Origin of the sequence: Allobosea sp. FBZP-16, assembly GCF_002831785.1 — a bacterium.
GTDB classification, from domain to species: Bacteria; Pseudomonadota; Alphaproteobacteria; order Rhizobiales; family Beijerinckiaceae; genus Allobosea; species Allobosea lupini.
Genome location: NZ_LNCQ01000059.1, coordinates 11,919 through 66,443, shown reverse-complemented (window position 1 = coordinate 66,443; position 54,525 = coordinate 11,919). Strand labels below are relative to the sequence as shown.

Below are 54,525 nucleotides of genomic sequence, written 5' to 3'. Positions count from 1 at the left end.
CCGAGCCTCCATCGGATAGCAGATCCGGCCGCCTCTCCCGCGTGATCCTCTCCGCCTGCTCGCGCCGCCATCTCGCGATGCGGGCATGGTCACCGGAGAGCAGCGCCTCGGGCAGGCCCCTGCCCTCCCATTCGCGCGGGCGCGTATAGTGGGGGTATTCGAGCAGGCCGTTCTCGAAGCTCTCCTCGGCGCCGGAGGCCTCCTTGCCCATCACGCCGGGGATCAGCCGCACGCAGGCGTCGAGCAACACCATGGCGGCCATCTCGCCGCCTGACAGGATGTAATCGCCGACCGAGACCTCGGTCAGCCCCCGCCCCTCGATCACGCGCTCATCGACCCCCTCGAAGCGGCCGCAGACGATGACGACGCCCTCGCCGGCAACATAGTCCCGCACCATGCGCTGGCTGAGCGGGCGGCCGCGTGGCGACATCAGGAGGCGCGGCCGGGTATCGCCTTCTGGAACCGCCGCATCGATCGCCGCCGCCAGCACGTCGCAGCGCAGCACCATGCCGGCGCCGCCGCCGGCCGGCGTGTCATCGACATTGCGATGCCGGCCGATGCCGTGCTCGCGGATCTGATGCGTCTCCAGCGACCAGAGCCCGCTGCGCAGGCCCTCGCCGGCCAGCGAGGCGCCGAGCGGGCCGGGGAACATCTCGGGATAGAGGGTCAGGACCGAGGCGCGAAATGCCATCGTTCAAGCAAAGCGCAGCGCCGGATTGCCGTCCAGCGCCGCGTAGTCATCAACGCTGGCGATGACGTTGTCGAAGGCGGCGAAGGCCTTGGCCGGCAGCATGGTCAGCACCGCGACCGCACGCATGCCGGCGCGGCGAGCCGCCTCGACGCCGTTCGGCGCATCCTCGAAGACGATGCAGTCGGCCGGCTTGACGCCCATGCGCTCGGCCGCCGCGAGGAACATGTCGGGATGCGGCTTGCCGGGAAAGCCCTGGCTCGGCGAGACGATGGTGGCGAAGCGCTGGCGCAGGGAGAGCGTGTCGAGGATCAGCGCGATGTTCGGCGGGGCGGCGGCGGTGCCAACCGCCATCGGGACTGCATGCTCGCGCGCCCGGTCGAGCAGGTCGATCAGTCCCGCGAGCGGCTTGACCAGCGGGCCGTAGGTCTCGCGATAAAGCTCTTCCTTCTCCTCGGCGAGCCGGTCGAGCTCGGCCGCGTCGACGCCGGGGAAATGCGGGCCGATGATGTCGGAGATCGCCATACCGGCGGTGCGCGCCGAGAAGGTCGCACGCTCGAAGTGCAGGCCGTGCTTGCGGTACCAGACCTCCCAGGCGTCGTCATGGTAGCGCATATTGTCGACGATGGTGCCATCCATGTCGAAGATCAGGCCCTTGGCCGGCGTCTCAGGCAGCATCGTCATCCTCGAACAGGCCGGCGGGAGGCAGGGCCTCGATGCGCTTGGCGGCGATGTCGATGCGCGGCGCATAGGCCTTGGTGAAAGGCATCAGCACCGAGCGGCCATCTTGGGTCTCGATGTCGATGAGGTCGCCGGCGCCGTAGTTGGCAACGGCAATGACAATCCCGAGGATGGCCCCATCAGGGCCAACGACCGTACAGCCGACGAGATCGGCCTGGAGGAACTCGTCCTCGTCCTCGGGTGCCGGCAGGCGCGAACGCTCGATATGGAGCTTCACGCCGTTCAGGAGCTCGGCGCCCTCGCGGCTGGTCACGCCCTTGAGCCGGGCGACGACCACTTCCTTGGCGGGCCTGATATCGGCGATCTCGAAGCGTCGGCCCTTCTCGTCGACGAGCGGACCGTATTCGGCCAGCGCCAGCGGATCGGCGGTGAAGGTCTTGATCCGGACCTCGCCGCGCACGCCATGCGGCGCGCCGACGATGCCGAGCAGGACGAGGTCGTCGCTCATGTCAGCGTGCAACGGCGAATAGGAAAAGCGCGGGGAACCCCTCTCCCATCCGGGAGAGGGGTTCCCCGCGTACTTCATGTCACTCAGCCGCGGCTTCGGCCGGGGCAGCGCTCTTCTCGGCCTTCTTCTCGGCGCGCTCCTTGGCCTTCTCGCCGGGAACGGCCTTTTTCGGGTTGTTGCGGGCCGGACGCTTGGACACGCCGGCGGCGTCGAGGAAGCGCAGGACGCGGTCGGTCGGCTGGGCGCCCTTGGCGAGCCAGGCCTTGGCCTTCTCGAGATCCAGGATGACGCGCTCCGGCGAGTCCTTGGCCTTCATCGGGTCATAGGCGCCGATCTTCTCGATGAAGCGGCCATCGCGCGGCGAGCGGGCGTCGGCGACGACGATGCGGTAGTACGGGCGCTTCTTCGCGCCACCACGGGTCAGGCGGATCTTCAGGGACATTGCTCTTCTTCCTTTGGTTCGAGCGGTAGAATTACTTCTTCTTGAACGGGTTGTTGCCGAGGCCGGGCAGACCGCCGAGGCCGGGCAATTTCGGCATCATGCCGGCGGGCGGGGTGACGCCCTTGGGCAAACCTGGGAAGCCGCCTGGAGGCAGCGAAGGCAGGCCGCCACCGGCGCCGAGCTGCTTCTGCAGTTCGGCGAGCTGGGCCGGATCCATCTTCGAGGGGTCGGGCATGCCGGCCGGCATGCCGCCGACGCCGAGCCCGAACATGCTGCCGAGCTTGCCGAGCATGCCGCCCTTCTGGCGGGACATCTGCTTCATCATGTCCGCCATCTGGCGGTGCATCTTGAGCAGCTTGTTGATCGCTTCCGGCGAGGTGCCGGAGCCGGCGGCGATGCGCTTCTTGCGGCTGTTCTTGAGCAGGTCGGGATTGCGGCGCTCGGCCGCCGTCATCGAGTTGATGATCGCGATCTGCCGGGCGATGACCTTGTCGTCCATCTTGGCGTTGGCGATCTGGCTCTTCATCTGCGCCATGCCGGGCAGCATGCCCATCAACCCGCCGAGCCCGCCCATCTTTTCCATCTGCTGGAGCTGGGTGCGCAGGTCGCCGAGGTCGAAATTGCCCTTGGCCAGACGCTGGGCCAGTTCCTGTGCCTTGTCGGCATCGACCGTGGCCGCCGCCTTCTCGACCAGGCCGACGATGTCGCCCATGCCGAGGATGCGGTTGGCGACGCGCGAGGGATGGAAATCCTCGAGCGCGTCGGTCTTCTCGCCGGTGCCGACGAGCTTGATCGGTTTGCCGGTAACGGCGCGCATCGAGAGCGCGGCGCCGCCGCGGCCATCGCCGTCCATACGGGTCAGCACGATGCCGGTGAGGCCGACGCGGCTGTCGAAGGCCCGCGCCGTGTTGACCGCGTCCTGGCCGGTCAGCGCGTCGGCGACGAGCAGGACCTCATGGGGGTTCGTCGCCGCCTTGACTTCGGCGACCTCGGCCATCAGCGCCTCGTCGAGCGTGACGCGGCCGGCGGTGTCGAGCATGACGACGTCGTAGCCGCCGAGCTTGCCCGCCTCGACGGCGCGCCGCGCGATCTGCACGGCGCTCTGGCCGGCGACGATCGGCAGCGTCTCGACGCCGACCTGCTTGCCGAGGATGGCGAGCTGCTCCATCGCGGCCGGACGGCGCGTATCGAGCGACGCCATCAGGACCTTCTTCTTGTCCCGGTCGGTCAGGCGCCTGGCGATCTTGGCCGTGGAGGTGGTTTTACCCGAGCCCTGCAGACCCACCATCAGGATCGGCACCGGCGGCACGGCGTCGAAGGTGATGCCCTCGCCTTCGCCACCGAGCGTGTCGATCAGGACGTCGTTGACGATCTTGATGACCTGCTGGCCGGGCGTGACCGACTTCAGCACCTCGGCGCCGACGGCGCGCTCGCGGACCTTGTCGGTGAAGCTGCGCACGACCTCGAGCGCGACGTCGGCCTCGAGCAGCGCCCGGCGAACCTCGCGCAGCGCGGCGTTGACGTCGTCCTCGGTCAGCGCGCCCCTGCGGGTCAGGCCCGAGAGGATGCCGGAAAGTCTGTCGCTCAGCGTGCCGAACATGCGGCGATTGCCCTATCCTTGTTTGCCGGCGTCGGCCGCAAGAACCAACATGACCGCCAAACGGTTTCGCGCCCGAGGGCGCAGACGCGCTGTCGGGCGTTGACCTCCGGGCTCATGGTAGCTCAGCGAGCGGCCCGGTCGGCGGATGAGGTTTCGGCGATGTCGGCGAAACGAATGCGCGCGTTAAAGCGGACAAATGCGGCGAAAGTCAAGCTGAAGCGCACAAGCGGCGGCTGCGCCAGCCCTGCGCGATCCTCATCACGGAGATACAATGAAGCTTCCGGTCCTCGCCGCCGCCTTGTTCGCGCTCGGCCTCACCCAGGCGCAGGCGCAGTCCTGCGAAGGCAATTTCTCCGTGGTCGGTACGCCGATGCTGACCGGCCTGACCTACAAGACCTGGGACATCGTGCAGAAGCGCGCGCCGGCGCGGGTGCTGAAGGATCTCGGCGCCGCCGTCTCGGCCGAAGGATTCGCCGACATGCGCATCGACAACGCGACCAGCTCGGTCCTCGCCATCCAGGAGACCTCGGGCTCCGGCCGGCCACAGACCCTGCGCATTACCGCCCGCAAGAGTGGCAGCGGTACGCGGGTCGATGCGGTCTTCGTCGTCCAGCAGGGCCAGGTCGCTCCCGAAGGTTACGTTCGCGACGCGCTCTGCCGGGTGATCTCCGGCGCGCAGGGCTGATCCTGCGCAAGACGCGGCGTCTCGCTCAGGCGGCGCCGCGACAATCCTGCCAGAATCCGCCATTAGGCGGATACGCCAGCCGATGGTGCCTGACAGGATCCCCCCATAGATGACGAAGCATTCGGGCACAGCCCTCCTGATCGCCCTGCTTCTGGCCGGTTGTGCCGGAACGCAACGCGAGACCACGGCGCCGAGCCCGCGCAAGATCGAGCGCCTCGCCGCAGTGAAGGCCGATCCGGCCGAGGCGGTGCGCATCCTCAACGCCTATCGCGCCGGCAAGGGCCTCGGCCCAGTGAGGCTCGATTCCACGCTGACTACGATGGCCCAGCGCCAGTCCGACGCGATGGCCGCCAGCGACGACCTTTCCCACAGCGCCGCCGGCAGCTTCAATTCCCGCGTCAGCGCCGCCGGCCTCGACACGGTGCGCGCCGCGGAGAATCTCGGCGCCGGCTACTACTCGACGCAAGAGGCCTTCGACGGCTGGAAGAAATCCTCCGGCCACGAAGCCAACCTGTCGATGCCGCAGGCGACGCGCATCGGCCTTGCCCTCGCAAAGAACCCGCAGACCCGCTACGGCGCGTGGTGGACGCTTGTACTGGCGGGCGATCCGGAGAAGCGGCAGGAGATGTCGGCAGGGCCCCTGGTGCCGGCGCGCGGCAGCGGGACAACGACCTTCCGTTGGGGGGCGCCGCTTTAGGACGTCATCGCGGATGGATTGCAGAAAGAAAGGAAATTCCTTACCTATCCAACAGGAGGTTGCTATGATCACGAGCAAGCTGACGAGCAAGGCGCAGACGACGATCCCGCAACCAGTCCGCGCCGCCCTCAAGCTCAGGGATGGCGACGAGATCGCCTATGTTATCGCCGACGATCATGTCGTGATCAGCAAGGCGACCTCGCCGGCTGCCGAAGACCCATTCGCGACGTTCGGCGAATGGGACAGCGAGGCGGATCGGAAGGCTTATGCCGGTCTTTGAGCAGGGCGACGTCGTCCGCGTCCCCTTTCCCTATACCGATCGCGCGACGCGCCAGCATCGGCCAGCGTTGGTCGTGTCGGCCGGCGGCATTGGAGACGGCGAGGCACTACTCTGGGTCGCGATGATCACGAGCGCCGAGAACCGCCCCTGGCCGGGTGACGTGCCACTGGGAGCGCGATACCGCGAAGCGGGCCTGCCGGCGCCATCGACGATCCGCCCCTGCAAGATCGCCACGATCGAGGCTCGCCATGCGCAGGCGATCGGCCGCGTCGACGACGGGCAACTTGTCGACGTAATCACGGCAATGAGCGGCTATCTGCGCGCAAAATAGCCCTTTACAAACATCCCGTCCTGGTGATGGCTCTGGTTTTTAGCGGAGCCTCTACACCATGACCTTCGAAGCCTGGGCCGCCTTCGCCGCCGCCACCGCGGTCCTCCTCGTGATCCCCGGGCCGACCATCCTCTTGGTGATCTCCTATGCGCTCGGCCAGGGCTGGCGCACGGCACTGCCGATGGCGGTCGGCGTCGCGCTCGGCGACTTCACCGCGATGACCTTGTCCATGCTCGGCGTCGGTGCGCTGCTGGCGACCTCGGCGACGATCTTCACCGCGTTGAAATGGGCGGGCGCGGCCTATCTGATCTATCTCGGCGTCAAGCTCTTTCGGGCCGGCGGCAGTCTCGATGCCAAACCGCGCCGGGACGCAAGCTCGGCGCTGAAAATGCTCGGCCATGCCTGGCTGGTGACGGCGCTGAACCCAAAGAGCATCACCTTCTTCGTCGCCTTCCTGCCGCAGTTCCTCGATCCGAAGGCGGATTTCTGGACGCAGATGCTGATCTTCGAGGCGACCTTCATCACCCTCGCCTTCGCCAACGCCTTCGGCTACGCGCTGATCGCCTCGCGCGCCCGCACGCTTGTCGGCAATCCCCGTGCGATAGGTCTGTTCAACAAGGCCGGCGGCACGCTGCTGATCGGCGCCGGCATCGCCACCGTCGCGGTGCGCTCGGGCAGCAACTGAGGGCTCACGCATGAGCGGACGCGACGCGGATACGCTCGGCTTCTACGCGGCCGAGGCACAGGTCTATGCCGGGCGCGCCCGCGAACTCGGCGAGGCGCGGTTGCGACGCTTCACCGAAATCATACCAACGGGCGGCCAGGTGCTCGAACTCGGCTGCGGCGGTGGCCAGGACAGCGAAGCCCTGCTCAGGCTCGGCCTCGACGTCAGCCCGACCGACGGCTCGCCCGAACTCGCCGCACAGGCGCAAAAGCGCCTCGGCCGGCCGGTCTCCGTGCTGCTGTTCGAAGACCTCGTGGCAGAAGCTGCCTTCGACGGGGTCTGGGCCAATGCCTGTCTGCTGCATGTCCCGCGGCCGGCCCTGCCCGGCATCGTCGCGAGAGTGCACCGGGCCTTGCGGCCGGGCGGCGTCTTCTACGCCAGCTACAAGGCCGGCGAGGCGGAAGGCCGCGACCGCTTCGGCCGCTACTACAACTATCCGGATGCCGACTGGCTGCGCACGGCCTACGGCCACGGCAGCTGGAACCGCATCGATATCGAGGAGGATCTGGGCGGCGGCTACGACCAGGAGCCGACACGCTGGCTGCACGCGATGGCGATCAAGTTGTCTTGAAACCGACGGCGCGGTCTTGACGCTGCGCGATACGCGCACGACCTGACTATGCCATGACACGCCGCAAGCTTCTGCGCCTTCTCGGCATCCCCGCCCTTCTCGGCTCCTCCGGTTTCGCCTGGGCCTCCTATGCGCGCTCGCGCAATCCCTATTACCAGGGCCCGGTCAGCGACCATTTCGACGGTCTGGTCTTCACGGACGGCCGGCCGGTCACCAAGGGCTTGGCCGATGTATTGCGCTGGCAGTTCTCGAACCGCGAGCGCGAGGCCTTCCCGGAGCAGTACGAGGCACCGCCGCAGGACAAGCCGCCGGCCCGCGTCGAAGGCTTGCGCGTCGTCCATCTCGGCCACGCCTCCTTCCTCTACCAGGTCGCCGGCCTCAACATCCTGATCGACCCGGTCTTTTCCGAACGCGCCAGCCCGTTCTCCTTCTTCGGGCCCAAGCGCGTGAACGCTCCCGGTGTCGCCTTCGCCGACTTGCCGAAGATCGACGTCGTGCTGGTGACGCACAACCATTACGACCATCTCGACGTCGAGACGCTGGCGCAGGTCCATGCGCGCGACAACCCGCGCATGATCATGCCGCTCGGCAACGATGTGATCGTCAAGGCACGCGAGGCGAGCGTTCGCGCCGAGGCGCATGACTGGGATACGCGGCTCGAATTGTCCGACAAGGTCGCGACCACGCTGGTGCCGAGCTATCACTGGTCGGCGCGCGGCGCCTTCGACCGGCGCATGGCGCTGTGGTGCTCCTTCGTGATCGAGACTCCGGGCGGCAAGCTCTTCCATATCGGCGATACCGGCTATCATGACGGCTCGCTCTATGAGCGGCTCGGCCGGGAGCACGGCCCGTTCCGCCTGGCGGCGCTGCCGATCGGCGCCTATGAGCCGCGCTGGTTCATGAGCGACAACCACATGAACCCCGAGGAAGCGGTCAAGGTGATGCGCTCTCTGCGCGCCGAGCAGGCGCTCGGTCACCATTGGGGCACTTTCCAGCTCACGGACGAAGGCGTCACCCGCCCACCCGAGGCGCTTACGGTCGCGCTGCAGCAGGCTGGATTGCCCGAGGAACGCTTCCGGCCGATGCGGCCCGGGCTGGTGTGGGAGGCGTGAACCCCTAACTCGACTCGGTCGGCCCGGGCGACCGGAGGGAAACCCGGAACCCTTTTCGGATAGGCTCAGGCATGGATCCCGGATCGGCGCGGCTACCGCCGCTTGTCCGGGGTGACCACGTCGTTATCTTAGACGTATGCCCTATTTCGGCTGGACGTAAACGTTGATCTCGAGGTTCGGGTCCCCGGCGTCCTTGAGATCGCTGACATATTCTTCGAGGAAAGCGTCCTTCACGACGATGTTCTTGGCCTCGAGATAGGCCGTGATCGTCTCATAGGTCGAATCGATATCGTCATAGGGAGCGGTGTGGACGAAGCGCAGCGCGCGACCGACCGGTGACTGGCCGTTGCGCACGCCATTCGCCAGCGCCGTGGCAGCCGGCTTGTCGACCGGCAGCATCGCCTCGAACTTAAAGCCGTTGTCGTCGGTCTCGACGAACAGGCTGAGCGGCCGGCCCGCGACCTTGAGCCCGGCCTTGTCGGCCTCGGCCCGCAGGAGAGCGATCGTCTCCCCCAGTTTCTGGAAACCCTGATCCCAGCTCGCCTGCCCGGCGAAGAGCAATACCGGCTTGGCCGTCAGCTGCACCTCGTCGACATCGGAGGGGTCGCCCTTCTTGCCGGCGAGCGTCGCATTCGAGTCTGGCGTGCCGGTCTGCTGTTGCTGCACAGGCGGCGCCGGCTGCGGGCTGGGCAGAGTCGGGGGCGGCTGGACGGGTTGCGGCTCGGCCGGCGCCGCAGGAGCGGGCTGGACCGGCTGCGGCGTCACGGGTGATTGAAGCGCCGGCGGCGGCTGCACCGGCTGCGGTTCGGCCTGAACCGGCTGACCGCCCTGGCTCTGGGTCGGCGCCTGCTGGGCATTCTGCGCCGGAGTCGCGGTCCCCGGCGGCGCGGCGAGCGGCGTGCTCTCCACGGCAGTCGGCGGCGCCACGCGCGTCTGCGCGGCAGCAGGACAGGCAAAGGCGAGCGCAAGAAGGAGCGCGCTGAATCTCGACTGCCGCATACCCGAATATCCCGAGCTGACACGACCGATTCGCGCCGTGCCGCAAACTACGCTGATCCCGTAACGGCAGGAAGATCGCGAAGGGTGGCAATTTTTCGGCATCGCGCTCATATACCGCCAGCATCATGGACTTGTGACGATATGAACGCCCTCGCCAATCGCCGGTTCCTCAAGATGAACGGGCTCGGCAACGAGATCACCGTGCTCGATCTGCGCGGGACGAAGCATGTCGTCTCCGAGGCCGAGGCGCGCGCCATCGCCAGCCAGGAGCGCACCCGCTTCGACCAGTTAATGGTCCTGCACGACGCAAAGGCGGCGGGCATCGACGCCTATGTCCGCATCTACAACACCGACGGCTCCGAGGCCGGCGCCTGTGGCAACGGCACGCGCTGCGTCGCCTGGGCGATGACCGCCGACCCTGGGATGGGCCAGGCCGGCCGCGACGGGCTCCTGCTGCAGACCAAGGCCGGGCTGCTGCCGGTGGCGCGTCTGTCGGAGGCCGTCTTCACCGTTGACATGGGCGCGCCGCGCCTGGCTTGGGACGAGATCCCGCTGGCCGAGCCCTTCGAGGACACCAGCCGCTTCGAACTGCAGATCGGGCCGATCGACGATCCGATCCTGCACACGCCCTGCGGCGTCAGCATGGGCAATCCGCACGCCGTGTTCTTCGTCGACGATCCCTATCGCTTCAATCTCGAGCAGATCGGCCCGCTGCTGGAGAACCACCCGATCTTTCCGGACCGCGCCAATATCGGCCTCGCCGCGGTCAAGGCGCCGGACCATATCGTGCTGCGGGTCTGGGAGCGCGGCGCCGGCATTACCCGGGCCTGCGGCTCGGGCGCCTGTGCCGCGCTGGTCGCGGCTGTGCGCCGCGAGCTCTCCGAGCGCAAGGCGACCGTCAGCCTGCCCGGCGGCGACCTCGTCATCGAATGGCGCGAAAGCGACGGCCATGTGCTGATGACCGGGCCGGCCGCGCTCGACTGGGACGGCGTGCTGGAGCCCGGCCTCTTCGCCGCCGTCGCCTGATGGGCGTGGAGCTCGTCACCTTCGGCTGCCGGCTGAACCTCGTCGAGAGCGAGACGATCGAGCGGCAGGCGCTGGCTGCCGGCCTCTCCGAGATCGCGGTGATCAATACATGCGCGGTGACGGCGGAAGCCGTGCGCCAGGCCAGCCAGGCGATCCGCCGGCTCGCCCGCCAGAGGCCCGAGCGGCCGATCGTCGTCACCGGCTGCGCCGCGCAGATCGAGCCCGCACGCTTTGCCGCCATGCCGGAGGTGACGCGGGTGCTCGGCAATGCCGAGAAGCTCGACCCGGCGCGCTGGCGGACCCTCGCGAGCTCGAACAGCCTGCGGGCTGGCCCGTCGGCCGATGTGACGAGCAAGATCGTGGTCGGCGACATCATGCAGGCACGCGATGCCTCTCCGCAGCGCACGCAGGCGCTCGGCCAGCATACGCGCGGCTTCCTGCAGGTGCAGAACGGCTGCGACCATCGCTGCACCTTCTGCGTCATCCCGCTCGGGCGTGGCAATGCCCGCTCGGCTGATGCCGCCGAGGTCATCGTGCAGGCCCGCCGTCTCGTCGCGGAAGGGGCGAGCGAGATCGTGCTGACCGGGGTCGACCTGACGAGCTATGGCCGGGAGCGCTCGGACGGACCGACGCTCGGCGCTCTCGTCGGCGCGATCCTCGCGGCGCTGCCCGAGCTGAAGCGCCTGCGCCTGTCCTCGCTCGACGCTGTCGAGGTCGATGACGATCTGCGCGATCTCATTGCCGACGAGCCGCGGTTGATGCCGCATCTGCATCTGTCGCTGCAATCGGGCGACGACCTCGTGCTGAAGCGGATGAAGCGCCGCCACAGCCGCGCCGAAGCGATCATCTTCTGCAAGGAGATGCGGGCTCTACGCCCCGACATCGCCTTCGGCGCCGATCTGATCGCAGGGTTCCCGACCGAGGACGAGGCGATGTTCGCGCGCACGCTCGCACTGATCGAGGAGTGCGGCCTGTCCTATGTCCACGGCTTCCCGTTTTCGCCGCGGCCCGGCACGCCGGCGGCACGCATGCCGCAGGTCGCCGGCGGCGAAATCAAGGAACGCGCGGCCCGCCTGCGGGAAGCCGCGGAGGCGGCCCATGGCCGGCATCTTTCCGCCCGTATCGGCCGGCCGCTCTCGGTCCTGACCGAGCGCGGCGATACCGGCCGGGCCGAGGATTTCACGCTGGTGCGCTTCGGCCACAGCGTCGCGCCCGGTCAGATCCTGGGGGTGACCAGCCATGCCCGGAGCGGCAAATCATTGCTCGCGGCTTGACCCGGCCCCCCTCCCCGGCCATAGCCGGCAGCGTTTCATCCGTCTCGCTGCCGTCGCAATCGGGAACTAGCCCGTGACCATGACCAGATCGCTTCGCCTGTCCGCCGCCCTCGCAGCCATCCTGTCCGCCGCCAGCGCCGCCGCGCAATCCTATGGCGATTCCGTGAGCGGCCTCTCGGTTTCGCCGCCGGCCGGCTTCAAGGCGGAAGCCGGCAAGCCGCATCCGCAATTCGACGTGACGATCGACATCTCCTCGAAGACCGGCACGCCCAAGGCGGTGAACAGCACCGGCCATCTCTGCACGCTCGGCTTCAAGCCCTCCACGCAGAACGCGCAGCTGACGCGCGACATCGTCAACGAGCAGATGACCAGGCCGGAATGGCAGCAGCTCTATCGCGAGATGTTCGAGACGATCGGCACCGTGTCCGACCTCAAGCTGTTCGAACACCAGGGCTTCACCGGCATCGAGCTGGTCGTGACGCCCAAGGCCGGGCCGAACGCGCAGAATGTGCGCATGTTCACCTCGACCCTGGAGACGGCCAAGGGCCGCACCGCCCTGATCTGCGCCACCGCCCCGGCCAGCCTCGCCGCTGCTTTGCCGCAGTTCAAGGCCCTGCGCGCGACCATCCATGCGCCGGAATAGGCCCGCTACTGCCCGGGACTTCAACCTTCGAGGCGGCCTCTAACGCGGTCTCCTCACGATGAAGGTGGGGGTTCACCCCTTCTGCGCAGCGATCTCCTCGCGCAGCGCCCGGCGCAGCACCTTGCCGACGTTGGTCTTGGGCAGCGCCTCGCGGAAGATGATCTGCTTGGGGACCTTGTAGCCGGTCAGGTTCTCCTTGCAGAAGGCACGCAGATCCTCGGCGGTGACGGCCGCATCACGCTTGACCACGAAGGCGGTCACCGCCTCGCCGGAATGCTCGTCCGGCAGGCCGATCACGGCCGATTCGAGCACGCCGGGATGCTTGGCGAGCACGTCCTCGACCTCGTTCGGGTAGACATTGAACCCGGAGACCAGAACCATGTCCTTCATTCGGTCGACGACCTTGATCTGCCCGTCCGGCAGGAAGATGCCGACGTCGCCGGAGCGGAAATAGCCGTCCGCCGTCATCACCTTGGCGGTCTCGTCCGGCCGGTTCCAGTAGCCGGCCATCACCTGCGGCCCGCGGATGCAGATCTCCCCGGCTTCTCCGGTCGCCACGTCGTTGCCCTCGGCGTCGCGGATGGCGAAGTCGGTCGAGGGCAGCGGGTAGCCGATCGTGCCGCTGAACTCGGTGATGTCGGTGCGGTTGACCGAGGCGACCGGCGATGTCTCCGAGAGGCCGTATCCCTCGATGATCGGCCGGCCGGTGACCTCCTTCCAGCGCTTGGCCACGGCGGCCTGGGTCGCCATGCCGCCGGCAATGGCGAAGCTGAGCTCCGAGAAGTTCACGTCCTTGATCTCGGGATGGCTGGCGAGCGCGTTGTAGAGCGTATTGACGCCCGAGAAGAGCGTGAACCGGCTCGCCTTCAGGATCTTGATGAAGCCGGCGATGTCGCGCGGATTGGCGATCAGGAGGCTCTTGGCGCCGATGCGCAGCATGAACATGCAGCAGCAGGTCAGGGCGAAGATGTGGTAGAGCGGCAGTGCCGTCACCATGACATGCTGATAGTCGCTGCGGCCATGCGGCGCCTCGAGCTGCCAGCCGAGCCAGAGCGCGCATTGCGCGACATTGGAGGCGACGTTGTGGTGCGTCAGCGTCGCGCCTTTGGAGACGCCGGTGGTGCCGCCGGTGTATTGCAGGAAGGCGACGTCCCCGGGCGCGATCGTGACCGGGCTCATCGTCCCCGTCTGGGCCAAGACGCTCTTGAGCGACACCGAACCCGGCAGATTGTAGGGCTTCACCACCTTCTTGATCTTGCGAGCGACGAAATTGACGATCGTCCCCTTGAACCCCATCAGGTCGCCGGCAGTGGCGATGAGGATCGCGTCGAGCTTGAGGTTGGGCCGCGCCTCCTCGACGACATGGGCGAAGTTCTCGATCACCACCAGCGCGCGCGCTTCGGCGTCGTTGACCTGATGCGCCAGCTCGCGGGCGGTGTAGAGCGGGTTGACGTTGACGACGGTGAAGCCGCCGATCAGCGCACCGAAGATCGTCGCCGGATAGGCGAGGATGTTCGGCATCATCAGCGCGATGCGGTCGCCCTTCTTGAAGCCCTGCGCCTGCAGCCAGGCGGCGAAGGCGCGCGCGGCGCGCCCGACCTCGGCGAAAGTGATCGACTTGCCGAAGCTCTCGAAGGCCTGGCGATCGGCATAGGTCTCGCAGGCATTGCGGATCAGGTCGGCAAGCGTGCCGACACCGGCTTCGTCGATCACCGGCGGCACGGCCGGCGGATAATGCGCCAGCCAGGGGCGCGCATCCGATGTCGCCTGAGCCGCGGAAAGAACCGTCATCCCCATCCTCCCCTTTGCGGTCCGCCCTGTTGCCGGGCCTGGATGCCGCGCGGCGGACGCCCGGCTGTCCGCCGGTCACGACCCGCACCTTCTGATTGTCCTGCACTACACTGCGCAAGCCTAGCGGCGGGCGCAAGCACCCGCCGCTCGAAAGTTTACATATAAACCTTCTTACTGCAACTCGATAAAGGCGGCATTCGACCAGCCTGTAAGCCAGGCGCCACCGCGAGGCCAGGGCGCAGCCCGGTCAGGCTTGAACGGCCTGGCCGGGGAAGCATCATCATCTTTTAGTTCGTAGACTTTAGTCTAAATATCTCCAGTCCGCCGATTTGCGGCGCTGTCTGGCTCAGGCGGGCTCTAGCGTGCCTGCACCAGCGCCTGCGCCGCGACCACCGCGTCGGCCGGCTTGCCGGCGAGCTCGGCGAGATGGTCGAAGCGGGCGCTGAAGGTGCCGACACCCGCTGTCGCCGAGCGCAACTCGACGATCAAGCCGCCCATCTCGGCCTCAGGCATCAGCGCGTTGATCTGGTCCCAGCCGCGCCAGCCCGGCCGCGCATCATAGCCAAGGATCTGGCCGCGCCTGGCCGAGACGATCGCCGAGGCCCGCGACATCGCATCCGAGGGAATCACGATCTCGACCGCCAGGATGGGCTCCAGCAGCACGGGCCTGGCCTGCGGGCAGGCCTCGCCCATCGCGATCCGCGCCGCCTGGCGGAAGGCCATGTCGGAGGAATCGACCGTATGGTAGGAGCCGTCGGTCAGTGTCACCTCGATGTCGACGAGCGGGAAGCCGAGCGGGCCACGCTGGCAGTAGTCGCGCACGCCCGCCTCGACCGAGGAGATGTACTGCTTCGGCACGACGCCGCCGGTGATCCGGTCGACGAAGCGGATGCCTTCGCCACGCGGCAGCGGCGCGATCTCCAGCACGACATCGCCGAACTGGCCATGGCCGCCGCTCTGCTTGCGATGCCGGCCTCGAGCGCTGGCCTTGCCGCGCAGGGTCTCGCGATAGCCGATCTGCGTCGCGCCGCTGTCGACATTGACGCCATAGCGCCCCGCGAGCCGTTCGAGCGCGACGCGCAAGTGCATCTCGCCCTGGCCGGACAGGCGCATCTCGCCGAACTCCGGACGATGCTCGAGGGCGAGCGCCGGATCCTCCTCGACCAGCTTGGCGAGGCCGGTCGTGAGCCTGACATCATCCTTGCGATCCTTGACGCCGACCGAGAGTGCATGGACCGGCTCGGGCGGCGCGACGGCGCTGACGACATCGGGCCGGACCTTGCCGACCGCGATTGCGTCGCCGGTGCGCACACCTTCCAGCCGGGCGAAAGCAACGGTCTCGCCCTCCTCCGCTGCCGGGCGGCGCTGCTGCTCGGCGCCCTTGAGTTCGAGCACGCTGGCGATGCGGGCCTCGACGCCGCCGGACGAGGTGATCACGTCGCCTTCGGCCATCCGGCCGCGCAGCACACGTGCCAGCGAGAGCTTGCCACCCTGGCCGCACTGCCAGGTCTTCATGACCAGCGCGAGCGGCGTGCCGCTGTCGACCACGCCGATCCGTCCACGCGTCACGTCCAGGGACGGCGCCTCGTGCCGCAGCGCCTTGAGCAGGCGAGTGACCCCGTTGCCGCGCTCGGCCGCGCCGATCAGCACCGGGACGACATGACGCTCTTTCAGTTCGCGGGCGAGATCGTCGAAGATCAGGTCGCGCGGCGGCTCGATATCGCCGAGCAGATCCTCCATCAGGGTGTCGTCATAATCGGCGAGCTTCTCCAGCATGGAGAAACGGGCATCGCGCTCGCGTTCGACTTCCTCGGGCGCCAGCGGCACGATCTCGCTCGGCGCATGCTCGCGGTAGATGAAGGCCCGCTCCAGCGCGAGATCGATGAAGCCGACGGCGATACCGCCTTGCCAGATCGGGATCTGTCTCAGCAGCAGCGGCGTGCGCGAGGCGCGCTGCAGCAATCCGAGCGTCTCGCGCACGCGCCGCGAGGCGGAATCGATCTTGTTGAGGAAGAGGAAGCGCGGAATATCGGCCTCCTCGAGCTCGCGCAGCACCAGCTCGAGCGCCGGCGCCTTGCGGTCATCGGCCTCGCAGACCACGACCGCGGCGTCGACCGCCGGCAGGACATGACGCATCTCCTGGAGGAATTCGACAGAGCCCGGGCAGTCGATGAAGGTGTAGCGCTCGCCCATGAAGTCGACGGTGGCGACATTGGGCTCGGTGCTCATCTGGTGAGCGCGCGCCTCGGGTGAGGCATCGCCGACGCTGTTCCTGCTCTTGACCGAGCCGGCGCGTGAAACGGCGCCGCAACGCTCCAATATGCTCTCGAACAGGCTGGTCTTGCCGCTCTGGAAGGGACCGACGATCGCGATGCATCGCGGCCCCCTGCCTCTGACGCCGGACGGGTTTCCTCCAGTGCTGGCGCTCGCAGCCATGTCGTCCTCCTTCGGTTCTGGCCGCGCACGGACGAGGGCCTAGACGGCTTCCCGTCCGGGGCGGCGGTTGACCGGCGGGAACGGGAATGGAGCGCCCACGCCGGAAAGGCGGCGGTCGCACAGGCCCGACAGGGTCGGGCGGCCGTCGAAGAGGGATGTCGGAGGGCAGGTTCGCGCCGTTCCGGGGGCGGCGCAAGCGGAATGTTGCCGCCGGCTCAGGCCGGCGCCGAGCGGCGCGCGCCATGCGCCTGTCCCCACAGCGTCATCGCCTCGAAGATCGGCGCCAGCGCCCAGCCCCGCTCGGTCAGCGCATATTCGACCTTGGGGGGCACCGTCTCCTGCACGCTGCGCGAGATGATGCCGTCCTCCTCCAGCGCCCGCAGCTGCAAGGTCATCATCCGCTGCGTCACATGCGGCAGCAGCCGGCGCAGCGCGTTGAAGCGGCGCGGCCCCTGCGTCAGCTGGAACAGGATCAGCGCCTTCCACTTGCCGCCGATCACGTCGATCGTCGCCTCTACCGGGCACCAGACATAGGGGATGTCCTTGAGCGAGGGGCGCATCGGCGGCTCCAATCAAGTATAAAAATTGTGCGTACTTACGTCTTCGATACTGCCCTGTTACCTCGTCTCCATCAACCGATGGAGAACACGATGTTTGCGATCTTGGGAGCGACGGGACAGACGGGCGGCGCGGCTTTGGCGGCTGCTCTTGCAGCAGGACAGACGGTCAAGGCGATCGTCCGAGAGCCGGGCCGTGCCACGGCGCTGGCCGACAAAGGGGCCGTTCTTGCAAAGGCCGATCTCGACGATGTCGAGGCGCTGACGGCCGCCTTTGCCGGCGCCGAGTCGGCCTATGTCCTCAACCCCGTGCCCCACGCCGCCGAGGACGTTTTCGCTGCGGCAGCAAGGAACGGCGCAGCGATCGCCGAGGCGATCCGCCGCGCCGGGGTGCCGCATGTGGTGGCGCTGTCGTCGAGCGGTGCACATCGCACGGAGGGCACCGGCATCGTCAGGGCGCTGCACGATTTCGAGCAGGCGCTGCGTGGGGCGGCTCCGTCACTGACCTTCATCCGCGCCACCGAATTCATGGAGAATTGGGGCAGCGTTCTTGCTGTCGCGGCCGAGCACGGCATCCTGCCGAGCATGCGCCAACCGCTCGACGCCGCCGGCGAGACGGTCTCCGGACTCGATGTCGGCCGGCAGGCGGCCGTCGAGCTTGCCCGTCCGCATGCCGGCGAGCGCATCGTCAACCTGAAGGGGCCAGCGGAGTATTCGTCCGAAGAGGCCGCACAAGCGCTCGGCGACCTGCTCGGCAAGCCGGTCATTGCGGTGCCGACGCCGCGCGCGGAATGGGAACCGGGGCTCGTCGCCGCGGGCTTGAGCGCAAGCCATGCGCGCGAGCTCGCCGGGCTCTACGACGCCATGAACGCCGGGCGCGCCGGTTTCGAGGATGTCGGCGAGACGCGCCGCGGCAAGGTCACGCTGAAGGAGGCGCTGGCCGGGCTGCTGGGCTAGCGATTGCGCCTTTGCCCACGCAGCGTCGGCAAGCCGATGCCGACCGCATCGAAGCCGCCGTCGACCGCGAGTACCTGTCCTGTGATGTAGCTCGCCCGCTCGCTGCACAGGAAGAAGATCGCTTCGGCGAGTTCTTCTTCCGCACCATAACGGGCGAGCGGGATCGCGTCGTGATAGTCGGCGCGAATCTCAGGCGAGTGCACGGCCTTGGCCATGGCGGTCTCGACCGGGCCGGGCGCGACGGCATTGACGCGGATGCCGAGGCCGGCGAGCTCAGCCGCCTGCTGCTTGGTGAGATGGGCGAGTGCCGCCTTGCTGGTTCCGTAGGCGACGCGCAGCGTCGAGGCGCGCAAACCCGAGATCGAGGTGATGTTGACGATGGCGCCGCCGCCATTGTCCGCCATCACCGACGCGGCCGCCTGCGTCGTCAGGAAGGGGCCGTCGAGATTGACTGCGAGGACGCGCTGCCACTCGGCGTAGGTCGTCTCCAGTAATGGCTTGAACACGGCGGTGCCGGCATTGTTGACGAGGGCATCGAGCCGTCCGAAGCGCTCGACCACCGCATCGACCGCTTCGGCGACCTGCCCGGGAATAGCAACATCGCAACCGATCGACATCGTCGCCGTCGGCGCGTCGAGATCGGCCATCGCCTTGGCGAGTTCCGGCTCGTCGATGTCGAGCAAGGCAACGCGCCAGTTGTCGGCGAGGAAGCGCTTGGCCGTCGCGAGCCCGATCCCGCGCGCGGCCCCGGTGACGAGGGCAGTCTTGATCGAATTCTCGGACATGGCGCGGCTCCGCAATCCTGGGGCTTTCGTTCTGCATACAGCCCGGAACGGCCGGCCGGAAGCAGTCAGCGAAACGCCGCCAGCAGCAGGAACAGGCCGGATAGCAGCATCATCCCGTCGAGCAGGAGCTGGAACGTACGCTCATCCATACACCGCACCAGCGCCTTGCCGATGAAGGCCCCGAGCATCAGAGACGAACCGACGATGAGCCCCTTTGCGAAGATCATAAGCGGCATCGCACCCAGGCTGCGGAAGGTCCCGACCTTGGTGAGGTAGATGAACAGCGAGGTCGCAGCCTCCGTCGAGAGCAGCGCGCCCTTGCTCAGGCCGTAAGCGGCGAAGGCCGGAACGCTGAGCGGCCCGGTCGAGAGCACGAGGCCGGTCAGGAAGCCGATCGCCGCACCGGCCAGCGCCAGCTGCCAGAGGCCGAGCCTGATCTGGCGCGCCGCCAGCCAGCGCCGGCCAGGGATCATCAGCAGGAAGAACAGGCCGAGGCCGATATCGATGGCCGCCGCCGGCAATTGCAGCAGCGTGCGCGCGCCGAGCATCGCCGCGGGTATGCCGGGCAGCGCATAGGCGAGGAAGGCGCGCCAGTCGACCTCGCGCCACCAGGCCGCGAGCCGCGCCAGATTCGCCATCACCGCGGCCACCGCCATGATCGGCACCGCCTGCTTCGGCCCGAACGACCAGACCAGCACCGGCAACAGCATAATCGAGGAGCCGGTTCCGACCACGCCGCCGACAGTGCCAGCGATCAATCCGACCGCCAGGGTGAACAGCGAGGCATAGGACAGAATCTCGGCCGGCATGCTGATTCTCGTGGCCTTGCCGACGACATTGCGCAAGATGAGTAGGACTGGCCCGGCTCGACCGTCGCAGCGTCTCGACAAACCCGCCGCCCTGCTGTATGGCCACGCCCTCAACTTAAAACAGCGAGCCGAAAGCCCGCGCATCCGCGCGAACACGGCCATGGAGATAGCCATGAACATCATCGAGCAGCTCGACCAGGAGCAGATCGCCAAGCTCGCCGACGGCAAGGAAATCCCGCATTTCCAGCCGGGCGACACCGTGCAGGTCAACGTCAAGGTCAAGGAAGGCGAGCGCAGCCGCGTTCAGGCCTATGAGGGCGTCTGCATCGCCCGCAATGGCGGCGGCCTGAACCAGAGCTTCACCGTCCGCAAGATTTCCTATGGCGAGGGCGTCGAGCGCGTCTTCCCGCTGTATTCGCCGAACCTCGACTCGATCAAGGTCGTCCGCAAGGGCAAGGTTCGCCGCGCCAAGCTGTATTACCTGCGCGATCGCCGCGGCAAGTCGGCCCGTATCGCCGAGCGCGTCGACGCCAAGCCGGCCAAGGGCGGCAAGTAAGCGTCTCGTCACGCTTCGGGACGTCAGGAACGCGGCCTTCGGGCCGCGTTTTTTATTGCCTTTGCTTCCGTCATTGTGAGGAGCGCAAGCGACGATGCGCTCCAAGACGACTTGGCGCCCGGCCTCGCCCGTATCGCTTCGCCGCGCTCGCACTGACGGGTCGCTCGAAAAGCATTCCCCCAACGCATATCAAACTACCAAACATACAGTTGAAATGCATCATTTGCATTGCTATGTCAGCATATCATTAGCAAGCTATTCATATGGATGCGATGAACGCTCCGGAGCTTCAGGCCGCCTTCACTGCCGAGCTGGCATCGGCCAACCGCAAGCTCAGGGCTCTAGTCGATGAGCGCGCCCGCGACATGGGGCTGACGCTGTCGCGGGCCCGCCTTCTGATGCAGCTCGCCAAGGCCGATGGGCCGATCCAGTCCGATCTCGCCGGGCTGCTCGACATCGAACAGCCGACATTGGTGCGCCTGCTCGACGGCCTTGAACGTACCGGCATGATCGAGCGCCGCGCAGCCGAAGGCGACCGGCGAGCCCGGCGGGTGTTCCTGACGCCAGTCGCGCGCGCCCAGGCCGAGGACATCCTTGCCCTCCTGACCGATTTGCGTGCCGATGTGCTCGACGGGATCGACAGGGAGGAGCTGGAAGTCGCCCTGCGCGTGCTCTCGCGGATGTCCCGGAACATCGTCGCCAATCGCGGGGCGGCGGGATGAACGCGCCCTCCTCTGCCGCTCCGCAAGCCGGATCGCCACCGCCCGCAGCGGCGGCGAGCATGAGCCGGCCGCGGGCACTGGCCTACATGCTGGCCGCGACCATGCTGGCGATGACGCAGCAGGTCGGCGCCAATCTCGTCACGACCAATGTCTACCAGATCCAGGGAGAGCTCGGCGCCACCGTGGCCGAGACCAACTGGCTGATCGCGGCCTATATGGCGCCGAACGTCTCGCTCTCGATCGCCCTGATCAAGATCCGGATGCAGTACGGCCTGCGCAATTTCGCCGAGATCAGCATCGCCGGCTTCGTCATCGCCGCCCTGCTCAATTTCTTCGTGCACGACCTGCAGTCGGCGCTGGTCGTGCGCTTCATGAGCGGCATCGCCGCCGCGCCGCTGTCCTCGCTCGCCTTCCTCTACATGATCGAGCCGCTGCAGCCGCGCCAGAAGCTGACGGTCGGCCTTTCGCTGGCGCTGACCAACACCACGCTCGGCATCCCGATCACGCGGCTGATCTCGCCGTCGCTGCTCGAGATCGGCGGCTTTCATGGGCTGGCCCTGTTCGAGATGGGGCTGGCGCTGATAGCCTTTGGCCTGGTCTATGCGCTACCGCTCACGCCGCCGCCACGGGTCAAGGTGATCGGTCCGCTCGACGGCGTGAGCTATCTCCTGATCGCGCTCGGCTTCGGCGCCATCGCCGTCGCGCTCTCGCTCGGGCGGATCTACTGGTGGCTGGAGGCGCCCTGGCTCGGCTGGCTCTTCGCCGGCGCGATCCTTTGCCTGACGCTGGCGGCGGTCATTGAATTGCACCGCCAGAGCCCGCTGATCGACATACGCTGGCTGACTAGCCCGGCGACGCTGCATTACGCCACCGTGCTGCTGCTCTTCCGCATCGTGCTGGCGGAGCAGACGGTCGGGGCCTCCAATTTCTTTCAGGTGCTCGGCTTCCAGAACGAGCAGACCATGCCGCTCTATGGCGTGATCCTCGTGGCGATCCTGGCAGGTGGCTTCACCTGTGCCACGCTCCTGCGTCCCGGCCGGGAGAATGCCTTCTACGCAGCGGCGCTGGTCTGCATCATGGCCGGCGCGCTGCTCGACAGCAGCGCCACCAACCTGACCCGGCCGGACGACATTCATCTCAGCCAGGCACTGGTGGCCTATGGCTCGGCGCTGTTCCTGCCCGCGGCGATGGGACAGGGCCTTGCCCCGGCGCTGGCGCGGGGACCGGTGTACATCCTCAGCTTCTTCGTGATCTTCCTGTTCACCCAGAGCATCGGTGGCCTGCTCGGCTCGGCGCTGTTCGGCAGCTTCATCACGCTCAGGACCAGCTTCCACTACAGCCAGCTCGCCGAGCATTTCTCGCTGGCCAATCCGCTCGTCGCCGACCGTATCCAGCAACTCGGCGGCGCCTATGGCCACGTCCTGACCGATCTCGGGCTGACCCGGGCCGAAGGCGTCACCCTGCTCGCCCAGCAGGCGACGCGGGAAGCGACCGTGCTCGCCTATAACGACGCCTTCCTGCTGATCGCTGTGATCGCCGGCAGCGCGCTGATCGGCCTCCTCACCCATCTCGCCATCCTGCATCTGCGGGAACGCTTCGTCGCTCCCGCCACCACTCCCGCCCCCGCGCCCCAGCCATGACCCGCATCTTTCGCTCAGTCTCTACCTATGTCGCGCTCGCCGTCGGCCTCGCCGGCATCGGCGTCATCCTTTACGCATGGCGGCTGCCGCCCTTCGCCAGCGCGATCGAGACCACCGAGAACGCCTATGTGCGCGGCCAGGTCACCGTGATCGCGCCGCAGCTCGCCGGCTACATCGCCGAGGTCGCCGTGCAGGATTTCGCCACTGTCAGGCAGGGCCAGCTCCTCGTTCGCATCGACGAGCGCATCTTCCAGCAACGACTCGATCAGGCCCGCGCCAGTCTCGCGGCGCAGCATGCCGCGCTCGCCAATTCCGAGCAGGCCCGCCACGCCGCCGAGGCACGCCAACGCGCCAGCGAGGCCAATGTCGCCAGCGCCGAGGCCGCGCTGCGCACGGCGGAGGCCAATTGGGGCCGCATCGAGCCGTTGCGCGAGCGCGGCATCGTCAGCCAGACCAACACGGACCAGAGCCAGCAGGCACTCGACCAGGCCAAGGCCGCCCTGACGGCGAGCCACGCGGCCGTCGACGTCGCCCGTCAGGACGTGCAGAGCGCCATCGTCAACAAGGCATCGCTGGAAGCGGCTGTGCAGGGCGGCGAGGCCGCCGTGCATCTCGCCGAGATCGACCTGCAGAACACCCGCATCACCGCCCCGCAGGACGGGCGTCTCGGCGAGGTTTCGGCTCGGCTCGGGCAGTATGTCTCGGCCGGTACGCAATTGATGGCGCTGGTGCCGAGCCAAGTCTGGGTGATCGCAAACTTCAAGGAGACCCAGCTCCCCGGCATGCGCATCGGCCAGAAGGTCGGCTTCACCGTCGACGCGCTGCGCCATGCCCAGCTGACCGGCACGATCGAGCGCTTCTCACCGGCGGCCGGCTCGGAGTTCAGCGTGATCCGACCGGAGAACGCCACCGGCAACTTCGTCAAGATCGCCCAGCGCGTGCCGGTGCGGATCGCGATCGATCCCGGCCAGGTGCTGGCGGAGCGGCTGTCGCCCGGCATGTCGGTCGTGGTCAGCGTCGACACCGCGCAACGCTGACGCGCCGTATGACCTGATCAGTCGGCGATATCGACATCGGTGAGCTGGAAGCCGGCCGATGTCCTGGTGAAGGTGAAGATGCTGCCGCCGCAGGCGATGGCGTAGATTTCGTTGTTGGCGCCATCGCGGTCGTAGACCGGCTTGGTGCGTTGCAGGCAGGTGCGGTTCTTCGCGTTGAAATCGCTCGGCCAGACCTTGGCGCGGAACTGCGCGGCGTCGGCAATGGAAGCATCGCCCATATAGGGCAGCTTCGTCATGCCGGCGACGGCTGCCGCATCATTGGCTTTCAATGCCGCGCGGAACCTTCCGATGAAGTCGCCGAACTCCTTCTGCACGGCCGCCGAAGCCGTGGCCGGCTTGGGAGCCTGGGCGAAGGCGGGAGCGAGGGAGGCAAGAGCAGCAGCTATTGCCAGGGCCCGCAGAGGCTTCATGCATCAGCTCCGTCCGATCGATCAGCGCTGGATGCAGGCTGATCGGGAGAGGAGCCTACCGCAACGTCAGCATCCGCTCCAGCAGCAGCTTCACGTCGCCTTCCGTCTGGTAGAGCCCGAAGCCGACACGCAGGCGGTCGCCGCGCAGGTCGACGGTGATGCCGGCCTGCTTCAGCTTCTCATGCCAGAGGGCCGCATCGGCATGGCGAAAGGTGAGGAAGTTGCCGCGCGCCGGCTCATCCAGCGGCACGACCAGATTCTCCAGTGCGAGCACGCCGCAGGGCCGCCGCGCCAAGCCCTCGGCAAAGATCGCTTGCAAGGCGTGGGCGTGGGCATGGATCGCGGCGGCATGCAGGCCCTTGGCATCGAGCCAGTCGAACATCGCGCCCATGCGGTAGAGGCCTGAGGGGTCGAAGGTCGCGCCCATGAAGCGCCAGCCATTCTCAGCATAGCCGATCTCGCCCTGCGCGCCCGCGAGCGCGCCGAAGGAAGCATACCAGCCGGTGTCGCGCGGGCGCATGGCGAAGCCGGGCGGGCAATGCATGAAGCAGGCGCCCTCGCCCGACATCGCATATTTGTAGCCGCCGGCGATGTAGAAGGCCTTATCGGCAATCCCAGAGAGATCGGTCGGCCGCGCCAGGAAGCCGTGATAGCCGTCGATGACGACGAGCGGGCCGGGAGCGCTGACGCCGTCGACCAGCCCCTCCAGATCGGTCAGAGCGTAGCCGGAGTTGAAATGGACCTGGCTGACGAAGACCATGTCGGGGCCGGGGCCGGTTTGCGCCGCTGCGACCAGCCGCTCGGTCAGGCCGGCAAAGGGCTCGGCCGGCACGACGGTGAGCTCGATCAAACCGTCCTCGGCGAGCCGCTCGATCTGGCGCCGGAAGGAGTGGAATTCGGCGTCGCTGGTCAAGATGCGCGGCTTGCGCTCGCGCGGCAGGCAGGAGAGCAGCCGGTTGACGAATTCATGGGTGTTGTTGGCAGGAACGAGCCCGTCGATCCCCGGCAGGTTGAGATGCCGCGCGACGCCCTGCGCGACCTTCTGCCAGACCGGCCCCAGCACCTCCTGCCACTTGCCGTCGACGAGGCGGGCGGCATCGTCCCAGGCGCGCAAATGCGCATCCCGGGTCGCGTCCGGCCAGAAATGATGGCTTTGCGCGGCAAAATGCAGGCTCGCAGGCCAGTTTTGACGGAAGCGCGAGAACTCAGCCGACAAGTCGAAGGGCGGGCGGCCGAGCGTTGCAGGAACCTTCGTCATCTGGTCCATCATCAGGCTCCGCCACCTTGCCGATCCGACAAAATACTTTAAGCTTAAAATATCTTGCGCCTCTTCCCAGTCAAGGCGCGAGGCGAACGAGGGCGGCATCATGACCAGCGGGACGGGCGATCACCAGAGCCGGATCGAGCCGGGCATGCAGACCGATTTCAAGGAGCGGATGGATTACGGCTCCTATCTCGGCCTCGACCTGCTGCTGGCGGCACAGAAGCCACTGAGCGATGCGCCCGACGAGCTCTTGTTCATCACCATCCACCAGGTCCAGGAACTCTGGCTGAAGCTCGCCGCCCATGAGCTTGACGGCACGATCGACGCGATCAAGGCCGACGAATTGCAGCCGGGCTTCAAGTCGCTGGCGCGGGTCTCACGCATCCAGGCGCAATTGATCAGCGCCTGGGACGTGCTCTCGACCATGACACCCGCCGATTATCTCGCTTTCCGCGACGCACTCGGCCAATCCTCCGGCTTCCAGTCCCATCAGTACCGCGCCTTCGAATTCCGCCTCGGCGCCAAGGATCCGCGGATGCTGGCGATGCATAAGCATCACCCCGAGCATCACGACCATCTGAAGGAATTGCTGGAGGCGCCGAGCCTCTACGACGAGGCTCTCAGGTTGCTCGCCCGGCGCGGCTTGCCGGTTCCGGCCGAGTGCATCGAGCGCGACTGGAGCCAGCCGCATGTCGCGAATGAGGGCGTGAAGGCTGTGTGGCTCACGATCTATCGCGATACGCACACCTATTTCGATCTCTACGAGCTCGCCGAGGAGCTGGTCGATGTCGAAGACCAGTTCCAGCAATGGCGCTTCCGCCACATGAAGACAGTCGAGCGTATCATCGGCTTCAAGCAAGGCACCGGCGGCTCCAGCGGCGTGAAGTTCCTGAAGACGGCGCTGGAGCGCTCGTTCTTCCCGGAGCTCTGGCAGCTGCGCAGCGAGCTTTAGCGCCGCCGTCTTTCCGGGTCAGGCCTGAGGCCGGAACCCACGAACACCGCCTTCCCCGTCATGGTCGGGCTTGTCCCGACCATCCACGTCTTCGTCGAGGCAATGTGGTGTTCATGACGAGCTGGAGCTACATGTTCGCGACGGGAAGGGCTACTCGTTGTTCCCGAAGGTCATGTCCCGGCGTGCCGTCAGGATGCTGATCGAGTAGCCGGCGATCACGTCGACCAGCGCCATCAGCGTGATGATCACGAAGGTGCCGGTGCCGAAACCTGGAATGAACAGGAAGATCAGCCCGCAAGCGATAAACACAACCATGGACAGGCCATGGTTGAGGATCGAGCTCGACTTGGCGCTGGTCGCGTTCATGATCTCGAAGAACAGCACGACCGTCGAAATCGCAAGCAGGAGCTCGCTGACCGTGAGCACGAAGGCCGTGCCGGACGGCAGGCCGATATTGAGAAGCTCACGCGAGAGCGGCACGCCCAACGCCGCGACGGTGACGCCATAGGCGATGACCGCCAGCAGCATGAAGGGAAAGAAGCGCGCCATCGCATCACCGTTCCGTTTGCCGGCGCAACCTGCTCTTTCGCGGCGCACCGGGAGCCGCTAGATAACAGCCCTGCACTGAACGCGCTACGCGGCTGCCGCTGCGACAGGCGCAGCGCGTTGCCGGTGCAGTTTGGAACTGGTAGAAGCACGTCATGACGGTGAAGCGGCAGAACAGGGGCGAAGTCCGGCGCGTCGTGCGCCGCACGCTGAACCTGCGCCGTTTTCCGACCACCCAGGGCTTCGCCGCGCTGCATGACCATGCCCGCCTGCCCTGGCGCTTCTTCGGCCGCTTCACGGCCTCGCTCGCAGCCGGCCTTACGCTCGCCTGAGACCGGCCGTCCAGCCGGCGACAGGCCATTGCGATGCGTGCTGGCCCCGAGGGGGGCCGCTACCCGATTTCCATACCGAAGGCGATGAAGCCATGACTGCGACCAAGGCCCCCACCACTCTCTACGACAAGATCTTCGAGGACCACGTCGTCGATCGTCAGGACGACGGCACCTGCCTGCTCTATATCGACCGCCATCTCGTGCACGAGGTCACCAGCCCGCAGGCCTTCGAGGGCCTGCGCATGACCGGCCGCAAGGTCCATTCCCCCGGCAAGACGCTGGCCGTCGTCGACCACAACATCCCGACGACCGACCGCAGCAAGGGCATCGCCGAGGAAGAGAGCCGGATCCAGGTCGAGGCGCTGGCCAAGAACGCCAAGGAATTCGGCGTCGAGTATTTCAACGAGCTCGATATCCGTCAGGGCATCGTCCACATCGTCGGCCCCGAGCAAGGCTTCACCCTGCCCGGTACCACCATCGTCTGCGGCGACAGCCATACCTCGACGCATGGCGCTTTCGGCGCTCTGGCCCATGGCATCGGCACCTCGGAGGTCGAGCATGTGCTCGCCACTCAGACGCTGATCCAGAAGAAGGCCAAGAACATGCTGGTCCAGGTCGACGGCAAGCCCGCTCCGGGCGTCGGCGCCAAGGACATCACGCTCGCCATCATCGGCGAAATCGGCACCGCCGGCGGCACCGGCTCGGTGATCGAATATGCCGGCGAGGCCATTCGCGGCCTCTCCATGGAAGGCCGCATGACCGTCTGCAACATGTCGATCGAAGGCGGCGCACGCGCCGGCATGGTCGCGCCGGACGAGAAGGCCTATGCCTATCTGAAGGGCCGCCCGAAAGCGCCGCAGGGCGCCGCCTGGGACGAGGCCGTGCGCTACTGGGAGACGCTGCGCACCGACGAGGGCGCGCATTTCGACCGTATCGTCAAGCTCGACGCCGCCAATCTGCCGCCGATCGTCTCCTGGGGCACCAGCCCGGAGGACGTGATCTCGGTGACCGGAGCCGTGCCCGATCCGGACCAGATCGAGGACGAGGTCAAGCGCGCCTCGAAGAAGCGGGCGCTCGACTATATGGGCCTGACCGCCGGCACCAAGATGACCGACATCCCACTCGACGTGATCTGGATCGGCTCCTGCACCAATGGCCGCATCGAGGACCTGCGCACGGTCGCCAAGATCGTCGAGGGCAAGAAGATCCATGAGAGCCTGGACTACGCCATGATCGTGCCAGGCTCCGGCCTGGTGAAGCAGCAGGCCGAGGCCGAGGGGCTCGACAAGATCTTCATCGCCGCCGGCTTCGAATGGCGCGAGCCGGGCTGCTCGATGTGCCTCGGCATGAACCCGGACCAGCTCAAGCCGGGCCAGCGTGCCGCCTCGACCTCGAACCGTAATTTCGAGGGCCGCCAGGGCTTCAAAGGCCGCACCCATCTGGTCTCGCCGGCGATGGCGGCGGCGGCATCGCTGATCGGCCGCTTCGTCGACGTGCGGACGCTGGGCTGAGGCGGATCGGTTCGCGGGAGGACGTCATGAGCACCGATCCCCGCGAAGCCGCCCGCGCCAAGGAGGCCAAGGAAGCGCTCGATCGCGTCCGGCGCGACGATGAGAGCTTCCTCGGCTCCTCCATGGGGCGCGCGGCCGACCACTTCTCCGGCAAGGACGCGCCGGAAGGCGATCAAATAGAGCTCTGGGGCCGGCGCATCGGCCGCGGCCTCTCGCTGATCGCCTTCATCGGCCTGTCCTGGTGGCTCGGGCATCAACTGAAGATCTGGTGATGGGCAGCGTTCCCTCGATCAAGTCCACCGCTTCGGGCGAGGCCTCGCAGGGCCTCGACTGGGACGGAGTGCGCGCGCCCTCGACCGCCGAGTTCGAGATCCTGGCGCAGGCGGCCTATGACCGCCTGCCCGAGGATTTTCGCAAGCTCTGCGCCGACCTCGTCATCACCATCACCGAGTTCCCCGAGGACGACGTGCTGAAGGAACTCGAGGCCGAGAGTCCCTTCGACCTGCTCGGCCTGTTCTCAGGGATCGGCCTGCCGCAGCAGGGCTACGCCCCGCAGACCGGCCAGATGCCCAACACCATCCATCTCTATCGCCGGCCGATCCTCGACTACTGGGCCGAGCATGACGAGACGCTCGGCGCCATCGTCACCCATGTGCTCGTCCACGAGATCGGCCACCATTTCGGCTTCGACGACGACGACATGGACGCGATCGAGAAGGCGGCAGGATAAGAGACATGCTCGACGAACTGATCCGCCACCTGCCTGACCTCGCTCTGGTCTTCTCGGCCTTCTTCATCGCCGTCGCCAGCCCTGGACCGAGCAATCTCCAGGTGATGGCGACCTCGATGGAGCATGGCCGGAAAGCCGGGATGACGCTGGCGCTCGGCGTCACCACGGGATCGCTGACCTGGGGCATCCTCGCCGCGGTCGGCGTCACCGCACTGATCGTCGCCCATCCCGGCGCGCTCTACGCCATCAAGATCGTCGGAGGGCTCTATCTCCTATTCCTGGCCTGGCGCTCCGCGCGCTCGGCCATGCAGGCGGAGATGCCGCCGCCGAAAGCCAGCGGCTCGGGCCGCCGCCTCTATCTGCGTGGCTACCTGATGCACCTCACCAACCCGAAAGCGATCCTGAGCTGGACGGCGATCATCGCGCTCGGCCTGCGTCCCGAGACCCCGGCCGTGGTGCTCTACGCCATCATCCTGGGATGCCTGACGATCTCGCTCGCGATCAACCAGACCTATGCCTACCTGTTCTCGACCGCCTCGATGGTGGCGGGCTATCGCAGGATCCGCCGCCGGGCGGAAGCCTGCCTCGCCGCCTTCTTCACCTTCGCCAGCTTCAAGCTCCTGACGGCGCAGCTCTGACTGAGCCGTCGCCCCAACCTGACCAGACAAGACCTGCCGGAGTATCCGCCATGCAACCCTTCACCACCCTGACCTCGACCCCCGCCCCGCTGAAGGTGATCAATGTCGACACCGACATGATCATCCCCAAGCAGTATCTGAAGACGATCAAGCGTACTGGCCTCGGCACCGCGCTGTTCTCGGAGATGCGCTACAAGGACGACGGGTCGGAGAACCCTGATTTCGTTCTGAACCAGCCGGCCTATCGCAAGTCGGAGATCCTGGTCGCCGGCGACAATTTCGGCTGCGGCTCGTCGCGCGAGCACGCGCCCTGGGCCCTGCTCGATTTCGGCATCCGCTGCGTGATCTCCACCAGCTTCGCCGACATCTTCTACAATAACTGCTTCAAGAACGGCATCCTACCGATCGTGGTCAGCCAGGAAGATCTCGACAAGCTGTTCGACGACGCCGACCGCGGCTCCAACGCGACGCTGACCGTCGATCTGGTCAACCAGAGCATCAAGGGGCCGGATGGCGGCGAGGTCCGCTTCGAGATCGACCCGTTCCGCAAGCACTGCCTGCTCAACGGCCTGGACGATATCGGCCTCACCATGGAGAAGTCGAGCAAGATCGACGCCTATGAGGAGAAGCTGAAGGGCCGCGCCTGGGCCTGAGTAGCGGGTATCCTAAGCCGCCAACGATCAACAGCCCTCATCCTGAGGAGCCGCGTCAGCGGCGTCTCGAAGGACGGGGGCTGTGGGTTTCCGCTTCGACAAAAGCGAGAGGCGTTCGAAATCGCCCGCGATGAACGCTTCCTTCTTGGCGCGAGACCAACCCTTGATACGTCGCTCCATGGCAATCGCATCTGTGATAGCCTGGAAATGCTCGGCAAAGACCAGCGTTACCGGTGTGCGTTTAGAGGTAAAGCTGTCAGGGTAAACACAATTGTTGTGCTCCGCGACGCGGATCTCAACGGTCGAGCGCGTTGAGCCAGTATAAAAGGCTCCGTCGGCGCATCTGACAATGTAGACCCAGCATCCATTGGTATCGCGCATTGCGATCCCCCAGAGTCCGACTTCTCAGGCGTAAGCCATCAGCAGCCTTTCTGGATCATCCTTCGAGACGCCGCTACGCGGCTCCTCAGGATGAGGGCTGTGGAGAAACTAGGCTGACTATATAATCAGCCCCTGCATCGGCGCGAGCCCGCCGGTGCCGGGGAACACTTTCTCGGCCAGCACCGGGCCGGAGAGCCCGAACAGATCGGCGACCACGCCCTTTGCAACCGCGCGGATGTCGGTGGTCGGCCTAAGGTCGCGCTGCTCGTGCAGTTGCTCCGGCTTGAGGCCGGGCCAGTCGACGATCATCCGCCTGCCCTTGACCGCGCCGCCGACCAGGAAGGCGACCGTGCCGGTGCCGTGATCGGTGCCGACGGTGCCGTTGACGCGGGCGGTGCGGCCGAACTCGGTGACGACCATCACCACCGTGTCCTTCCAAACGGTTTTGAGCCCGCTCTCGAAGGTGGCGAGCGCGCCGTCGAGCCCGCCGAGCAGCGTGGCGAGCCTTCCCTTGGCACCGCCTTCATTGGCATGGGTGTCCCAGCCTTCGAACGCCAATGCCGCGATGCGCGGACCGTCCTCGGCGCCGACCAGTCGCGCGGCGCCCTCGGCGATGCGCTTCATGCCCTCGGCGCTGTCGGGTCCGCCGCCGCCGCGCGGCTGCTCGGCGCCCTGCTTCGACGCGATCAGTTCGGTCTCGATCGCGCGTTTCAGCACCAGCGCCAGAGCAGGATCGCGCTCGCCGTAGAGATCGCCGAGACGCTGGACGAGGTCGGCGCCGGCCCGCGCCATGCGCGGCGGCGCCCAGCCGAGCACCGGCGCCGAGCCGCGCACCACCAGAGGCGGGACCACGCCGACACCGAGCGCGCCATGGCGCGAGACCGCCTCGCCCGGTGGCAGGCTGGCGATCAGCCGGTTGAGCCAGCCGCTATCGGTCTTGCCCGGGCGGCCCTGCCCGCTTTCGAGCACATCCTGCCCGTCGAAATGCGAGCGCTCGCGATAGCCGGTGGCGCTGGCATGGACGATCGCCGCCTTTCCCTCGGCATAGAGCCGGGCCAGGTTCGGCATCGCCGGGTGCAGATAGAAGAAGCCATCGAGCGGCAGCGCCGCCTCCGGTCCGTCCTTGGCCAGCGCGATGCCCTCGCGCAGATCGGCGTAACCGGGGTCACCGAGCGGGGGCACGGCCGAGAGTCCGTCGAGCGCGCCGCGCAGCACCACCAGCAGGAAGCGGGAATCGCGCGAGCCAGCCGCCGCATGGGCGAATTTCGGCATGTAGGACCAGGCAAAGAGCGCGCTGGCCGCCCCGAGCACAGCCCGGCGCGAGGGCGTCATCCGTTCGCAGTCATCATCATCGGCGGCCATGCTCACCTCCGCTGGAATTCGGGCGACATCAGCAGCAGGGCGAGCGCCTGCGGCTTACTCTCGGCACGCGCCACCGCCTGCCGGGTCTGCGGCGACGCGAGCGGGCCGAGCACCTCCTCGACCAGCGCGCGCGGATCGGCGACCGAACCTGCCGCCTGCCGGCCGAGCTGGGCTGCGACATCGATGCGGGTCTTGATGCCCTCGGGCGTTGCCCAGGCGGCGTTCGTGTCGGGATAGCCGTCCGGGCCGGAGGGCTGCCAGAGCGGCTGTCCCATCACGCCGAGCGGCCCGGCGACCTGGCCATAATCCGGCTTGCGGCCGAGCGCCCGGAACGCGGCGACCAGGAATTCCTGCGGCGTGCGCAGCTTGGTCGCGGGCGCTACGCCCGCGAGTTCCGAGGTCACCAGCGCCCGGGAGAGCGCGGCGAGGTCGCCGCCCGTGTCGCGGAAGACACGCGCGAGCTCGGCGACCAGCGCCTGCGGCGGGTCGTCGGCGACGAAATGGCGGGCGAGCTTGCGGGCGATGAAGCTCGCCGTGCTCGGATGACGGGCGAGATCGGCGAGCGCCGCCATGCCTTTCTCCTTGCCCTCCTGCCGGTAGACCTTGCCGAGCAACCTCTGGCCGCCAGGATCGTGCAGACCGGGATTGAAGGCGAAGGAGCCGGGGAAGCCCAACCGCGCATCGCGCCCGACCACCGTCCAGCCGGTGATGATCCGCGCCAGAGAGGTGACGTCGGCCTGCGTGTAGCCGCCGGAGACGCCAAGCGTGTGCAACTCCATGATCTCGCGGGCGAGGTTCTCGTTGAGGCCGCGGCCGCGGCGCTTGCCGGCGCGCGAATCCGGACCGATCGAAAGCTGGTTGTCGAGGAAGTTGAGCATCGCCGGATGGCTCTCGACGGCGATCAGCAGGTCCTCGAAACGGCCGAAGATATTGGGGCGGATCGCCTCGCGCTCGAACGCGCCGGCCATGGCACGAACGAAATTGCCCTTGGCGACCGAGACGCAGAAATGGTTCGACCAGAACTGCACCAGCCGCTCGGCGAAGCCGGCCTCGGCCTCCAGCGCGCCCTGGACGCGGCTGACGACCTCCTCGCGATAGACCGCCTGCGGAAAAGGCGGGGCCGGCTGCGCCGGTGCCGGGATCGAGCCCTGCGGCTGGCTTGGCATGGGTGATGCAGCCGCGACCTGAACGCCCTGCCCCATCGCCGGCTGCCCGCCGCCATGCTGGACGGCGACGCGCTTTGCCTCGCGGGCGGCGCGCTCCTCGTCCTCGAAAGCGTAGAGCGCCCGGCCGATCGGCGCCGCACCGGAGAAGCCGACGCGCGGCTGCGGCGCCCCGTCGCTGCTAATCTCTGCGAGCAGGCGCTCGCGAACGTCTGCAACCGTTCCGCCCTGCCCCGGCTTCGGGCCGAGGCCGAAGCGTTGCAAAGCCTGCATCCTCAAGCGTGGGTCTGACCAATCCGCCATGCCCTCGCCTCCGCCATCTGCGTCGCCATCCGCAAACTCCACTGCAACTATGGCGAAAGCCCGGCCGTGTCCGCGATGGAAAAAGGCCGCCGCTCCCGGGGGAGGAACGGCGGCCCTTTGGAAATCAGGTGATGCGTTCAGCTCACATCGCCGGCAGCGCGGCGACGTCGCGCACCGCTGCGCTGATCCCCGCGATCTTGCCGACCATGGCAGCCTTGCCGGTGGCGAGATCGACCTTGTAGAGTCCGCCATCGGCGACGAGCCAACCGGTGTTGCTGCCGTCCGCCGCCGTCTCGATGTCGAAAGCGATCGCCTTCGGGGTCACGCCGAGCTTGCCGATCGCGCCGAGAACGCCGTCATTCGGCGGCGCCTGCTTCAGGAGCCCGCCAATCTTGCCGTCGATGTCGTAGAGCGCCGTCTCCTTGGTGCCCTTGACCGAATTGCTGTAGGCGCCGGCGACGACCATCGGCGTCTCGCCCTTGTGCATGTCGGTCTCGGCGAATTTCAGCTTGCCGTCGACCGTGGTCTTGCCATCGTCGACGTTGACGCGAAGGTTGGTGCCATCGGCGCCGATGACACGCAGGCGATCGGCGGCCGGGTTGAAGTCGACCGTCGCCAAGGTGCTGGCGGACAGGACCGTGTCCATCTTCGACTTCATCGTGGCCTTGCCGGCCTTGTCGACCGTGTAGATCGTGCCGTCGGCGGCAAGCGCATAGAGCATGCCGTCGGCGGGACGGACATCGATGCCGGCGATCTTGCCGTTGATGCCGCTGACCTTCATCGACTTGCCAGCCTTCTGGGTGGCGGTATCGACCATGGTCAGCGTGTCGTCGCCGGTCAGAACGGCGAGCGTGCCGGCCTGGGCTGCAGTCGCCGCGAAAGCCGCGCTGAGAATGGTGGAAGCGAGAAACAGGTTGCGGGCCTTGGTCATGTGACGTCCTCCGGTTCGTGTCGCGATCTCTGAAGGGCTGGCCGACGCCTCCTGCGGCCGGCACCCATGGCGGATAGCGGCGGGCTCCCGGACCGGATGCGAAAGAAAAAATAAAAGCCTCCGGGAGCATCCAAGGCGGCAGGTATCGCGTATCAAGGGGCTCGCCGCATCCGAGAGGACGGCGGGAAAGCGGGGAGATGGATGGCGACCGACGCTACGCAGCCGCGACAGACCGGCGAGATCGAAGCCGCGCTGCTCGCCTGCGCCGCCGGCGATAAAACTGCACTCCGCCGCATCTACGAGGCCGAGTCGCCGCGTATGCTCGGTGTAGCGCAGCGTTTGCTGAAGCGCCGGGCGCTGGCGGAGGAAGCGGTGCAGGACGCATTCGTACTGATCTTCAGGCATGCCGGCCGCTTCGATCCCGAGCGCGGCGCCGGCCTGACCTGGATCTACGCGATCCTGCGCAACCGCTCCCTCTCGATCCTGCGCGACGAGAAGCGTACGGAGACCAGCGATACCCCGATCGCCGAGGAGACGGCGAGCGAAGAGGACGATCCCGAGACCGTGATGGCGAAACTGTCCGACGCCAGCGCGCTGCGGGCCTGCCTGGAGACGCTCTCGCCGCAGCGCCGCGGCCTCGTGCTGCTCGCCTTCGTCCAGGGTCTCACCCATGGCGAGATCGCCGGGCGGCTCAAGCTGCCGCTCGGCACGGTGAAATCCTGGATCCGCCGTTCGCTGCTCTCGCTGAAGGAGTGCCTCGGATGAGCCCCGCCGCCGATGCCACCTCCCCCGAAGCCATCGCGCTCGCGGGTGAATATGTCCTCGGCCTGCTCGAAGGCCGTGAGCGCGAGGCCGCCGAGCACCGTCTCGAGCAGGACATTTCCTTCGCGACGGCGGTCGAACGCTGGCGCCGCCATTTCGCCGCGCTCGACGCCACGGCCACACCGATCACACCATCGGCCCATCTCTGGTCCCGCATCGAGGCCGGGATCGCCGGGCTGATCCAGCCGACCGCCTCGGCGGGGATCGCGCGTCCGGCCTTGGCAACCTCCGGCCGCTTCGCAAACTGGTGGAACAGCTTGTTCGTCTGGCGCGGCGCAGCCTTCGCCGGTGCATTGGCGAGCGTGCTGCTGGCTGTCGGCCTCTTCGGCGCGCTCGATCGCGCCAAGCGCCAGCCGCTGATGGTCGCAGTGCTGCTGACCGAGGGCAACGCCGCCGCCGCCGTGGTCAACACTTTCGCCGATGGGCGGGTCGAGATGCTGCCTTTGCAGAGCATCGACGTGCCGGCCGGCAAGGCGCTCGAGATCTGGACGCTGTGGGACCGCGCCGTCGGGCCGCGTTCGGTCGGCCTGATCGACCGCGCGCGCTCGACGCCCCTGCGACTCGACAACCTGCCGCTCGGCAACGGCCAGCTCTTCGAGATCACGCTGGAGCCGGCGTCGGGCTCGCCGACCGGGCGCCCGACTGGCCCGATCATCGCCAAGGGCACGACCTCGCAACGGCTGTGATGGACCGGGCCGGTGCTGACGCGACAGGACGCCGCCGTGCGGCAAGCTCGGCGGACCTGCAAGGCTGACGGCGAGAGGCGATGACTGATCTGAACGGACGAACGGCGCTGATCACCGGCGCCGGCAAGGGCCTCGGCCTCGCGATCGCCAAAGGGCTCGCCGCGCGTGGCGCCGATGTGGTGATCCATGGCCGCAGCCAGGCAGCGCTCGACAGCGCGGCGGCTGAATTGGCGGCGGAAGGCTTGGCGGTCTCGACCTTCGCTGCCGATCTCGCCGACGAGGATGCGACCGCGCAGGCGCTCGATGCGCTCCTCGCCCGTCATCTCCGCATCGACATCCTCGTCAACAATGCCGGCTTGCGCGATCGCCGGCCGCTCGATGCGCTCGACCGCGCCGCCTTCCGGGCGCTGCTGGAGGTCAATCTCGTCGCGCCGTTCGACCTGGTGCGGCGGCTTGCGCGGCACATTCCTGATGGCGGGCGGATCGTCAACATCACCTCGATCGCCGGCTCGATCGCGCGGGCCGGCGACCCCGGCTACATCGCGACCAAGGGCGGGCTGGAGGCGCTCACCCGCGCTCTCGCCGCCGAGCTCGGCCCGCGCGGCATCACGGTCAATGCCGTCGCGCCCGGCTTCTTCGCGACAGAGGCCAATGCCGGCCTCGTCGCCGATCCCGGCATCGCCGGGATGCTGGCGCAGCGGACCTCGATCGGGCGCTGGGGCGTTCCCGACGAGCTGGTTGGCGCCGTCGCCTTCCTGTGCTCGCCGGAAGCGGCCTATGTCACCGGCGTGACGCTACCGGTCGACGGCGGCTATCTCGCGCATTTCTGAACGAAGCTACCTTCACTGCAGGTCGGCGAAGGCCTGCTTCAGGCGCTCGGCCGCCTCGACCACGACGGCGCGCTGGGTCGCGAGGTTGAAGCGCAGGAAGCTGTCGCCGCCGGCGCCGAAACTGCTGCCGTGGTTGACCGCGATCTTCGCCTGCTTTTCGACGCGGGCGATGAAGTCCTTCGGCTCCATGCCGGTGCCGGAGAAGTCGACCCAGGCGAGATAGGTCGCCTCCAGCGGCATCGAGCGCAGGCCGGGGATGGCGTTGATCGCCGCGTCGAAGACCCGGCGATTGCCGTCGAGATAGGTGGCGAGCGCATCGACCCAAGCGGCACCCTCCTTGCTGTAGGCGGCGGTCGACATCTCCATGCCGAAGGAGTTCGGAGAGATGCCGAGCGCGTTCATGCGGGCGCGGAACGGGGCACGCAGCTTTTCATCGGGGATGATGACGTTGCCGACATGGGCGCCGGCGATGTTGAAGGTCTTGGTCGTCGCCGTCATCATCACCAGGCGATCGACGATCTCCGGCGCAGCCAGCGGCATGACCATATGCTTGTAGCCGGGCATGACCAGGTCGTGATGGATCTCGTCCGAAACCAGGACGAGGTCGTGGCGGACGCAGAAATCGGCGATCTGGCGGAGCTCGTCACGGCTCCAGACCCGCCCGCCCGGATTATGCGGCGAGCACAGGACCAGCATCGTCTCCTTGCCGGTCATCTGCGCATCCCAGGCTGGGATGTCGAGGACATAGCGGCCGTCCTGCTGCGCCAGCCGGCATTCGACGACGTGGCGGCCGGCCGCCTTAATGACGCGGGCGAAAGCGTGGTAGACCGGCGTCATCAGGACGACGCCGTCGCCCGGCCTGGTATAGGCGTCGACGCAGAGCGCCGTTCCGTTCACCAGCCCATGCGTGGTGAAGACCGCCTCCGGTTCGACGCTCCAGCCATGGCGCTCCTGCATCCACCAGCGGATCGCGTCGCTGTTCGTCTTCTCGTGGCCAAAATAGCCGTAGATGCCATGGGCGGCCATCGCCTCGACCGCGGCCTGGACGCAGGCCGGCGGGCGGAAATCCATGTCGGCTACCCACATGGCGATACCGTCGGAGACCGGCACGCCGTAGATGGCTTCCATCTTGTCCCATTTGGCGCAGTTGCTGCCGCGGCGGTCGATGCGCAAATCAAAGGTCGAAGCTGCGATCATCATGGGTTCCGATGCATTGCCGGGCCAGCACAGGACCATCGCATACCAAGAAAAATCTTCTCCGCCAGCAGCGTTTCACGCAATTCCCATCTACCGTGACGGTCTGGCGCCGGCTCGCCGCAGAACGCCGAAGGCTGCTATAGGCGGCTCATGAACCTGCCCGCGCCCCTGATCGAGACTCTCGATTCCGTCGCAAGAATCATGGAAGCGGCACGCGATCCCTGGTGGATCATCGCCAGCGCCGCAGCGGCCCTGCATGGGGCCAGGCCGATCACCGTTGCCGACGTCGATGTCCTGCTCAGCGTCGAGGATATCGGCCGTATCCTGCCGCTGATCGGGATCGAACCCTATCCGGCGCCGCCGAACCCGCTGTTCAGGTCCAAAGTCCTGGCAAAATGGGCAACGCAGCCCGTGCCGGTCGATCTCATGGCCGGTTTCGAGCATCGCGTCGGCGATGCCTGGCATCCGGTGCAGCCAGTGACGCGTCAGGCCGTCACTCTCGGCTCGGCGACCGTCTACATCCCCGAGCGGGATGAGCTCAGGCGCATCATCGCAGGGTTCGGGCGCCCGAAGGATCTGGAGCGCGCCCGCCTGCTCGCAGAGCTTACATCACCACCGTGATCGTCTCGGCCGCGCGGGTCAGGCCGGTGTAGAGCCAGCGGGCCCGGTGCTCGCGGAAGGCGAAGGCCTCGTCGAACATGACGATGTTGTCCCACTGCGAGCCCTGCGCCTTGTGGACGGTCAGCGCATAGCCGAAGGTGAACTCGTCGGTGTGGCGGCGCAGTTCCCAGGGCACCTCGTCCTCGGTGCCGTCGAAGAAATTCGGCATGACCGAGACCTTGACCGGCTTGCCGCCAGTGTCGTCCTCCGGCGTCACCCGCATGGTGACGAGCCCCTTCTTCGAGGTCTTGAGCTCCTGCACGATCCAGGCGCCGCCATTGAGCAAGCCCTTGCTCTTGTCGTTGCGCAGGCAGACCAGCTTCTCGCCGACGGCCGGGACATTGGCGGTATGGCCCATGAGCTGGCGCATGCGGGCATTGTAGAGCCGGCGCGTCTTGTTGAGGCCGACCAGCACCTGATCGGCCGAGAGCACCAGCTCCGGCGTGATCTCGGCGCGCCTTATGATCCGACTCGCGCCATAGTCGCCGACCTCGAGCCGCCCGCCCTCGCGCACGATCATCGACATGCGCACGATCGGATTGTCGGCCGCCTGGCGGTGGACCTCGGTCAGCATCACGTCGGGCTGACCTTCCGTGAAGAAGCCGCCGCCCTTGACCGGCGGAAGCTGGGCGGGGTCGCCGAGCACCAGCACCGGCGTGCCGAAGGAGAGCAGGTCACGCCCGAGCTCCTCGTCGACCATCGAGCATTCGTCGATGATGATCAGCTTGGCCTTGGCCGCCGTGCTCTCGCGATTGAGCACGAAGGTCGGGCTCTCCTCGTCGACCCCGCGCGAGCGGTAGATCAGCGAATGGATGGTCTGCGCGCCCTCGCAGCCCTTGTTGCGCAGCACGAGCGCCGCCTTGCCGGTGAAGGCGGCGAAGACGACGGTGCCGTCGACGCCCTCGGCGATATGCCGGGCGAGCGTGGTCTTGCCGGTGCCGGCATAGCCGAACACGCGGAAGAGCTGTGGCGAGCCGACCTTCAGCCAATCGGCCACGGCGGCGAGCGCCGCGTCCTGCTGCGGCGACCAGCTCATGGGAGGTTGCAGATGCTTTTGGGCATGGCGCACAAGGCCGCGAGTCGGGCGGCCAAGGCAAGCCGGTTCAGGCGGCGCGCAGGCGCCGGGCGAATTCGTCGGCCTCGGCCTGCAGCGCCGAGATGCGTTCGTCGAGCTGGCGGGCGCCGCTCGCGCCCTGCTCGGCATGCGCCGTGGTCTGGACACCGGCGCCGGCGATCGTCGTCACCGCGGCCGCCGCCTGTCCGGTGACCACCGAGATGCGCGCGATGGTCTCACCAAGCCCCTGCAGCAGGCCGGTATGCGAGGCGACCATGGTCGAGATCTCGGTGCTCGCCTGCTCGACGGCGCCGGCGCGGCTCGCGATACCGGTGATCGCTTGTGCAGCCTGCGACAGCGCCGTGTCGACGGTCGCGATCCGCATCGAGATCTGCGCCGTCGCGTCGGCGGTCTGGGTCGCCAGGGCCTTGACCTCGCTGGCGACGATCGCGAAGCCGCGGCCATGCGTGCCGGCGCGAGCCGCCTCGATCGTGGCGTTGAGTGCGAGCAGGTTGGTCTGGCGCGCGATCGCCTCGATCAGCTGGACGACATCGCGGATCTTGCCGGCGTTCTCGGTCAAGCGGCCGACCAGGCCGACTGTGCCGGAGGCGTCGCGGGTCGCGAGGCTCGCTGTCTCGGAGACGCGCCTGACTTCGCGATTGATTTGCTCGACGACCGCTTCCAGCCGCACCGCCGCATCGGCGATGCGTATCGCCTCGTCACCGGCTCCGGCGACGGCCTGCGCCGCGGCATTGCCGCTGTGCGAGATCTGGCCTGCACGCAGGGCGGAGGCGTCCAGCGCAGCGCGCAGGCCCTCGCTTAGCCGGCCGATATCGGCGAGCAGACGGCCGATGCGCGCCTCGAACTCCTGGGCGATCCTGTGCAGTTCCTCCGTCCGATGCTGCCGATGCTGCTGTGCGAGATCGGCCTCGGCATCGCGGGTGACGAGAGTGGCGCGGACCTCGCTCAGCGTGCGCACGGTGCGGGCAAGCTGGCCGATCTCGTCGCGCCGCTTGCCGTAGGGCACCTCGACTGCACGATCCGAGGAGGTGACCTTCGCAATGGTCTCCATCAGCACGTGCAGGGGCCGCGTCAGATAGGTCCGCAGCAGCAGGATCGCGAGCAAACCACCCGCCAGCGGAAGACCGGCAGCGATCAGGATCACGCGCAGCCTGACTTCCTGCGCCAGAGCGCGGGCGCGGCTGGCGGCGAGGCCGGCCTGGCGATCGAGATCGTCGCGGAGCCGCGCCGTCGCCGCGATGATCTGGCGGACGTTCTCGCGCGCCTCGGCGGCTGAGGCCTCGATCAGCGCCGCCTTGGGCGAGACACGCCGGCCGATATCGACGATGTCGCGCTGGAAGGCGATGAAGGTCCTGATGCGCGGGTCGAGCACGGCATTGACCTGGCGCTGGCCGGCAGGCAGCGACGACAACAGATTGGCGCGTGCGGCATCGACCAGCTCGACCGCTTCATCGAGTTGGTCGAGCGCGGTTACGACCGCCCCCGGCTCCGTCGCATCGTCGAAACGGCTGAGGAGCGAAGCTTGCGCGACCCGGCTCGACAGCAACGCCGCCTTGTTGGCCAGCTGCTGTCCGGAGAAGGCCTCGCGGTCGATCTCGTGGACGGAATCGAGCCCGCTGACCGCGCTCGCCAAACCGAGGGCAGCGGCGATCCCGAAGATCGCGAACAGGACAGTGATCTTGGCTGTAAGCCCGAACGGCCGCATCGTCTTCACCGCTTCGTCAGCGAGCAGAGCTTTCGCAAATGCGAGACAAACAGATCCTTAACGGAGCCAGCTAAGTATCTAAAAAATATAAAATATTTGGCTTGACACCGACCCTTCGACACCCTTGCGAAGGCGCTTCCGCTACAGGACGCAGCGCATCAGTGGCCGACCCGACTTCTGCCTGGCGACCTCGACGAACCCGGCGCGCTGGAACACGCTCTCCGGACCGACATAGAGCCCGTCGGCGCTGCGCCTGGCCTCGTTGTCCATCGGCGCGGCCTCGACCAAACATGCGCCGCTCGCCCGCGCGAAATCGAGCCCGCCAGCCAGCAGCACCGCCGTGACGCCCTTGCCGCGAAAGCCCTTGCGCACGAAGAAGCAGGAGGCCGCCCAGTTGCGCTCATCCTGCGCCGGCGCATCCGGCAGCGGCGTCGAGCCCGGCGCGGATTATTCCATTCGGGCACATGCGCCCGCGGTCCGATCTGCAGCCAGCCGACAGGAACCTCGCCGGCAAAAGCGAGCACGCCCGGCGGCGGCCCCTTCTCCACCCGCTCCTCGAAAAGCTGGCGCGCTCCCTCGCCAAGCAACGGCTTGCGCAATTTCGGCGGCATGCGGAAATGATTGCACCAGCAGCCATAGCAGGGCCCTTGCGGGCCGAAGAGATCCTCGAGCGCCGGCCAAAGCTCCGGTGTCAGCGGGACGACCCGGAAATCCGTCTCTGTCAAGCGCCCCTCCCTCTCTCGACAGGCCGGCCCAAACAGGAGAGGAATGATGCGCCGCCTGCGAGGCGACCGCCAAGCCCGCCGGGAGGCTCCCCCCATGTCACTCGAACTCTTCGCCGCCTATCTCGCCGCCTGCCTCGTCATCGTGATCGTTCCAGGCCCGACGGTGACGCTGATCATCGCCAACAGCCTGTGCCATGGTAGCCGCGCCGGGCTTCTCAACATGGCAGGAACGCAGGCCGGGCTCGTGATCATGATCGCGATCGTCGGCATCGGCCTGAGCTCGGTGATCGCGGCGATGGGTCACTGGTTCGACTGGGTCAGACTTGCCGGCGCAGCCTATCTGATCTGGCTGGGCTGGAAGATGTATCGCAGCGCCGGCGAGATCACCGAGGGCGCGGCCGAGGCTCGCCCGCCGCGCGGCGGCTTCTTCCTGCAGGGGCTGCTGGTCGCGCTGAGCAACCCGAAGACGCTGGTCTTCTTCGGCGCCTTCTTCCCGCAGTTCCTCGATCCGGCGCGCGACTACGCCACGCAGATCGCGATCATGGGCGCGATCGCGATGTTGTTCGCGGCAATCAGCGACAGCGCCTATGCGATCCTCTCCGGCCGGGCCGGCCGCTTCCTGTCGCAGCGGCGCGTCCGGCTGATGTCGAAGGTCAGCGGTGGCTTCCTGATCGGCGGCGGGCTCTGGCTCGCCTCGACCCGCGGCAGCTGAACCCCTACCAGGGGATTTCGTCGCCCTTCCAGTTCCGGAAGCTGTTGGTCTCGCGCATGCCGGAGGCGTCGATCGTGGCGATCAACCCGGCGGCGCTCTCAGCCGGCGGGATGTCGGCGCCGCCTCCGCCCATGTCGGTGCGGACCCAGCCGGGATGGAACAGCAGCACCGCGACCTCGCTGCCGCGCACCGCATTGCCGAAACCGACCATCACCATGTTCACCGCCGCCTTGGAGGAGCGATAGGCGATCGCGCCGGAGGGATTGCTGCCGATCGAGCCCATGCGGCTGCTTATTGTGACGATCTTGCGACCGGTGCCCGCCTCGACATTGGGCAGGAAGGCCTGCGCCACCCGCAAGGGGGCGTAGACATTGACCTCGAAGACCTCGCGCCAGGCGTTGAAATCCATGTCGAGCGCCGACTGCCGGTCGCGCGGGCCGTAGACGCCGGCATTGTTGACCAGCACGTCGATCGGGCGGCCATCGAGCGCCTGCTTGGCTGCGGCGACGCTCTTGTCGGAGGTGACGTCGAGCTCCAGCGGAGTCAGCGTCCCGGCCTGCCCGCCGGCGACCTCCGCCAAAGCCCCGCCCCAGGGATCGCGCGCCGCGGCGACGACATGGTCGCCCCGTCGCAGCAATTCCATCGTCAAGGCCAGGCCGATGCCGCGATTGGCACCGGTGATCATCCAGGTCTGGGGCATGGTCGGTCTCCGTCTTAGAGAGCAGACCTAAGCGTCAGGACTTCGGCTTTCCATAGCCGCCCGCCGTCGGCGTGATCACGGTGACAGCCTCGCCGGCCTGCAGCAGCGTCTGGTCCGATGGCTTGAGCTCCTCGACCTCGCCAGAAAGCCGCCGGACCAGCGTCCTGCCGAGCTCGCCGGGCTCGCCGCCCTTCATGCCGAAAGGCCTGACCTTGCGATGCGAGGCGAGGATGGCGCAGTCCATCGTCTTGAGGAACCGGATGGTGCGGCTGGTGCCGTCGCCGGCATTCCATTCGCCCTTGCCGCCCGAGCCGGCGCGGATGTGAAAGTCCTCGAGCACGACCGGGAAGCGCGTCTCCAGGATTTCCGGATCGGTCAGGCGCGAATTGGTCATGTGGACGTGGACGCCCGAGGTGCCGTTGAAGCCCGGCCCGGCCGGCGAGCCCGAGCAGATCGTCTCGTAATACTGGTACTGGTCGTTGCCGAAGGTCAGGTTGTTCATCGTGCCCTGCGAGGACGACATCGCCTCCAGCGCGCCGAACAGCGTGTTGGTCACGGCTTGGCTGACCTCGACATTGCCGGCGACGACGGCGGCTGGATAACGCGGCGCCAGCATCGAGCCCTCCGGCACGATCACCTTGATCGGGCGCAGGCAGCCGGCATTCATCGGGATCGCGTCGTCGACCATGACGCGGAAGACGTAGAGCACGGCGGCGCGGGTGACGGGCGCCGGCGCGTTGAAATTGTCCTCGCGCTGCGGCGAGGTGCCGGTGAAGTCGACCGTCGCCTCGCGCTTGTCACGATCGATGGTGATCTTCACCTTGATCGCGCAGCCCTGGTCCATCGGATAGGTGAACTCGGAGTCATGCAGGCGGGTCAAAAGGCGCGCGACGCTCTCGGCGGCGTTGTCCTGGACGTGGCCCATATAGGCCTGGACGACGTCGAGTCCGAAGGAGCGGATCATCTTACGCAGTTCCGCCACGCCCTTCTCGTTGGCGGCGATCTGCGCCTTCAGATCGTTGACGTTCTGGACGACATTGCGGACCGGGTAGCGCGCACCGGTCAGGAGCTTGACCAGCTCCTCCTCGCAGAAGCGGCCCTGATCGACGATCTTGAAGTTGTCGATATAGACGCCCTCTTCCTCGATATTGGTCGCCAGCGGCGACATCGAGCCCGGCGCAGTGCCACCGACATCGGCGTGGTGGCCGCGGCTAGCGACCCAGAACAGAATCTGCTTGTCCTCGTTGTCGAAGACTGGGGTACAGACCGTGATGTCGGGCAGGTGCGTGCCGCCGTTGTAGGGCGCGTTCAGGCAGTAGACGTCGCCCGGGCGGATCACCGGATTGTTCGAGATCACCGTCTCGACCGAGCGGTCCATCGAGCCGAGATGCACCGGCATGTGCGGCGCGTTGGCGACGAGCGCGCCGGTCTGGTCGAAGACGGCGCAGGAGAAGTCGAGCCGCTCCTTGATGTTCACGGAATAGGCGGTGTTCTGCAGCGTCACGCCCATCTGCTCGGCGATCGACATGAACAGGTTGTTGAAGATCTCGAGCATGACCGGGTCGGCCTTGGTGCCGATCGCAGCGTTCTGAACCAGCGCCTTGCTGCGGGTCAGGACAAGATGGTCCTTGGCGGTCAGCTTTGCAGTCCAGCCATCCTCGACCACGACGGTCTGGTTTGGCTCGATCACGATCGCCGGGCCGGCAATGCCCTGGCCTCGGGCCATCGCCTCGCGCCGGACGATCGCCGCCTCGTGCCACTGCCCCTTGGAGAAGAAGCGGGTGCGCTCGGCGACCTCCGGATCGCCAGCGCTCTCGGCTGCCGCAGCCTCCTCGAAACGGGCGCCGCCGCCGACGGCCTCGACCTCAACGGCCTCGACGACCAGCGCCTTGGTCTCGTCCATGAAGCCGAAGCGGGCCTTGTGCGCCGCCTGGAAGGCGTCCTGCATTTCGGCGCGGCTGCCGAAGGGTGTCGCGATCGCGGTGTCGGTGCCGGCGTAGCGGATATGGGCGCGGACATGGATGGCAATGTCGCCATCCGGCACGCCCTGCCCGGCAACTTCGCCCTTCGCCTCGGCGCCCAGCCTGTCGGCGAGCACGCCGATCGCGGCCTTGGCCTCGGCATCCAGGGGCACGTCGAGCGCCGCAGTGCGGGTTGCGCGGATCTCGGCCAGGCCCATGCCATAGGCCGAGAGCAGGCCGGAGAATGGGTGCAGCAGCACCGTCTTGATGCCGAGCGCATCGGCGACGAGGCAGGCATGCTGGCCGCCGGCGCCGCCGAAGGAATTCAGCGCATAGCGGGTGATGTCGTAGCCGCGCTGGACCGAGATCTTCTTGATCGCCTCGGCCATGTTGGCGACGGCGATCTGGACGAAGCCGTCGGCGACCTCCTCGGGCGAGCGACCATCGCCAACTTCAGCGGCGAGAGCGGCGAATTTCTCGCGCACCGTCGCGACATCGAGCGGCTGGTCCTGGCCGGGGCCGAAGATCGGCGGGAAATAGGACGGGATCAGCTTACCGACCATCACGTTGGCGTCGGTCACGGCGAGCGGGCCGCCGCGGCGATAGGCGGCCGGGCCGGGATTGGCGCCGGCGGAATCGGGGCCGACGCGGAAGCGCGAGCCGTCATAATGCAGAATGGACCCTCCACCTGCAGCAACGGTATGGATCAGCATCATCGGCGCGCGCATGCGCACGCCGGCAACCTCGGTCTCGAAGGCGCGCTCGTATTCGCCGTCGAAATGGGCGACGTCGGTCGAGGTTCCGCCCATGTCGAAGCCGATGACCTTCTCGAAGCCGGCCGAGCGGCCGGTCTCGGCGAGGCCGACGACGCCGCCGGCCGGGCCGGAGAGGATCGCGTCCTTGCCCTGGAACAGGTCGGCGGCGGTGAGGCCGCCCGAGGACATCATGAACATCAGCCGCGCGCCGGTGCGGGCGATGTCGAGCTCCTCGGAGACCTGCGCGACATAACGGGCGAGGATCGGCGAGAGATAGGCGTCGACCACGGCGGTGTCGCCGCGCCCGACCAGCTTGATCAGCGGCGAGACCTCATGGCTGACCGAGACCTGCGGGAAGCCGATCTCGCGGGCGACCTTGGCGGCGAGCTCTTCATGCGCCGGGTAGCGATAGCCATGCATGAAGGCGATGGCGACAGCGCGGAAACCGGCATCGAACTCAGCCTGCAAGGCGGCGCGGATCGCGGCCTCGTCTGCGGCCTTCTCGACCGTACCATCGGCGAGGACGCGCTCCTCGATCTCGACCACTGCGTCGTAGAGCTGCTCCGGCTTGATGATCTCCTTGGCGAAGATGTCGGGCCGGGCCTGGTAGCCGATGCGCAGCGCGTCGCGGAAACCCTTGGTAGTGACGAGCAAGGTCCGGTCGCCCTTGCGCTCCAGCAGCGCATTGGTCGCGACCGTCGTACCCATGCGGACCTCGCCGACCGTGCCGGCAGGGATCGGCTCGCCTTGCTTCAGGCCGAGATGATCGCGGATGCCCTGGACGGCGGCGTCGCGATAGGCTCCGGGATTCTCGGAGAGCAGCTTGCGGGCATGCAATTTGCCTGCGGGATCACGGCCGATCACGTCGGTGAAGGTGCCGCCACGGTCGATCCAGAAGTCCCAACGGCCGTTCGTCATCTGATCCCCCGATTATTGGCCAACAAGGCTCTTTGACGTTTCATCGATAAATCGTCGATGAAACGTTGACAAGCTCATTTCGCCGATTAGGATCGACGATCAGCGATCGGGACATGGCTGAGGGGCCGGGCCGATCTTAGGGGAGGCTTTCATGACGGGACCAGTCCTGGCAACCGCCGCTTTGCGCATGGCCGAGCGGCCCGGCGCGGCGACGCATCGTCGCGAGGCGCGCGCATGATCCGCCGCTTCCTCGACGCACTCTATCTGGTCTCCGGCTGGCTCTCCGGCGTCAGCCTGGTCGCGATCTTCGTGCTGATGATGTTCATGTCGATCGGCCGCGAGATCAGCTTAAACATTCCCTCCGGTGACGATTTCGCCTCCTGGGCACTGGTGGGAATGGCCTTTTTCGGCCTCGCCCACACCTTCAAGCGTGGAGAGATGATCCGCGTCGGCCTGTTGATCGAACGACTCAGCGGCCGCCGCCGGCAGGTCGCCGAACTGGTGTCGCTCACCGTTGCATCGGCCTTCATAGGCTATTTCACCTGGCAGACCGGGCGTCTCGCGCATGATTCCTGGCGCTTCGACGACATGTCGACCGGCGTCGTGTCCGTGCCGCTATGGATTCCGCAGCTCGCCATGGTGATCGGGCTCGGCATCCTCCTGATCGCGCTGCTCGACGAATTCGTCATCGTCGCCCGCGGCGGACGTCCGACCTATCAGCCCGAACCGCCGAAATCCGTCGAGGAACTGGTCGAGCGCGTCGCGCAGGGTGGAGGCGTCTGATGTCCCTGCCCGAACTCTCGCTCGTCCTGCTGCTCTTCCTCGTCGGTATCCTGGCGAGCGGCGTCTGGATCGCCGTCGGCCTCGGCCTTGTCGGCCTCTTGGCGATGAACCTCGTCACCAATGTCCCGATCGGCCAAGTGCTGGCGACGACGGTGTGGAGCGCCACGGCGTCCTGGACCCTCGCGGCCCTTCCGCTCTTCATCTGGATGGGCGAGATCCTGTTCAGGACGAGGCTGTCCGAGCAGATGTTCCAAGGTCTCTCGCCCTGGCTGCAATGGCTGCCCGGCCGGCTGATCCATACCAACATCGTCGGCTGCGGCATCTTCGCGGCGGTCTCCGGCTCGTCGGCCGCGACGGTCGCCACCATCGGCAAGATCGCCCTGCCCGAGCTGGCGAAGCGCGGCTATGACGAGCGCCTGAGCCTCGGCACGCTCGCCGGGTCCGGCACGCTCGGCCTCCTGATCCCGCCATCGATCCCGATGGTCGTCTACGCAGTCACCGCCAACGTCTCGGTGCTGCAGGTCTTCCTCGGCGGCTTCCTGCCCGGCCTGCTCGTGATGGCGCTCTACATGGGCTACGTCATCATCTGGTCCTGGCTGAACCCGGGCAAGACCCCCCCGCGCGACCCGTCCCTTCCGTTCCGCGAGAAGCTCCGGCAATCGGCCAAGCTCGCCCCCTGCCTGCTGTTGATCGCCGCCGTCTTCCTGTCGCTGATCCTCGGCTTCGCGACCGCGACCGAATGCGCTGCCTTCGGCGTCACCGGCGCGCTCTTCCTCGCCTGGTGGAGCGGTACGCTGACCTGGGCGGCGCTGCTCGAAAGCATCATGAGCGCGACCCGCCTCACCTGCATGATCATGCTGATCCTTGCGGGCGCGGCCTTCTGCACGGCGGCGATGGGCTTCACCGGCATCCCGGCGGCGCTGGCCGAATGGGTCAAGGGCCAGCAGCTTTCGCCCCACATGCTCGTGCTGGCGCTGACCGTGATGTACATCATCCTGGGGTGCCTGATCGACGGCATCTCGATGATCGTGCTGACGGCGGTTATCGTGCTGCCGATGGTCAAGGAGGCCGGGTTCGACCTCGTCTGGTTCGGCGTCTACCTCGTCATCCATGTCGAGATGGCGCAGATCACCCCGCCGGTCGGCTTCAACCTGTTCGTGCTGCAGAACATGAGCGGCAAGGACACCTGGACGGTTGCGAAAGCGGCTTTCCCGTTCTTCATTCTGCTCAACGTCGCGGTGGTGATCATCACGACCTTCCCGCAGATCGTGCTCTACTTGCCCAAGCTCGCATTCCCCGATTGAGTTCAAGACCAAGCAAAAGAGAGAGGGACAACGCATGTTCAACCGCAGAACCGCCATCGCCGCCTTCGCACTCGGCTGCAGCGCCTTCGCGCTAGCCGCCCCCGCCTCGGCCCAGACCAAGTGGAACCTGCCGGCGGCCTACCCTGCCGACAACCCGCACTCGGAAAACCTCGTCCTCTTCGCCAAGGACGTCGAGACCGCGACGTCAGGCAAGCTGCAGATCACCGTCCACCCCGGCGCGGCACTGTTCAAGGCGCCGGAGATCAAGCGCGCCGTCGCCAGCGGCCAGGCCCAGATGGGCGAGGTGCTGATCTCGCTGCACGAGAACGAGGACCCGGTCTTCGGCATCGACGTCGTGCCGTTCCTGGCGACCTCGTTCGCCGACTCGATGAAGCTCTACAAGGCCTCGAAGGCGGCGGTCGAGAAGAAGCTCGACAGCCAGGGGATCAAGCTGCTGTTCATGGTCCCGTGGGCGCCGCAGGGCGTCTATACCAAGAAGGAGCTCAACACGATCGAGGACATGAAGGGCCTGAAGTGGCGCGCCTATAATGTCGGCACCGCCCGCCTCGGCGAATTGCTCGGCATGCAGTCGGTGACGATCCAGGCGGCCGAGCTGCCGCAGGCGCTGGCGACCGGCGTGGTCAACTCCTTCATGTCGTCGGGGGGCACCGGCTACGACTCCAAAGCCTGGGAGACGCTGACGCATTTCTACGACGTCCAGGCCTGGATCCCGAAGGACGCGACCTTCGTCAACAAGGCCGCCTTCGACGCGCTCGACAAGCCGACGCAGGAGGCGATCCTGAAGGCCGCAGCCACCGCCGAAGCGCGCGGCTGGAAGATGTGGGAAGAGAAGACCAACTGGTATCTCGACCAGCTCAAGGCCAAGGGCATGAAGGTGCAGGCCCCGTCGCCGGCGCTTAAGGACGGCTTCAAGAAGGCCGGCGAGACGCTCACCGCCGACTGGCTGAAGAAGGCCGGCGCCGACGGCCAGGCGATCGTCGACGCCTATAAGAAGATGTGAGGCGCGATGCTTTCCTTCTCCCCTCGGGGGAGAAGGTGGCAGCGCGAAGCGCTGACGGATGAGGGAAGGATAGGCTCGACCTGTCCGACTCTCACCCAGTCGTACTGCCCTCATCCCCCTGCCGGGACCTTCTCCCCCGAGGGGAGAAGGGAGCCCCCCGCGGACCGCGCCTCTTTCGGCTAGAGACAGCATGCTCCCTTCCGACGACCTCGGCCCGATCGTCTCTTCCGGCCATCTCGCCTCCGGCGCGATGCCGGCGCTGTCGGAATTCGAGTTCGCGCTGACGATGACGGTCCACGCCTTCCAGCGCTGGATGCTGCGCTGCATGACCGCCGCCGGTATTCCCGAGCTGACGCCCATGGACGTGCTCGTCCTGCACAACGTCAACCATCGCGGCAAGGCCAAGCGCCTCGCCGACATCTGCCTCGTCCTCAACATCGAGGACACGCATCTGGTGAACTATTCGCTGAAGAAGCTCGAGCGCCTGAAGCTTCTGAAGAGCGGCCGCAAGGGCAAGGAAAAGACCGTTGCGATCACTCCCGCGGGCGAGGACGCCTGCAAGCGCTACGCCCAGATCCGCGAGCAATTACTGGTGAAATCGGTGCTGGCGACCGGCGTCGATCCGGCCCGCCTGTCCGAGATCGCCGCCGCGATGCGCTCGCTGTCGGGCCAGTACGACCAGGCGGCGCGGGCGGCGGCCAGCCTCTAGGCCAGAGGCCTCACCTCACCCCTCCACCAGCCGCCGCGCGATCACCTGCGCCTGGATCTCGGCCGCGCCCTCGAAGATGTTGAGGATGCGGGCGTCGCAGAGCACGCGGCTGATCGGATATTCCAGCGCAAAGCCGTTGCCGCCATGGATCTGCAGGGCGTTGTCGGCCGCCGCCCAGGCGACGCGGGCGCCGAGCAGCTTGGCCATGCCGGCTTCCAGATCGCAGCGCCGGTCGGCATCCTTCTCGCGCGCGGCGAAATAGGTGAGCTGGCGGGCGATGACGAGCTCGGCCGCCATCATGGCGAGCTTGTCGGCGACGCGCGGGAAGGCGATCAGCGGCTTGCCGAACTGGATGCGCTCCTGGGCATAGCGCAGGCCGAGATCGAAGGCAGATTGCGCGACGCCGAGCGCCCGCGCCGCGGTCTGGATGCGGGCGGCCTCGAAGGTCTGCATCAGTTGCTTGAAGCCCTGCCCTTCGACGCCGCCGAGCAGGTTCTCCCCCTTCACCTCGAAGCCGTCGAAGGCGAGCTCGTATTCCTTCATGCCGCGATAGCCGAGCACTTCGATCTCGCCGCCGGTCAAGCCCTCCACCGGGAACGGCTCGGCATCCGTGCCCCGCGGCTTCTCGGCGATCAGCATGGAGAGGCCGCGATAGCCCGGCGCATCCGGATCGGTGCGGACCAGCAGCGTCATGATGTCGGCGCGAACCGGGTGGGTGATCCAGGTCTTGTTGCCGTAGACCTTCCAGGTGTCACCGTCCTTCACCGCCTTGGTGCGCAGCGATGCGAGGTCGGATCCGGTATTGGGCTCGGTAAAGACGGCGGTCGGCAGGATTTCGCCCGAGGCGATCTTCGGCAGCCAATAGGCCTTCTGCTCGTCGGTGCCGCCGTTCAGGATCAGTTCGGCGGCGATCTCGGAGCGGGTGCCGAGCGAACCGACGCCGATATAGCCGCGCGAGAGCTCCTCGGAGACGACACACATCGAGACCTTCGACAGACCCATGCCGCCGAACTCCTCGGGGATGGTCAGGCCGAACACGCCGAGCTCGGCCATCTGCTCGACTACCGGCAGCGGGATGTACTCGTTCTGAAGATGCCATTCATGGGCATGCGGCGTGACCTGCTGCTCGCAGAAGCGGCGCATCTCCGAGCGGATCGCTTCAAGCGTCTCGTCGAGGCCGGGATCGCCGACGCTGGCGAGGCCCTGGCTCTGGCTGAACAGCGCGACGAAGCGAGCTCGGTTCTCCGGCGTGTTGCCCTCGGCGATCAATTGCTCCGCCGCGTCCGAGCAAGCGGCGGCGACGGCCTTGGCCGTGAGGCCTAGCGCCGGCAGGCGGACGATCTCGCCCTGGCTCATCGGGATGCCGCCGAAGATCTGGGCGGCATACTCGCCTGCGCCGATCCGGATGGCGTAGTCCTCGATCGCGCCGTAGCGATCCTCGGCCTGCAGGCGCTCGCCATAAGCCTTGAGCTCGCGCAGGCCCATCACATAGGTGGCGAGCCAGGAGAGGCCGTGCGCAGCGTGCTGCTCCTGCTCAAGCCTCGCCGAGGAAATCCGGCCGTCGACCAGCACCTTCTGCCTGACGGCTGCGACCGCCTCCTCCAGCAAGGCCTCGAAGCCCGGCAAGGCGGCAGCGATCAACGCGACGGCATTGGCTTCGGAATCGGCCTTGAGGGCGGTGGCATTCATGTCTCTCTCCCTTTGTTGCGGCGCAGCATAAGGGACAAATCCCCGATCGGGAAAGCCGTCTTTTGGCGGAGGGCCGCCGACGCGAGCGGACGGCCGTTAACCGCCTTTCAACCCTGACAAGGGATTATCCGAGTGTCGCGAATTTGCATCATCAGGATTCGCGGTCGCTCATCTGTCGTCTTTGCGAAACGAGGGCCTGGGTCAGTTGCGTCTGCGTCGGCGATCGAAGCGAATGGGCTGGCAGAAGCTGCGCTGGGCGCTGGCGACCGTCGCTCCCTGGGCGCTCTCGGCCGGCATGCTGGTCTCCTTCACCGCTTCGGCCGGGCAGAAGCCCGATGTCCTCGGCCCGCCGGGCTCGCTGATCCCCCGCACCGCGCCGGGCGCGCTCTCCGACCTTGCGGAAGGCCCGTCGCTGCTCGTGGCCGCCAGCGCCTTTCGTATGCCGGAGCGCGCCTATGCCCGCCTGATCCAGCCGGCGCGACTTTCCTTCGAAACGCCCGAGCGGACCTTCGCGATCGACCCGCGCCAGCCGCGCGAGGACATGAAGCGCACGGCCAGCGCCTTCCCGCAGGTCGACCGCAGCAGCAAGGGCGATCCGATCGTGCCCTTACGTCCGACGCTGACCCGCAACGGCCCACCCGGCGAGCTCGAGCAGGTCGTCTTCGGCGACACCCAGCCCGGGCTGATCTCGGGCGGCTTTTCGCTCGAAGCGCAGGAAAGCCCGGAGGAGCCGCCGCTCGGCTTCGAACCCTTCCTGCGCGACGAGGGGATGACCGACCCGGCCCTGTCGGATTCCTCGCCGACGGCGGTTCCGAAGAGCATCGGCTCTCCGCGCCATGGCGAACTGAATCCGGAAAACCTCGACGGCTCGACGCCGTCCGTCTCCACGGCGCTCGGCCAGTCCTCCAGCACGCCCGCAGCCACCGGCGTCGCCGGAGCGGCCTCCGCCACGCCGATGCAGATGGCGCCCGTTGCCGCCGAGCCGAAATCGCGCATTCGGATCGCCAAGTCGGAGCGCGGCACGACCATCGACCTGCGCACCGTCGACCCCAGCGAGAAGCAGATCTACACCAGCCTGATTGCGCCCGAGAACATGGCCAAGGAGCAGCGCTGCCTGGCCGAAGCCGTCTATTTCGAGGCGCGCTCGGAAGGCGAGCAGGGCCGCGCCGCAGTGGCGCAGGTGGTGCTCAACCGGGTCAAGAGCGGGCTCTACCCGAACACGGTCTGCGGCGCGGTCTACCAGAACGCAAGCCGCCATCTCGCCTGCCAGTTCACCTTCGCCTGCGAGGGCAAGGCGCTGCGCATCACCGAGCCCGGCCCCTGGCGCGACGCCGTCCGCATCGCCCGCGAGGTTTATGACGGCACGACCTATCTGGCTGAGGTCGGCGCCTCCACCCACTACCACGCCGACTATGTCCGGCCGTACTGGGCGCGGAAGCTGAAGAAGATGGACACGATCGGCCGGCACGTCTTCTACAAGCTGCGGCCCGGGCAAACCTAGTCGTGTTGTGAAACGAACAACCGA

Annotated in this window: 58 protein-coding genes (1 of these 58 cut by a window edge); 32 read left to right on the top strand and 26 right to left on the bottom strand. The window is 67.2% G+C overall.

The annotated features are described in order from the left end of the window. The 6 genes from trmD to CXY91_RS30455 form a co-directional block, all read right to left on the bottom strand. Window positions 1–691: the 5' portion of a tRNA (guanosine(37)-N1)-methyltransferase TrmD gene (gene trmD, locus CXY91_RS28920; RefSeq protein ID WP_100965410.1), read on the bottom strand. Its footprint begins 41 nt before the window's first position; only the first 691 of its 732 coding nucleotides appear in the window; it begins with the start codon at window positions 689–691; its stop codon lies beyond the left edge, outside the window. A 3-nt stretch (window positions 692–694) separates the two neighbouring features. Continuing rightward, entirely contained in the window at window positions 695–1,366 is a 672-nt protein-coding gene (locus CXY91_RS28915; RefSeq protein WP_100965409.1) for an HAD family hydrolase, read from the bottom strand. Further along, a complete protein-coding gene (gene rimM, locus CXY91_RS28910) occupies window positions 1,356–1,877 on the bottom strand; it encodes a ribosome maturation factor RimM (protein ID WP_158673647.1) in 522 nt (173 codons plus the stop codon). The genes CXY91_RS28915 and rimM overlap by 11 nt, the downstream gene beginning before the upstream one ends. 79 nt (window positions 1,878–1,956) lie before the next feature. Then, window positions 1,957–2,319 (bottom strand): 30S ribosomal protein S16, encoded by a 363-nt coding sequence (gene rpsP, locus CXY91_RS28905; RefSeq protein WP_091831494.1) that lies wholly within the window; start codon window positions 2,317–2,319, stop codon window positions 1,957–1,959. Between the two features lie 31 nt (window positions 2,320–2,350). After that, window positions 2,351–3,919, bottom strand: a complete 1,569-nt coding sequence (ffh, locus tag CXY91_RS28900; protein ID WP_100965407.1) for a signal recognition particle protein — start codon at window positions 3,917–3,919, stop codon at window positions 2,351–2,353. A gap of 122 nt (window positions 3,920–4,041) precedes the next feature. Then, the gene (locus CXY91_RS30455) at window positions 4,042–4,191 is read right to left on the bottom strand and encodes a hypothetical protein (RefSeq protein ID WP_158673646.1); all 150 of its coding nucleotides are present in this window, start codon (window positions 4,189–4,191) and stop codon (window positions 4,042–4,044) included. Here CXY91_RS30455 and CXY91_RS28895 point away from each other — a divergent pair. From CXY91_RS28895 to CXY91_RS28865, 7 genes are all read left to right on the top strand, one after another. Next, window positions 4,191–4,604 carry a hypothetical protein gene (locus CXY91_RS28895; protein WP_100965406.1) on the top strand — a complete coding sequence of 138 codons (414 nt, stop codon included), beginning with the start codon at window positions 4,191–4,193 and terminating at the stop codon, window positions 4,602–4,604. The genes CXY91_RS30455 and CXY91_RS28895 overlap by 1 nt on opposite strands. A 109-nt stretch (window positions 4,605–4,713) precedes the next feature. After that, on the top strand, window positions 4,714–5,301 hold the full coding sequence (locus CXY91_RS28890; RefSeq protein ID WP_091831500.1) for a CAP domain-containing protein: 588 nt from the start codon (window positions 4,714–4,716) through the stop codon (window positions 5,299–5,301). A 64-nt stretch (window positions 5,302–5,365) separates the two neighbouring features. Beyond that, window positions 5,366–5,581 (top strand): AbrB/MazE/SpoVT family DNA-binding domain-containing protein, encoded by a 216-nt coding sequence (locus tag CXY91_RS28885; RefSeq protein ID WP_091831502.1) that lies wholly within the window; start codon window positions 5,366–5,368, stop codon window positions 5,579–5,581. Further along, a complete protein-coding gene (locus CXY91_RS28880; protein ID WP_091831505.1) occupies window positions 5,568–5,912 on the top strand; it encodes a type II toxin-antitoxin system PemK/MazF family toxin in 345 nt (114 codons plus the stop codon). The genes CXY91_RS28885 and CXY91_RS28880 overlap by 14 nt, the downstream gene beginning before the upstream one ends. Before the next feature lie 58 nt (window positions 5,913–5,970). Continuing rightward, window positions 5,971–6,597, top strand: a complete 627-nt coding sequence (locus CXY91_RS28875) for a LysE family translocator (RefSeq protein ID WP_100965405.1) — start codon at window positions 5,971–5,973, stop codon at window positions 6,595–6,597. Window positions 6,598–6,607: 10 nt separating this feature from the next. Beyond that, complete coding sequence (locus CXY91_RS28870; protein WP_100965404.1) at window positions 6,608–7,207, top strand: class I SAM-dependent methyltransferase; 600 nt, start codon at window positions 6,608–6,610, stop codon at window positions 7,205–7,207. A 53-nt stretch (window positions 7,208–7,260) separates the two neighbouring features. Next, window positions 7,261–8,319, top strand: a complete 1,059-nt coding sequence (locus tag CXY91_RS28865; RefSeq protein WP_100965403.1) for an MBL fold metallo-hydrolase — start codon at window positions 7,261–7,263, stop codon at window positions 8,317–8,319. A gap of 141 nt (window positions 8,320–8,460) precedes the next feature. Here CXY91_RS28865 and CXY91_RS31195 read toward each other — a convergent pair whose 3' ends face one another. Next, window positions 8,461–9,246 (bottom strand): GyrI-like domain-containing protein, encoded by a 786-nt coding sequence (locus CXY91_RS31195; RefSeq protein ID WP_158673645.1) that lies wholly within the window; start codon window positions 9,244–9,246, stop codon window positions 8,461–8,463. Between the two features lie 213 nt (window positions 9,247–9,459). Between CXY91_RS31195 and dapF the strand changes: the two genes are divergently transcribed. The 3 genes from dapF to CXY91_RS28845 all read left to right on the top strand — a co-directional run bounded on the left by dapF (window position 9,460) and on the right by CXY91_RS28845 (window position 12,261). Then, a complete protein-coding gene (gene dapF, locus CXY91_RS28855) occupies window positions 9,460–10,344 on the top strand; it encodes a diaminopimelate epimerase (RefSeq protein ID WP_100965401.1) in 885 nt (294 codons plus the stop codon). Continuing rightward, window positions 10,344–11,618: a tRNA (N(6)-L-threonylcarbamoyladenosine(37)-C(2))-methylthiotransferase MtaB gene (gene mtaB / locus CXY91_RS28850; RefSeq protein WP_100965400.1), complete on the top strand. Its 1,275-nt coding sequence runs from the start codon at window positions 10,344–10,346 to the stop codon at window positions 11,616–11,618. The genes dapF and mtaB overlap by 1 nt, the downstream gene beginning before the upstream one ends. Window positions 11,619–11,691: 73 nt before the next feature. Beyond that, window positions 11,692–12,261 (top strand): hypothetical protein, encoded by a 570-nt coding sequence (locus tag CXY91_RS28845; protein ID WP_158673644.1) that lies wholly within the window; start codon window positions 11,692–11,694, stop codon window positions 12,259–12,261. A 72-nt stretch (window positions 12,262–12,333) separates the two neighbouring features. Here CXY91_RS28845 and CXY91_RS28840 read toward each other — a convergent pair whose 3' ends face one another. From CXY91_RS28840 to CXY91_RS28830, 3 genes are all read right to left on the bottom strand, one after another. After that, the gene (locus CXY91_RS28840) at window positions 12,334–14,052 is read right to left on the bottom strand and encodes an AMP-binding protein (protein WP_100965398.1); all 1,719 of its coding nucleotides are present in this window, start codon (window positions 14,050–14,052) and stop codon (window positions 12,334–12,336) included. Between the two features lie 357 nt (window positions 14,053–14,409). Beyond that, window positions 14,410–16,488 carry an elongation factor G gene (locus CXY91_RS28835; protein WP_100965397.1) on the bottom strand — a complete coding sequence of 693 codons (2,079 nt, stop codon included), beginning with the start codon at window positions 16,486–16,488 and terminating at the stop codon, window positions 14,410–14,412. 215 nt (window positions 16,489–16,703) lie between these two features. Continuing rightward, a complete protein-coding gene (locus CXY91_RS28830; RefSeq protein WP_091831526.1) occupies window positions 16,704–17,048 on the bottom strand; it encodes a winged helix-turn-helix transcriptional regulator in 345 nt (114 codons plus the stop codon). 90 nt (window positions 17,049–17,138) lie between these two features. Between CXY91_RS28830 and CXY91_RS28825 the strand changes: the two genes are divergently transcribed. Beyond that, complete coding sequence (locus tag CXY91_RS28825) at window positions 17,139–18,002, top strand: NmrA family NAD(P)-binding protein (RefSeq protein ID WP_158673643.1); 864 nt, start codon at window positions 17,139–17,141, stop codon at window positions 18,000–18,002. Here the strand turns inward: CXY91_RS28825 and CXY91_RS28820 are convergent. Next, window positions 17,999–18,787, bottom strand: a complete 789-nt coding sequence (locus tag CXY91_RS28820; protein WP_091831530.1) for an SDR family NAD(P)-dependent oxidoreductase — start codon at window positions 18,785–18,787, stop codon at window positions 17,999–18,001. The two genes, CXY91_RS28825 and CXY91_RS28820, sit on opposite strands and share 4 nt — an antisense overlap. Before the next feature lie 65 nt (window positions 18,788–18,852). Then, window positions 18,853–19,596 (bottom strand): sulfite exporter TauE/SafE family protein, encoded by a 744-nt coding sequence (locus CXY91_RS28815; RefSeq protein WP_100965514.1) that lies wholly within the window; start codon window positions 19,594–19,596, stop codon window positions 18,853–18,855. 172 nt (window positions 19,597–19,768) lie between these two features. Between CXY91_RS28815 and rplS the strand changes: the two genes are divergently transcribed. From rplS to CXY91_RS28795, 4 genes are all read left to right on the top strand, one after another. After that, the gene (gene rplS / locus CXY91_RS28810) at window positions 19,769–20,152 is read left to right on the top strand and encodes a 50S ribosomal protein L19 (RefSeq protein ID WP_091831534.1); all 384 of its coding nucleotides are present in this window, start codon (window positions 19,769–19,771) and stop codon (window positions 20,150–20,152) included. Window positions 20,153–20,424: 272 nt separating this feature from the next. Next, window positions 20,425–20,874 (top strand): MarR family winged helix-turn-helix transcriptional regulator, encoded by a 450-nt coding sequence (locus CXY91_RS28805; RefSeq protein ID WP_158673642.1) that lies wholly within the window; start codon window positions 20,425–20,427, stop codon window positions 20,872–20,874. A 59-nt stretch (window positions 20,875–20,933) separates the two neighbouring features. Continuing rightward, a complete protein-coding gene (locus CXY91_RS28800) occupies window positions 20,934–22,514 on the top strand; it encodes an efflux MFS transporter permease (RefSeq protein ID WP_199777599.1) in 1,581 nt (526 codons plus the stop codon). Next, a complete protein-coding gene (locus CXY91_RS28795; protein ID WP_100965394.1) occupies window positions 22,511–23,551 on the top strand; it encodes an HlyD family secretion protein in 1,041 nt (346 codons plus the stop codon). The genes CXY91_RS28800 and CXY91_RS28795 overlap by 4 nt, the downstream gene beginning before the upstream one ends. A 17-nt stretch (window positions 23,552–23,568) precedes the next feature. Here the strand turns inward: CXY91_RS28795 and CXY91_RS28790 are convergent, their stop codons facing one another. Together CXY91_RS28790 and CXY91_RS28785 are read right to left on the bottom strand one after the other, a co-directional pair. Next, entirely contained in the window at window positions 23,569–23,982 is a 414-nt protein-coding gene (locus tag CXY91_RS28790; RefSeq protein WP_100965393.1) for a hypothetical protein, read from the bottom strand. Between the two features lie 55 nt (window positions 23,983–24,037). Beyond that, window positions 24,038–25,249 (bottom strand): aminotransferase class V-fold PLP-dependent enzyme, encoded by a 1,212-nt coding sequence (locus CXY91_RS28785; protein WP_248307676.1) that lies wholly within the window; start codon window positions 25,247–25,249, stop codon window positions 24,038–24,040. A gap of 100 nt (window positions 25,250–25,349) precedes the next feature. Between CXY91_RS28785 and kynA the strand changes: the two genes are divergently transcribed. After that, window positions 25,350–26,198: a tryptophan 2,3-dioxygenase gene (kynA, locus tag CXY91_RS28780; RefSeq protein WP_100965392.1), complete on the top strand. Its 849-nt coding sequence runs from the start codon at window positions 25,350–25,352 to the stop codon at window positions 26,196–26,198. Window positions 26,199–26,348: 150 nt separating this feature from the next. On the opposite strand, the gene CXY91_RS28775 is transcribed toward kynA, so the two are convergent. Then, on the bottom strand, window positions 26,349–26,747 hold the full coding sequence (locus CXY91_RS28775) for a hypothetical protein (RefSeq protein ID WP_091831542.1): 399 nt from the start codon (window positions 26,745–26,747) through the stop codon (window positions 26,349–26,351). Between the two features lie 152 nt (window positions 26,748–26,899). Here CXY91_RS28775 and CXY91_RS30450 point away from each other — a divergent pair, with 152 nt between their 5' ends. From CXY91_RS30450 to leuD, 6 genes are all read left to right on the top strand, one after another. Beyond that, a complete protein-coding gene (locus tag CXY91_RS30450; protein WP_158673640.1) occupies window positions 26,900–27,076 on the top strand; it encodes a hypothetical protein in 177 nt (58 codons plus the stop codon). A 92-nt stretch (window positions 27,077–27,168) separates the two neighbouring features. Then, on the top strand, window positions 27,169–28,587 hold the full coding sequence (gene leuC, locus CXY91_RS28770) for a 3-isopropylmalate dehydratase large subunit (protein WP_100965391.1): 1,419 nt from the start codon (window positions 27,169–27,171) through the stop codon (window positions 28,585–28,587). 26 nt (window positions 28,588–28,613) lie between these two features. After that, on the top strand, window positions 28,614–28,859 hold the full coding sequence (locus CXY91_RS28765) for a hypothetical protein (RefSeq protein ID WP_100965390.1): 246 nt from the start codon (window positions 28,614–28,616) through the stop codon (window positions 28,857–28,859). Then, complete coding sequence (locus CXY91_RS28760; RefSeq protein WP_091831549.1) at window positions 28,859–29,317, top strand: metallopeptidase family protein; 459 nt, start codon at window positions 28,859–28,861, stop codon at window positions 29,315–29,317. Before CXY91_RS28765 ends, CXY91_RS28760 begins: the two co-directional genes overlap by 1 nt. Window positions 29,318–29,322: 5 nt before the next feature. Continuing rightward, window positions 29,323–29,955 (top strand): LysE family translocator, encoded by a 633-nt coding sequence (locus tag CXY91_RS28755; RefSeq protein WP_100965389.1) that lies wholly within the window; start codon window positions 29,323–29,325, stop codon window positions 29,953–29,955. Window positions 29,956–30,005: 50 nt separating this feature from the next. Further along, a complete protein-coding gene (gene leuD, locus CXY91_RS28750; protein ID WP_100965388.1) occupies window positions 30,006–30,608 on the top strand; it encodes a 3-isopropylmalate dehydratase small subunit in 603 nt (200 codons plus the stop codon). Window positions 30,609–30,635: 27 nt separating this feature from the next. Here the strand turns inward: leuD and CXY91_RS28745 are convergent, their stop codons facing one another. The 4 genes from CXY91_RS28745 to CXY91_RS28730 all read right to left on the bottom strand — a co-directional run bounded on the left by CXY91_RS28745 (window position 30,636) and on the right by CXY91_RS28730 (window position 34,748). After that, window positions 30,636–30,989 (bottom strand): GIY-YIG nuclease family protein, encoded by a 354-nt coding sequence (locus tag CXY91_RS28745; protein WP_100965387.1) that lies wholly within the window; start codon window positions 30,987–30,989, stop codon window positions 30,636–30,638. Between the two features lie 117 nt (window positions 30,990–31,106). Next, window positions 31,107–32,351, bottom strand: a complete 1,245-nt coding sequence (locus CXY91_RS28740) for a DUF1501 domain-containing protein (RefSeq protein WP_248307675.1) — start codon at window positions 32,349–32,351, stop codon at window positions 31,107–31,109. A 2-nt stretch (window positions 32,352–32,353) separates the two neighbouring features. After that, a complete protein-coding gene (locus CXY91_RS28735) occupies window positions 32,354–33,787 on the bottom strand; it encodes a DUF1800 domain-containing protein (RefSeq protein WP_349236611.1) in 1,434 nt (477 codons plus the stop codon). Between the two features lie 172 nt (window positions 33,788–33,959). Next, window positions 33,960–34,748, bottom strand: a complete 789-nt coding sequence (locus CXY91_RS28730) for a DUF4394 domain-containing protein (protein WP_100965385.1) — start codon at window positions 34,746–34,748, stop codon at window positions 33,960–33,962. Window positions 34,749–34,949: 201 nt separating this feature from the next. On the opposite strand from CXY91_RS28730, the gene CXY91_RS28725 reads away from it, so the two are divergent. The 3 genes from CXY91_RS28725 to CXY91_RS28715 all read left to right on the top strand — a co-directional run bounded on the left by CXY91_RS28725 (window position 34,950) and on the right by CXY91_RS28715 (window position 37,086). Beyond that, window positions 34,950–35,513 (top strand): sigma-70 family RNA polymerase sigma factor, encoded by a 564-nt coding sequence (locus tag CXY91_RS28725; RefSeq protein ID WP_091831558.1) that lies wholly within the window; start codon window positions 34,950–34,952, stop codon window positions 35,511–35,513. After that, window positions 35,510–36,256 carry an anti-sigma factor gene (locus CXY91_RS28720; protein WP_100965384.1) on the top strand — a complete coding sequence of 249 codons (747 nt, stop codon included), beginning with the start codon at window positions 35,510–35,512 and terminating at the stop codon, window positions 36,254–36,256. Before CXY91_RS28725 ends, CXY91_RS28720 begins: the two co-directional genes overlap by 4 nt. Before the next feature lie 80 nt (window positions 36,257–36,336). Continuing rightward, the gene (locus CXY91_RS28715; RefSeq protein ID WP_100965383.1) at window positions 36,337–37,086 is read left to right on the top strand and encodes an SDR family oxidoreductase; all 750 of its coding nucleotides are present in this window, start codon (window positions 36,337–36,339) and stop codon (window positions 37,084–37,086) included. Window positions 37,087–37,098: 12 nt separating this feature from the next. Here the strand turns inward: CXY91_RS28715 and CXY91_RS28710 are convergent, their stop codons facing one another. After that, on the bottom strand, window positions 37,099–38,286 hold the full coding sequence (locus tag CXY91_RS28710; RefSeq protein WP_248307674.1) for a MalY/PatB family protein: 1,188 nt from the start codon (window positions 38,284–38,286) through the stop codon (window positions 37,099–37,101). Window positions 38,287–38,433: 147 nt separating this feature from the next. Here CXY91_RS28710 and CXY91_RS28705 point away from each other — a divergent pair, with 147 nt between their 5' ends. Further along, entirely contained in the window at window positions 38,434–38,904 is a 471-nt protein-coding gene (locus CXY91_RS28705; RefSeq protein WP_100965382.1) for a hypothetical protein, read from the top strand. On the opposite strand, the gene CXY91_RS28700 is transcribed toward CXY91_RS28705, so the two are convergent. The 3 genes from CXY91_RS28700 to CXY91_RS31260 form a co-directional block, all read right to left on the bottom strand. After that, window positions 38,888–39,979, bottom strand: a complete 1,092-nt coding sequence (locus CXY91_RS28700) for an ATP-dependent DNA helicase (RefSeq protein WP_100965381.1) — start codon at window positions 39,977–39,979, stop codon at window positions 38,888–38,890. The two genes, CXY91_RS28705 and CXY91_RS28700, sit on opposite strands and share 17 nt — an antisense overlap. 67 nt (window positions 39,980–40,046) lie before the next feature. Beyond that, window positions 40,047–41,723: a methyl-accepting chemotaxis protein gene (locus tag CXY91_RS28695; RefSeq protein ID WP_248307684.1), complete on the bottom strand. Its 1,677-nt coding sequence runs from the start codon at window positions 41,721–41,723 to the stop codon at window positions 40,047–40,049. 141 nt (window positions 41,724–41,864) lie between these two features. Then, a complete protein-coding gene (locus CXY91_RS31260; RefSeq protein WP_349236610.1) occupies window positions 41,865–42,095 on the bottom strand; it encodes a hypothetical protein in 231 nt (76 codons plus the stop codon). Between the two features lie 447 nt (window positions 42,096–42,542). On the opposite strand from CXY91_RS31260, the gene CXY91_RS28685 reads away from it, so the two are divergent. Continuing rightward, on the top strand, window positions 42,543–43,160 hold the full coding sequence (locus CXY91_RS28685; protein WP_100965379.1) for a LysE family translocator: 618 nt from the start codon (window positions 42,543–42,545) through the stop codon (window positions 43,158–43,160). Window positions 43,161–43,164: 4 nt separating this feature from the next. Here CXY91_RS28685 and CXY91_RS28680 read toward each other — a convergent pair whose 3' ends face one another. Beyond that, window positions 43,165–43,860, bottom strand: a complete 696-nt coding sequence (locus CXY91_RS28680; protein WP_091831574.1) for an SDR family oxidoreductase — start codon at window positions 43,858–43,860, stop codon at window positions 43,165–43,167. Between the two features lie 34 nt (window positions 43,861–43,894). Further along, complete coding sequence (locus tag CXY91_RS28675; RefSeq protein WP_100965378.1) at window positions 43,895–47,494, bottom strand: hydantoinase B/oxoprolinase family protein; 3,600 nt, start codon at window positions 47,492–47,494, stop codon at window positions 43,895–43,897. A 234-nt stretch (window positions 47,495–47,728) separates the two neighbouring features. Between CXY91_RS28675 and CXY91_RS28670 the strand changes: the two genes are divergently transcribed. The 4 genes from CXY91_RS28670 to CXY91_RS28655 all read left to right on the top strand — a co-directional run bounded on the left by CXY91_RS28670 (window position 47,729) and on the right by CXY91_RS28655 (window position 51,311). Beyond that, window positions 47,729–48,277 carry a TRAP transporter small permease gene (locus CXY91_RS28670; protein WP_100965377.1) on the top strand — a complete coding sequence of 183 codons (549 nt, stop codon included), beginning with the start codon at window positions 47,729–47,731 and terminating at the stop codon, window positions 48,275–48,277. Then, window positions 48,277–49,581: a TRAP transporter large permease gene (locus tag CXY91_RS28665; protein ID WP_100965376.1), complete on the top strand. Its 1,305-nt coding sequence runs from the start codon at window positions 48,277–48,279 to the stop codon at window positions 49,579–49,581. Before CXY91_RS28670 ends, CXY91_RS28665 begins: the two co-directional genes overlap by 1 nt. Before the next feature lie 34 nt (window positions 49,582–49,615). Next, complete coding sequence (locus CXY91_RS28660) at window positions 49,616–50,602, top strand: TRAP transporter substrate-binding protein (protein ID WP_100965375.1); 987 nt, start codon at window positions 49,616–49,618, stop codon at window positions 50,600–50,602. Between the two features lie 190 nt (window positions 50,603–50,792). Next, the gene (locus CXY91_RS28655; protein WP_091831584.1) at window positions 50,793–51,311 is read left to right on the top strand and encodes a winged helix DNA-binding protein; all 519 of its coding nucleotides are present in this window, start codon (window positions 50,793–50,795) and stop codon (window positions 51,309–51,311) included. A 15-nt stretch (window positions 51,312–51,326) separates the two neighbouring features. On the opposite strand, the gene CXY91_RS28650 is transcribed toward CXY91_RS28655, so the two are convergent. Beyond that, window positions 51,327–53,000 (bottom strand): acyl-CoA dehydrogenase family protein, encoded by a 1,674-nt coding sequence (locus tag CXY91_RS28650; RefSeq protein WP_100965374.1) that lies wholly within the window; start codon window positions 52,998–53,000, stop codon window positions 51,327–51,329. A 232-nt stretch (window positions 53,001–53,232) separates the two neighbouring features. Here CXY91_RS28650 and CXY91_RS28645 point away from each other — a divergent pair, with 232 nt between their 5' ends. Continuing rightward, entirely contained in the window at window positions 53,233–54,501 is a 1,269-nt protein-coding gene (locus tag CXY91_RS28645) for a cell wall hydrolase (protein WP_100965373.1), read from the top strand. Window positions 54,502–54,525: the final 24 nt, after the last annotated feature.

Coding starts and splice junctions, on each gene's coding strand:
- CXY91_RS28915 (WP_100965409.1), bottom strand. CDS start 1,366: ATGCTGCCTGAGACGCCGGCCAAGGGCCTGATCTTCGACATGGATGGC.
- rimM (WP_158673647.1), bottom strand. CDS start 1,877: ATGAGCGACGACCTCGTCCTGCTCGGCATCGTCGGCGCGCCGCATGGC.
- rpsP (WP_091831494.1), bottom strand. CDS start 2,319: ATGTCCCTGAAGATCCGCCTGACCCGTGGTGGCGCGAAGAAGCGCCCG.
- ffh (WP_100965407.1), bottom strand. CDS start 3,919: ATGTTCGGCACGCTGAGCGACAGACTTTCCGGCATCCTCTCGGGCCTG.
- CXY91_RS28895 (WP_100965406.1), top strand. CDS start 4,191: ATGAAGCTTCCGGTCCTCGCCGCCGCCTTGTTCGCGCTCGGCCTCACC.
- CXY91_RS28890 (WP_091831500.1), top strand. CDS start 4,714: ATGACGAAGCATTCGGGCACAGCCCTCCTGATCGCCCTGCTTCTGGCC.
- CXY91_RS28885 (WP_091831502.1), top strand. CDS start 5,366: ATGATCACGAGCAAGCTGACGAGCAAGGCGCAGACGACGATCCCGCAA.
- CXY91_RS28880 (WP_091831505.1), top strand. CDS start 5,568: ATGCCGGTCTTTGAGCAGGGCGACGTCGTCCGCGTCCCCTTTCCCTAT.
- CXY91_RS28875 (WP_100965405.1), top strand. CDS start 5,971: ATGACCTTCGAAGCCTGGGCCGCCTTCGCCGCCGCCACCGCGGTCCTC.
- CXY91_RS28870 (WP_100965404.1), top strand. CDS start 6,608: ATGAGCGGACGCGACGCGGATACGCTCGGCTTCTACGCGGCCGAGGCA.
- CXY91_RS28865 (WP_100965403.1), top strand. CDS start 7,261: ATGACACGCCGCAAGCTTCTGCGCCTTCTCGGCATCCCCGCCCTTCTC.
- dapF (WP_100965401.1), top strand. CDS start 9,460: ATGAACGCCCTCGCCAATCGCCGGTTCCTCAAGATGAACGGGCTCGGC.
- mtaB (WP_100965400.1), top strand. CDS start 10,344: ATGGGCGTGGAGCTCGTCACCTTCGGCTGCCGGCTGAACCTCGTCGAG.
- CXY91_RS28840 (WP_100965398.1), bottom strand. CDS start 14,052: ATGACGGTTCTTTCCGCGGCTCAGGCGACATCGGATGCGCGCCCCTGG.
- CXY91_RS28835 (WP_100965397.1), bottom strand. CDS start 16,488: ATGGCTGCGAGCGCCAGCACTGGAGGAAACCCGTCCGGCGTCAGAGGC.
- CXY91_RS28830 (WP_091831526.1), bottom strand. CDS start 17,048: ATGCGCCCCTCGCTCAAGGACATCCCCTATGTCTGGTGCCCGGTAGAG.
- CXY91_RS28825 (WP_158673643.1), top strand. CDS start 17,139: ATGTTTGCGATCTTGGGAGCGACGGGACAGACGGGCGGCGCGGCTTTG.
- CXY91_RS28820 (WP_091831530.1), bottom strand. CDS start 18,787: ATGTCCGAGAATTCGATCAAGACTGCCCTCGTCACCGGGGCCGCGCGC.
- CXY91_RS28815 (WP_100965514.1), bottom strand. CDS start 19,596: ATGCCGGCCGAGATTCTGTCCTATGCCTCGCTGTTCACCCTGGCGGTC.
- rplS (WP_091831534.1), top strand. CDS start 19,769: ATGAACATCATCGAGCAGCTCGACCAGGAGCAGATCGCCAAGCTCGCC.
- CXY91_RS28805 (WP_158673642.1), top strand. CDS start 20,425: ATGAACGCTCCGGAGCTTCAGGCCGCCTTCACTGCCGAGCTGGCATCG.
- CXY91_RS28800 (WP_199777599.1), top strand. CDS start 20,934: ATGAGCCGGCCGCGGGCACTGGCCTACATGCTGGCCGCGACCATGCTG.
- CXY91_RS28795 (WP_100965394.1), top strand. CDS start 22,511: ATGACCCGCATCTTTCGCTCAGTCTCTACCTATGTCGCGCTCGCCGTC.
- CXY91_RS28790 (WP_100965393.1), bottom strand. CDS start 23,982: ATGAAGCCTCTGCGGGCCCTGGCAATAGCTGCTGCTCTTGCCTCCCTC.
- CXY91_RS28785 (WP_248307676.1), bottom strand. CDS start 25,249: ATGGACCAGATGACGAAGGTTCCTGCAACGCTCGGCCGCCCGCCCTTC.
- kynA (WP_100965392.1), top strand. CDS start 25,350: ATGACCAGCGGGACGGGCGATCACCAGAGCCGGATCGAGCCGGGCATG.
- CXY91_RS28775 (WP_091831542.1), bottom strand. CDS start 26,747: ATGGCGCGCTTCTTTCCCTTCATGCTGCTGGCGGTCATCGCCTATGGC.
- CXY91_RS30450 (WP_158673640.1), top strand. CDS start 26,900: ATGACGGTGAAGCGGCAGAACAGGGGCGAAGTCCGGCGCGTCGTGCGC.
- leuC (WP_100965391.1), top strand. CDS start 27,169: ATGACTGCGACCAAGGCCCCCACCACTCTCTACGACAAGATCTTCGAG.
- CXY91_RS28765 (WP_100965390.1), top strand. CDS start 28,614: ATGAGCACCGATCCCCGCGAAGCCGCCCGCGCCAAGGAGGCCAAGGAA.
- CXY91_RS28760 (WP_091831549.1), top strand. CDS start 28,859: ATGGGCAGCGTTCCCTCGATCAAGTCCACCGCTTCGGGCGAGGCCTCG.
- CXY91_RS28755 (WP_100965389.1), top strand. CDS start 29,323: ATGCTCGACGAACTGATCCGCCACCTGCCTGACCTCGCTCTGGTCTTC.
- leuD (WP_100965388.1), top strand. CDS start 30,006: ATGCAACCCTTCACCACCCTGACCTCGACCCCCGCCCCGCTGAAGGTG.
- CXY91_RS28745 (WP_100965387.1), bottom strand. CDS start 30,989: ATGCGCGATACCAATGGATGCTGGGTCTACATTGTCAGATGCGCCGAC.
- CXY91_RS28740 (WP_248307675.1), bottom strand. CDS start 32,351: ATGGCCGCCGATGATGATGACTGCGAACGGATGACGCCCTCGCGCCGG.
- CXY91_RS28735 (WP_349236611.1), bottom strand. CDS start 33,787: ATGCAGGCTTTGCAACGCTTCGGCCTCGGCCCGAAGCCGGGGCAGGGC.
- CXY91_RS28730 (WP_100965385.1), bottom strand. CDS start 34,748: ATGACCAAGGCCCGCAACCTGTTTCTCGCTTCCACCATTCTCAGCGCG.
- CXY91_RS28725 (WP_091831558.1), top strand. CDS start 34,950: ATGGCGACCGACGCTACGCAGCCGCGACAGACCGGCGAGATCGAAGCC.
- CXY91_RS28720 (WP_100965384.1), top strand. CDS start 35,510: ATGAGCCCCGCCGCCGATGCCACCTCCCCCGAAGCCATCGCGCTCGCG.
- CXY91_RS28715 (WP_100965383.1), top strand. CDS start 36,337: ATGACTGATCTGAACGGACGAACGGCGCTGATCACCGGCGCCGGCAAG.
- CXY91_RS28710 (WP_248307674.1), bottom strand. CDS start 38,286: ATGATGATCGCAGCTTCGACCTTTGATTTGCGCATCGACCGCCGCGGC.
- CXY91_RS28705 (WP_100965382.1), top strand. CDS start 38,434: ATGAACCTGCCCGCGCCCCTGATCGAGACTCTCGATTCCGTCGCAAGA.
- CXY91_RS28700 (WP_100965381.1), bottom strand. CDS start 39,979: ATGAGCTGGTCGCCGCAGCAGGACGCGGCGCTCGCCGCCGTGGCCGAT.
- CXY91_RS28695 (WP_248307684.1), bottom strand. CDS start 41,723: ATGCGGCCGTTCGGGCTTACAGCCAAGATCACTGTCCTGTTCGCGATC.
- CXY91_RS28685 (WP_100965379.1), top strand. CDS start 42,543: ATGTCACTCGAACTCTTCGCCGCCTATCTCGCCGCCTGCCTCGTCATC.
- CXY91_RS28680 (WP_091831574.1), bottom strand. CDS start 43,860: ATGCCCCAGACCTGGATGATCACCGGTGCCAATCGCGGCATCGGCCTG.
- CXY91_RS28675 (WP_100965378.1), bottom strand. CDS start 47,494: ATGACGAACGGCCGTTGGGACTTCTGGATCGACCGTGGCGGCACCTTC.
- CXY91_RS28670 (WP_100965377.1), top strand. CDS start 47,729: ATGATCCGCCGCTTCCTCGACGCACTCTATCTGGTCTCCGGCTGGCTC.
- CXY91_RS28665 (WP_100965376.1), top strand. CDS start 48,277: ATGTCCCTGCCCGAACTCTCGCTCGTCCTGCTGCTCTTCCTCGTCGGT.
- CXY91_RS28660 (WP_100965375.1), top strand. CDS start 49,616: ATGTTCAACCGCAGAACCGCCATCGCCGCCTTCGCACTCGGCTGCAGC.
- CXY91_RS28655 (WP_091831584.1), top strand. CDS start 50,793: ATGCTCCCTTCCGACGACCTCGGCCCGATCGTCTCTTCCGGCCATCTC.
- CXY91_RS28650 (WP_100965374.1), bottom strand. CDS start 53,000: ATGAATGCCACCGCCCTCAAGGCCGATTCCGAAGCCAATGCCGTCGCG.
- CXY91_RS28645 (WP_100965373.1), top strand. CDS start 53,233: ATGGGCTGGCAGAAGCTGCGCTGGGCGCTGGCGACCGTCGCTCCCTGG.